Source organism: Streptomyces sp. Alt3 (assembly GCF_030719215.1).
GTDB lineage: Bacteria > Actinomycetota > Actinomycetes > Streptomycetales > Streptomycetaceae > Streptomyces > Streptomyces glycanivorans.
The window spans coordinates 1,261,107-1,318,777 of sequence record NZ_CP120983.1 but is presented as its reverse complement, the minus strand read 5'-3'; the positions used below and the strand labels follow the sequence as shown (position 1 = coordinate 1,318,777).

The 57,671-nt window shown below is 72.5% G+C and carries 34 protein-coding genes (2 of these 34 cut by a window edge); 23 read left to right on the top strand and 11 right to left on the bottom strand.

Annotated features, from left to right (window positions below; genetic code table 11):
• The 4 genes from P8A20_RS05635 to P8A20_RS05620 form a co-directional block, all read right to left on the bottom strand.
• Window positions 1-566, bottom strand: partial view of a golvesin C-terminal-like domain-containing protein gene (locus P8A20_RS05635; RefSeq protein ID WP_306102998.1) — the 5' portion only. 3,883 nt of this gene lie to the left of the window's left edge; the window shows 566 of its 4,449 coding nt (coding positions 1-566); it begins with the start codon at window positions 564-566; its stop codon lies beyond the left edge, outside the window.
• A 45-nt stretch (window positions 567-611) separates the two neighbouring features.
• The gene (locus P8A20_RS05630; protein WP_306102997.1) at window positions 612-875 is read right to left on the bottom strand and encodes a hypothetical protein; all 264 of its coding nucleotides are present in this window, start codon (window positions 873-875) and stop codon (window positions 612-614) included.
• 227 nt (window positions 876-1,102) lie between these two features.
• Complete coding sequence (locus tag P8A20_RS05625; RefSeq protein ID WP_147960134.1) at window positions 1,103-2,119, bottom strand: hypothetical protein; 1,017 nt, start codon at window positions 2,117-2,119, stop codon at window positions 1,103-1,105.
• A 12-nt stretch (window positions 2,120-2,131) separates the two neighbouring features.
• Window positions 2,132-2,647 (bottom strand): hypothetical protein, encoded by a 516-nt coding sequence (locus P8A20_RS05620; protein WP_147960135.1) that lies wholly within the window; start codon window positions 2,645-2,647, stop codon window positions 2,132-2,134.
• 765 nt (window positions 2,648-3,412) lie between these two features.
• Between P8A20_RS05620 and pcaDC the strand changes: the two genes are divergently transcribed.
• Genes pcaDC through P8A20_RS05600 form a run of 4 tightly spaced genes read left to right on the top strand, consistent with a single transcriptional unit; the run spans window position 3,413 to window position 6,957 of the window.
• Window positions 3,413-4,672: a bifunctional 3-oxoadipate enol-lactonase/4-carboxymuconolactone decarboxylase PcaDC gene (pcaDC, locus tag P8A20_RS05615; protein WP_147960136.1), complete on the top strand. Its 1,260-nt coding sequence runs from the start codon at window positions 3,413-3,415 to the stop codon at window positions 4,670-4,672.
• Window positions 4,673-4,684: 12 nt separating this feature from the next.
• The gene (locus P8A20_RS05610) at window positions 4,685-5,332 is read left to right on the top strand and encodes an MBL fold metallo-hydrolase (protein ID WP_147960137.1); all 648 of its coding nucleotides are present in this window, start codon (window positions 4,685-4,687) and stop codon (window positions 5,330-5,332) included.
• A 34-nt stretch (window positions 5,333-5,366) separates the two neighbouring features.
• Window positions 5,367-6,149 (top strand): exodeoxyribonuclease III, encoded by a 783-nt coding sequence (locus P8A20_RS05605; RefSeq protein WP_147960138.1) that lies wholly within the window; start codon window positions 5,367-5,369, stop codon window positions 6,147-6,149.
• 58 nt (window positions 6,150-6,207) lie between these two features.
• Window positions 6,208-6,957: a Clp protease N-terminal domain-containing protein gene (locus P8A20_RS05600; RefSeq protein WP_147960139.1), complete on the top strand. Its 750-nt coding sequence runs from the start codon at window positions 6,208-6,210 to the stop codon at window positions 6,955-6,957.
• A 65-nt stretch (window positions 6,958-7,022) separates the two neighbouring features.
• Here the strand turns inward: P8A20_RS05600 and P8A20_RS05595 are convergent, their stop codons facing one another.
• Window positions 7,023-7,802 carry an SDR family NAD(P)-dependent oxidoreductase gene (locus P8A20_RS05595; protein ID WP_147960140.1) on the bottom strand — a complete coding sequence of 260 codons (780 nt, stop codon included), beginning with the start codon at window positions 7,800-7,802 and terminating at the stop codon, window positions 7,023-7,025.
• Between the two features lie 107 nt (window positions 7,803-7,909).
• Between P8A20_RS05595 and P8A20_RS05590 the strand changes: the two genes are divergently transcribed.
• The 5 genes from P8A20_RS05590 (at window position 7,910) to P8A20_RS05570 (ending at window position 11,674) form a co-directional block, all read left to right on the top strand.
• Window positions 7,910-8,371 (top strand): DUF6278 family protein, encoded by a 462-nt coding sequence (locus tag P8A20_RS05590; protein WP_109881184.1) that lies wholly within the window; start codon window positions 7,910-7,912, stop codon window positions 8,369-8,371.
• Between the two features lie 100 nt (window positions 8,372-8,471).
• On the top strand, window positions 8,472-9,215 hold the full coding sequence (locus P8A20_RS05585) for an amino acid ABC transporter ATP-binding protein (protein WP_147960141.1): 744 nt from the start codon (window positions 8,472-8,474) through the stop codon (window positions 9,213-9,215).
• An 11-nt stretch (window positions 9,216-9,226) separates the two neighbouring features.
• Entirely contained in the window at window positions 9,227-10,141 is a 915-nt protein-coding gene (locus P8A20_RS05580; protein WP_306102996.1) for a glutamate ABC transporter substrate-binding protein, read from the top strand.
• 16 nt (window positions 10,142-10,157) lie between these two features.
• Window positions 10,158-10,802 carry an amino acid ABC transporter permease gene (locus P8A20_RS05575; RefSeq protein WP_014153132.1) on the top strand — a complete coding sequence of 215 codons (645 nt, stop codon included), beginning with the start codon at window positions 10,158-10,160 and terminating at the stop codon, window positions 10,800-10,802.
• Window positions 10,799-11,674: an amino acid ABC transporter permease gene (locus tag P8A20_RS05570; protein ID WP_147960143.1), complete on the top strand. Its 876-nt coding sequence runs from the start codon at window positions 10,799-10,801 to the stop codon at window positions 11,672-11,674. Before P8A20_RS05575 ends, P8A20_RS05570 begins: the two co-directional genes overlap by 4 nt.
• A gap of 422 nt (window positions 11,675-12,096) precedes the next feature.
• Here the strand turns inward: P8A20_RS05570 and P8A20_RS05565 are convergent, their stop codons facing one another.
• On the bottom strand, window positions 12,097-12,843 hold the full coding sequence (locus P8A20_RS05565) for a hypothetical protein (RefSeq protein ID WP_306102995.1): 747 nt from the start codon (window positions 12,841-12,843) through the stop codon (window positions 12,097-12,099).
• A gap of 170 nt (window positions 12,844-13,013) precedes the next feature.
• Here P8A20_RS05565 and P8A20_RS05560 point away from each other — a divergent pair, with 170 nt between their 5' ends.
• Window positions 13,014-13,886: an SDR family oxidoreductase gene (locus P8A20_RS05560; RefSeq protein WP_147960145.1), complete on the top strand. Its 873-nt coding sequence runs from the start codon at window positions 13,014-13,016 to the stop codon at window positions 13,884-13,886.
• A gap of 68 nt (window positions 13,887-13,954) precedes the next feature.
• Here the strand turns inward: P8A20_RS05560 and P8A20_RS05555 are convergent, their stop codons facing one another.
• The 4 genes from P8A20_RS05555 to P8A20_RS05540 all read right to left on the bottom strand — a co-directional run bounded on the left by P8A20_RS05555 (window position 13,955) and on the right by P8A20_RS05540 (window position 18,299).
• Window positions 13,955-15,433 (bottom strand): methylmalonyl-CoA mutase family protein, encoded by a 1,479-nt coding sequence (locus P8A20_RS05555; RefSeq protein WP_371934433.1) that lies wholly within the window; start codon window positions 15,431-15,433, stop codon window positions 13,955-13,957.
• Between the two features lie 124 nt (window positions 15,434-15,557).
• On the bottom strand, window positions 15,558-15,749 hold the full coding sequence (locus P8A20_RS05550) for a ferredoxin (protein WP_015579411.1): 192 nt from the start codon (window positions 15,747-15,749) through the stop codon (window positions 15,558-15,560).
• Window positions 15,750-15,775: 26 nt separating this feature from the next.
• On the bottom strand, window positions 15,776-17,011 hold the full coding sequence (locus P8A20_RS05545; RefSeq protein ID WP_147960146.1) for a cytochrome P450: 1,236 nt from the start codon (window positions 17,009-17,011) through the stop codon (window positions 15,776-15,778).
• Between the two features lie 55 nt (window positions 17,012-17,066).
• Window positions 17,067-18,299, bottom strand: coding sequence for a cytochrome P450 (locus P8A20_RS05540; RefSeq protein ID WP_147960147.1), 1,233 nt, complete (start codon window positions 18,297-18,299; stop codon window positions 17,067-17,069).
• A 357-nt stretch (window positions 18,300-18,656) separates the two neighbouring features.
• On the opposite strand from P8A20_RS05540, the gene P8A20_RS05535 reads away from it, so the two are divergent.
• The 12 genes from P8A20_RS05535 to P8A20_RS38625 all read left to right on the top strand — a co-directional run bounded on the left by P8A20_RS05535 (window position 18,657) and on the right by P8A20_RS38625 (window position 49,269).
• Window positions 18,657-19,574, top strand: a complete 918-nt coding sequence (locus P8A20_RS05535) for a proline iminopeptidase-family hydrolase (RefSeq protein ID WP_147960148.1) — start codon at window positions 18,657-18,659, stop codon at window positions 19,572-19,574.
• A 65-nt stretch (window positions 19,575-19,639) separates the two neighbouring features.
• A complete protein-coding gene (locus P8A20_RS05530; protein ID WP_147960149.1) occupies window positions 19,640-20,575 on the top strand; it encodes an ACP S-malonyltransferase in 936 nt (311 codons plus the stop codon).
• Window positions 20,576-20,611: 36 nt separating this feature from the next.
• Complete coding sequence (locus tag P8A20_RS05525; RefSeq protein WP_147960150.1) at window positions 20,612-20,863, top strand: phosphopantetheine-binding protein; 252 nt, start codon at window positions 20,612-20,614, stop codon at window positions 20,861-20,863.
• Window positions 20,864-20,888: 25 nt separating this feature from the next.
• Entirely contained in the window at window positions 20,889-22,457 is a 1,569-nt protein-coding gene (locus P8A20_RS05520; protein ID WP_306105120.1) for an AMP-binding protein, read from the top strand.
• Entirely contained in the window at window positions 22,454-23,980 is a 1,527-nt protein-coding gene (locus P8A20_RS05515) for an AMP-binding protein (protein ID WP_147960151.1), read from the top strand. Before P8A20_RS05520 ends, P8A20_RS05515 begins: the two co-directional genes overlap by 4 nt.
• Window positions 23,977-25,215, top strand: coding sequence for a type III PLP-dependent enzyme domain-containing protein (locus tag P8A20_RS05510; protein WP_306102994.1), 1,239 nt, complete (start codon window positions 23,977-23,979; stop codon window positions 25,213-25,215). The genes P8A20_RS05515 and P8A20_RS05510 overlap by 4 nt, the downstream gene beginning before the upstream one ends.
• The gene (locus P8A20_RS05505; protein WP_147960153.1) at window positions 25,215-25,664 is read left to right on the top strand and encodes a cobalamin B12-binding domain-containing protein; all 450 of its coding nucleotides are present in this window, start codon (window positions 25,215-25,217) and stop codon (window positions 25,662-25,664) included. Before P8A20_RS05510 ends, P8A20_RS05505 begins: the two co-directional genes overlap by 1 nt.
• On the top strand, window positions 25,661-26,914 hold the full coding sequence (locus tag P8A20_RS05500; RefSeq protein ID WP_306102993.1) for a methylaspartate mutase: 1,254 nt from the start codon (window positions 25,661-25,663) through the stop codon (window positions 26,912-26,914). Before P8A20_RS05505 ends, P8A20_RS05500 begins: the two co-directional genes overlap by 4 nt.
• Before the next feature lie 118 nt (window positions 26,915-27,032).
• Window positions 27,033-37,754, top strand: coding sequence for a type I polyketide synthase (locus P8A20_RS05495; protein WP_306102992.1), 10,722 nt, complete (start codon window positions 27,033-27,035; stop codon window positions 37,752-37,754).
• A complete protein-coding gene (locus P8A20_RS38920; RefSeq protein WP_306102991.1) occupies window positions 37,685-37,867 on the top strand; it encodes a hypothetical protein in 183 nt (60 codons plus the stop codon). The genes P8A20_RS05495 and P8A20_RS38920 overlap by 70 nt, the downstream gene beginning before the upstream one ends.
• Before the next feature lie 122 nt (window positions 37,868-37,989).
• The gene (locus P8A20_RS05485; protein ID WP_306102990.1) at window positions 37,990-48,519 is read left to right on the top strand and encodes an SDR family NAD(P)-dependent oxidoreductase; all 10,530 of its coding nucleotides are present in this window, start codon (window positions 37,990-37,992) and stop codon (window positions 48,517-48,519) included.
• Between the two features lie 513 nt (window positions 48,520-49,032).
• A complete protein-coding gene (locus tag P8A20_RS38625) occupies window positions 49,033-49,269 on the top strand; it encodes an NUDIX domain-containing protein (protein ID WP_315985995.1) in 237 nt (78 codons plus the stop codon).
• A gap of 360 nt (window positions 49,270-49,629) precedes the next feature.
• On the opposite strand, the gene P8A20_RS05475 is transcribed toward P8A20_RS38625, so the two are convergent.
• On the bottom strand, window positions 49,630-52,413 hold the full coding sequence (locus P8A20_RS05475) for a helix-turn-helix transcriptional regulator (RefSeq protein ID WP_306102989.1): 2,784 nt from the start codon (window positions 52,411-52,413) through the stop codon (window positions 49,630-49,632).
• A 640-nt stretch (window positions 52,414-53,053) separates the two neighbouring features.
• On the opposite strand from P8A20_RS05475, the gene P8A20_RS05470 reads away from it, so the two are divergent.
• Window positions 53,054-57,671: the 5' portion of a type I polyketide synthase gene (locus P8A20_RS05470; RefSeq protein WP_306102988.1), read on the top strand. It continues 809 nt past the right edge of the window; only the first 4,618 of its 5,427 coding nucleotides appear in the window; it begins with the start codon at window positions 53,054-53,056; its stop codon lies off the right edge, out of view.

Genomic DNA, 57,671 nt, shown 5'->3' with positions numbered 1-57,671 from the left:
AGCCGGGTCTTTTGCTGTCTGTCCCCGTCGTGGCTCAGCTGCGTGAACACCACATCGTCCCCGGTGCCGCAGCCTGGGGAGAAGTAGGCGAGCGAAGCGGTGATCGGCAGCTTGGTCACCTTGCCGCTGCTCAGGTCGACGACGGCGGTGAACGCGCCGCGCACCATCAGCTCGGGGTTGTTGGTGAATGTCCGGGGCGCGTAGGCGACGGCAGCGTATCTCCCGGAGCCGGTCACGCACGCGTTACCTATCCAGGTGTCCGCATCGAATCCGACTTCGTGCAGGGTGGCTACGGTACTGAACTCATAGCCCTCCTTCTCCTTGCCCGTCAAGACGTGGAAGCCCGTGCCGTCACCGGAGGTGGACAGGGCCACGTCCTGGGAGGAGGAGTAGTTCTCGCCCAGGACGGAGGCGCGGTTCTTCTTGCCGACTGCGTGAGGTTTGCTCGTTGCTTCGGGCAGGCTCTTGCCGCCTTGAACGGCATTCTCGGGGACCTTCGGCCCCTGGGCCTGCGCCGAGGCGGACAGCGACGAGGCGAGAATCGCCGTCGCTGCCGCTATCACCACCGCGTATTTCCTCTGCCTTAAACGCACAGTAGATTATTTCCTTTTCTACTTCTGATCGACGAGGGGATTGAATTCGTCGACATAAATCTTCGGAACCTGCGGAATCGGTCCCATGTCCTTGGAGCCGATCACCGCCTCATCACGCCCGGTTTCGCCAGAAGGGACGTCCTGAAGCCAAAATCGGTTGTAGGCGGTCCAGCCCTTACCATCAGCGATGCTGATCTTGACTGAGTAAGTTGCGTTCCGTTCGTAGGTATTGGATACCTCGATCTCGGTCCGCACCCCGCCGCTTTCCGGCGTGGCACGCACGATCAGATCTCCGTACTCCAGGACGCGTGCACGTCCTTCGGAGTGCACCGACGGCACAGGCGAGGAACGTGAGGGAGGAGTGCTCTGCGCCACGCTCGAAGTCGCTGGCCGCGGTGACTCGGGGGCACGGTCGGCGGCATCGTCCGTACAACCTGCGATCAGCACGGACGCCGCCAGCAGACACATCGCCCTGGCCAGGTGAAGTCCGGGCAGTACTTCTTTCGCGCTCACCGGGAGGAGGCGCCCATCTGCTCGCGCGCGGCGGCGACTTCCTTGCCGTGCTGCGACTTGATCCCGGTCAGCCGGCTCTTGTTGCCGGCGATCTGACTGTTCTGGATCGCGGTCTCCACATCGGACCAGACCTTGACGAGATCCGTCTGCGTCTTGCAGTCGATGTCGTCAACCGCCAGGGCGATGGACTCCTGTGACGGCTCCCCATCGTTCGTGACGCCCTGGTCCATCGCCTTGTACGGATCGGCAAGTCCCGCGTGCCCCTTGCCGTCCATGCACGAAGACCACGCACCGTTGGCCTTGATGACCTCACTGTCCTGCATCGACTGCATCAGGCTGTCCCCGGCGAGCTCCGCCACGACGGTCGGGTCGGCTTCCCGCACGCCGAGTTGATCCTTGGACCAGCCAATGCAGCCACCCGTCTTCAACTTCTTCCCGTTGTGCTCGGCCCGAGCGGGCTCGGTGCCCTGGCCGGGGCTGCTCAACGTCATTCCCGCCTTGGTTCCCTCGGGGGCCTTGGGTGGTTCGGGCTTGGTGTGGCCGGTCAGGACCTCGACCTCGACATCGGACAGATCACGCAGGGGCTGCTCGGTGTGCTCCCGCAGCGCCGGAGCGAGCTCGTAGCCGTACTTCTGCGCTTCGGCCCGGTCGGTGATGCCATAACGGCGTTCGATGTTGGCATCGTTGTCGCTGGGAGGGGGGTTGGCGCCCGCTCGTGGCAACGTCAGCTCGATGCCGTACTCCTTCATGCAGGACTGCTGGAGATCGGTGGCAGCCTGCTCAATGGCGACCTGATCCTCGTAGGAGGCCATGTACTCCTCCAGCGGAAGCGTCAGGTTCTTGGTCAGGCCACTCGTGGGGATCTTCTCGGGCCATTTATCCTTGTTCACAATCGATTTGCCGTCGGCCACGATCTTCGTGGTGTCCGGAGTGGTGCCTGAGGAACAGGCACTGACCAGGAAGGCCGAAGCGGTCAGGGCTGCTGCGGTGGATATCCGCTTGGTGTGCTTCACGTGAGATCCTTCTTAACCGAAGTGGGAGGATGCGTTGTTGTTGTGCAACGCGGAGATCAGGTCGGTGAGGTTGCAGTCTCCGTAGGGCCCGTTCTTCGCGAAATACTGAGACGTGCCGCCGTAGCCGGAGTTGTAGTACACGCGGTAGTTGTCATCCCGGGCGCAGTTCTGCACCGACCCGGCATTGTTCTTCATGTACTCGCCGTTTCCGTTGCCGCCGTTACCGAAGACATACCGGTAGGTCGTCAGTGACGATCCCTGGTACTGGCTTGTACCCGAGTGGTCGGACACGTTGCTGTAAAAGGTCGTGAACGCCGACTTGATATAGCCGTCCTGGACGGCGAATTGCTTCGTGTTGTAGAACAGCCACAGATCGCCGTACGAGCAGGTGATCCACGGAACATCACAGTTGTCGGTGACCTTGAACTCCGCCGCATGGGCCGGACCGGCGGTCGTCATCACAGCCACCACGGCCGCGAAGGACGTAGCGAAGGCGGCTGCCTTCTTCTTGAAGCGGATGCTCTTCATCACATCTCCATCGGTAGATCGTTAAGCGAAGAGGATCTTCACACCCGACCGGCCGCCCCGGCAACCATGTTCATGACCAGTTTTGGGCTTCGTTGTGCCAACGTGATGTCCGGTTTGCGAAAGTCGAGGCCGAAGGTGACGCTGGTAGCCACTGGGGACGTGGGTGCTGCGGCGGAGGCCGGCGGCGATGGGCCTCGATCGGCTTGTTCAGCGGTCGCGGCAGTGATGTCGCGTCAGTTTGCCGTCCGGTGCGGTCGGTTGCAGGTCCGCGCTCGTGGGCGCGGCGTGCAGGGACCGGCAAGGCCCTGGCCTGCCGCGATAGGAACGGTGACTGTCGTCGGCTGCGGGGCACGAGGCCGGAACGACGTTGCCAGGTGCGCTGCCGGCGGGCGGTAGCCGGGAGCGGACCGCCGGACGCCCTGCAACGGGTACGTGCTCGTGGACGGTCTCGGCAGGGCGCCCGACGGGCGGCAGTTGCGTGAGCGGGCGTACACGGTCATGGCCTGCCGGTTCCGTTTGTCACGACGCTCGCGCGAGCTGCCTCACGTGCCTGGCGGACAAGGGTGTGCCCGGCCATGTGCCTGCCCGTTGGGCCGGGCACACCGACGTCCTCTCGACGAAGCGCTGGTACGTGAATCCGGATGTGGAGGATCTACGGCCGGCCGGGGGGACGTGGGGAGAACCAGCGAGCGCTCCGGCCCCCGCTCACTAGGCGAATGTGACATGTGGGAGCGTGAGCGGGTGAGCGAGAAGAACGCTGAAATCATGCAATACCGTTTTGACGGGCCGGAAGACGCTCCGGTCCTGGTGATCGGCCCCTCCCTGGGTACCACCTGGCACATGTGGGACCGCCAGATACCCGAGCTGTCCAAGCACTGGCGCATCTTCCGCTACGACCTGCCCGGGCACGGCGGGGCCCCCGCGTACCCGGCCGCCGCGGTCAGTGACCTCGCCGACCGCGTCCTCGCCACGCTGGACAGCGTGGGCGTGCAGCGCTTCGGTTACGCGGGCTGCTCCATCGGCGGCGCCGTCGGCGCCGACCTCGCCCTCCGCCATCCCCACCGGGTCGCGGCCCTGGCGCTGGTCGCCGCCTCACCGCGCTTCGGAACCGCCGACGAGTTCCGCCGGCGCGGGGTGATCGTCCGCAGCAACGGCCTGGAGCCGATCGCCCGTACCTCCCCGGAACGCTGGTTCACCCCCGGCTTCGCCGCCGCCCAGCCGGCCATCGTCGAATGGGCGGTCCAGATGGTCCGCACCACCGACCCGGGCTGCTACATCGCCTCCTGCGAGGCCCTGGCGGCCTTCGACATCCGTGCGGAACTCCCGCGCATCGGTGTGCCGACGCTCGTGCTGGTCGGCGCCGAGGACAAGGTCACCGGCCCCGCCGAGGCCCGGACCCTGGTCGCGGGAATCCCCGACGCCCGGCTCGCCCTCGTCCCCGGGGCCTCCCACCTGGCGCCGGTCGAGCAGCCGGCGGCGGTCACCGACCTGCTTCTCATGCACTTCTCGACCGCGTGGCAGGACACCCAGGTGTCGATCCCCGTACTGCCTTCCCCCGGTTTCTCCGCCCCGTTCGCCCCGGTGGTCCCCGTCGCGGAGATCTCTGCCGCCGCCGTCCTGCCGGACGTCTCCTCGGAGGGACTCAGCGGCCTGTACGACCGGGGTATGAAGGTCCGTCGTGAGGTGCTGGGCGACGCCCACGTGGACGCCGCCACAGCAGCTTCCGACGGCTTCACCGACGAATTCCAGGAGCTCCTCACCCGCTACGCCTGGGGTGAGGTGTGGAGCCGGGAGGGCCTCGACCGCAAGGCCCGCAGCTGCGTCGCGCTCACCGCGGTCGTCGCGTCCGGACACCTGGGCGGCCTCGCCCGGCACGTCAGGGCGGCCCTGCGCAACGGTCTCACCCCCGTCGAGATCAAGGAGGTGCTGCTCCAGACGGCCGTCTACTGCGGCCTCCCGGCGGCGGGTGCGGCGTTCGAGATCGCACAGTCCGTGATCCAGGAGGAAACCACCCCGCCGGCGTAGCAGGATGGTGGCATGAACGCTTCGTCTCTCACCCTCGTCAAGAAGACCCACTCCTGCGTCCGTCTGGAGCGCGACGGCCAGTCGCTCGTCATCGATCCCGGCGGCTTCAGCGAGGACGACGCCACGGTCGGCGCCGACGCGATCCTGGTGACGCACGAACACCCCGACCACTTCGACGAGGCGCGAATGCGCGCCGCGCTGGAATCCGACCCGGCCCTACAGGTGTGGACCCTGCGCAGCGTCGCCGAGCAGGTGTCCGCGGCGTTCCCGGGCCGCGTGCACACGGTCGGCCACGGGGACACGTTCACCGTGGCGGGACTCGACGTGCAGGTGCACGGCGAACTGCACGCGGTGATCCACCCGGACATCCCGAGGATCACCAACATCGGCTTCCTCGTGGACGGCTCGGTCTTCCACCCGGGCGACGCCCTCACGGTGCCCGAGCACCCGGTGGACACGCTGATGCTCCCGGTCATGGCTCCCTGGAACAAGATCTCGGAGGTCATCGACTACGTGCGCGAGGTGAAGCCGCGCCGTGCGATCGACATCCACGACGCCCTGCTCACCGATCTCGCACGCCCGATCTACGACATGCAGATCGGCGCCCTGGGCGGGGCCGACCACAGCCGGCTGACCCCGGGCGACGCGACCGGGCTCTGACCCGGCTGTCAGTGGGAGCGGCTAGGTTTGCTGCATGCGCATCGCCACCTGGAACGTCAATTCGATCACCGCCCGGCTGCCGAGGCTGCTGGCCTGGCTGGAGAGCAGCGGCACCGACGTGCTGTGCATCCAGGAGACCAAGTGCACGCTCGAGCAGTTCCCCACCGACGCGCTGCGGGAAGCGGGTTACGAGTCCGCGGTCAACGCCACCGGCCGGTGGAACGGCGTCGCGGTGCTCTCCCGCGTCGGCCTCGCCGACGTCGTGACGGGTCTCCCCGGCGGCCCGGAGTACGACGGCGTGCAGGAGCCTAGGGCGGTCTCGGCGACCTGCGGCGGCGCCCGCGTCTGGTCCGTCTACGTCCCCAACGGCCGCGAGGTCGCCCACGAGCACTACGCGTACAAGCTGCGCTGGCTGGGGGCGCTGCGGGAGGCCGTCGCCGCGGACGCGGCGGGGACGCTGCCGTTCGCCGTCCTCGGCGACTACAACATCGCGCCAACCGACGAGGACGTCTGGGACCCGGCCGTCTTCGAGGGGGCGACCCATGTCACCCCGGCCGAGCGGGACGCACTCGCGGCACTGCGCGGGACGGGCCTGTCCGACGTGGTGCCGCGCCCCCTCAAGTACGACCGCCCGTACTCCTACTGGGACTACCGTCAGCTCGCCTTCCCGAAGAACAGGGGCATGCGCATCGACCTGGTCTACGGCAACGCACCGTTCACCGCGGCGGTCAAGGACAGCTACGTCGACCGTGAGGAGCGCAAGGGCAAGGGGGCTTCCGACCACGCCCCGGTGGTCGTGGACCTCGACGTCCGATGACCCGAGGGGTGTCAACCGCGGGTTGACGATCCCGTGCTGTCAACCTAGGGTTGCCTCCATGGCCAATCCGGTGCAGCCCAGTCCCCCCATCCGTCTCGACGACCTGATCGAGGGGATCAAGAAGACCCATACCGACGCCCTGGAGCAGTTGTCCGGCGCCGTCGTCGCGGCCGATCACCTCGGTGAGATCGCCGACCACCTCATCGGGCACTTCGTGGACCAGGCGCGCCGCTCGGGCGCCTCATGGACGGACATCGGAAGGAGCATGGGGGTCACCCGGCAGGCCGCCCAGAAGAGGTTCGTGCCCAAGAAGCCCGACGAGGGCTCCGACCTGGACCCCGGGCAGGGCTTCAGCCGGTTCGACGAGCAGGCCAGGAGTGCCGTCGTCGGTGCGAGCAACGCGGCCCACGCCGCGCGCAACGACGAGATCCGCCCCGAGCATCTGGTCCTGGGCCTCGTCGCCGTCCCGGACTGCGTCGGCGTCCGGGCGATGGCGGACCAGGGCGTGTCCGCGGACGGAGTCCGTGAGGCGGCGACTCTCGCCCTGCCGGCCCCGGTGGACGAGCTGCCGGCGCTCATCCCCTTCGACGCTGACGCGCGCAAGGTTCTGGAACTCACCTTCCGCGAGGCGCTGCGTCTCGGTCACGACACCGTCGGGTCCGGGCATGTCCTGTTGGCCCTGCTGGAGTTCGAGGGCGGAACCGGCCTGCTGGGCGGACTGGGAGTCGACAAGGAAGCGGCCTCCGCCTCCGTCGCCGCGTCCGTCGCGGCCCAGGCCGGGGACCCGGCTCAGGGCGCACACGGCTGAGGGCCCTCCTGCCGCCCACGCCCGCACGCCGCCGATGCCGCCCCGGGACGGGGCGGCATCCGCGTTCAGTGCACGGAGAACCCGCCGTCGACGAAGATCGACTGTCCCGTCACATAGCCCGAGGCCGCGCTCGCCAGGAACACCGCCGCACCCGCGAAGTCCTCGGCCAGGCCGTTGCGTCCCACCATCGTGCGGGACGCCAGGGCGGCGACCCGCTCCGGGTCGGACGACAGTCGAGCGTTGAGCGGCGTCATCACGAATCCCGGCACCAGCGTGTTGCAGTTGACGCCGTGCGGCGACCACGCCTCGGCCTGTGAGCGGGCCAGCGACTCCAGGGCCCCCTTGGAGACGCCGTACGCACCGCTCTGCACGAACGCCCGGTGCGCCTGCTGCGAGGTGATGTGGATGATCCGGCCGTAACCGCGCTCCGCCATGCCCGGACCGAACCGGCGGCCCAGCAGATGGGGGGCCTTGAGGTTCACCGCCATCGTGGTGTCCCAGACGTCCTCGTCGAGCTCGCTCATCGGCGGCCGCAGGTTGACCCCCGCGCAGTTGACGAGGATGTCGGGCTCACCGAACACGGCCGCGGACTCCTCGCCGGCCGCGCGCACGCCCTCGGAGGTCGCCAGGTCGGCGCTCACCCAGGCGGCCCGGCAGCCGTCGGCGCCGAGTTCGGCGACGGTTCGTGCCAGTTCGGCCTCCCCGCGCGCCACGACCACCACGCTCGCACCGGCTCGTGCCAGCGCCCCGGTGATGCCCCGGCCGATGCCGGAGCTGCCGCCGGTCACCACGGCGACCCGGCCCTCCAGGGAGAAGAGTTCGGAGAGGTAGTTCTGTGACGTCATGTCCGTACCCTAGGTACATGGCCGGATCATGTACGAGCCGGGTGCCGGATCGGGAACAGATGCGTGCCCTGCGGTGCGGAACGCCTCCGGGGTGGGATCCTGGTGGTATGAACATCCCTTTCCTGGACAACTGGCGTAAGCGCCAGGGCGGTACACGGGAGGTGGCTCTCGCGGCCGCCGTCAGGACCGATCCGGACGGTGTGGCCGAACTGTTCGCGGAGTGTGAGCTGTTGCGCGCCCGGGCCGGGCAGTGCGGGCTCGAACTCGACGACAGCCCGGGCTCGTTGTCCGCGCTCGACCAGTTGCCGCCCATCTGGCGCGACGACCCCGAGGAGCTGCCCTGGGTGGGCAACGACGCGGGCCTCTACCTCGGAACCGTCCTGGTGCGGACGGTTCCCGGCGCCGTCTGGGACATCCTGGCCGGCGGGAAGCCTGTGGTGCGGCTCGCCTCGGGACGCGAGATCGACGTCGTGGCCGCAGGTCTGGACTGGGCGATGTCCGGCAGCCCCGAGCTCTCCGAGATGTACGCGGAGTCCGCCGAGAGCGGCCCCGAGGCCAAAACGCGATAAACAGCCTTATGCGGGGCCGGTGCGTGTCGGCCCCGAAGCGGCCGCCCACCCCGGATAGTTTGCGCTGACCTCGACAAGCGATAAGTGGGTAGGGCAGCGTATGGCCGTCGATCCGTTGATCGAGCTGCGGGACGTCAACAAGTACTTCGGGAAGTTGCACGTACTCCAGGACATCAATCTCACCGTCGGCCGCGGGGAGGTGGTGGTGGTCATCGGCCCCTCCGGATCAGGCAAATCAACGCTCTGCCGGACCATCAACCGGCTCGAGACGATCGAATCCGGCCACATCGCCATCGACGGGAAGCCGCTCCCGGAAGAGGGGAAGGGGCTCGCGGAGCTCCGGGCCGAAGTGGGCATGGTCTTCCAGTCGTTCAACCTCTTCGCACACAAGACCGTGCTGGCGAACGTCTCGCTCGCCCAGCTGAAGGTCCGCAGGCGCAAGAAGGACGAGGCCGACCAGCGGTCCCGCGAACTCCTGGAGCGGGTCGGGCTCGCCTCGCAGGCCGACAAGTTCCCCGCCCAGCTCTCCGGTGGCCAGCAGCAGCGCGTCGCCATCGCCCGCGCCCTCGCCATGGACCCCAAGGCACTCCTCTTCGACGAGCCCACCTCGGCGCTCGACCCGGAGATGATCAACGAGGTCCTCGAGGTCATGCAGCAGCTCGCACGCGAGGGCATGACCATGGTGGTCGTCACGCACGAGATGGGCTTCGCCCGGTCCGCCGCCAACCGCGTGGTCTTCATGTCCGACGGGCGCGTCATCGAGGACCGCACCCCGGAGGACTTCTTCACCAACCCGGAGAGCGACCGCGCCAAGGACTTCCTGTCCAAGATCCTCAAGCACTGACAGGGGGCACCGTGTTGCGTACGAGGAACATCGCGGCCGTACTGGTCTGCCTCCTGATCACCGCGCTGGCCGTCGGCTGCGGCAGGGAGGGCAGCCCGCCGGTCAAGGGGCCGAAGGCCGACGAACTGCCCCAGTACAAGGTCGACACCGGTTTCCGGCTGCCGGAGTCGAAGACCTGGAGCAAGGCCAAGAGACGTGGCTACCTCGTGGTGGGCGCCAAGGAGGACCAGCCGTACCTCGGCGAGAAGGACCCGGCCACCGGTGTCTACTCCGGCTTCGACATCGAGATCGCCCGCATGATGGCGGCCTCGCTCGGCTTCGAGCCGGACACGATCCGCTTCCGGACCATCGCCTCCGCCAACCGTGAGACGGCGCTCCAGAACGGGCAGATCGACTACTACGTCGGCACCTACACCATCAACGACATGCGCAAGAAGCTCGTCGGCTTCGCCGGCCCCTACTACATGGCGGGCCAGGGACTGCTGGTGCGAACCGACGAGAACGACATCCACGGCCCGCAGGACCTGGCGGGCAAGACCGTCTGCTCGGCCGCGGGCTCCACGCCGTACCAGCGCATCGCCGCCGACCACCCCGAGGCGGATCTCGTCGCCTACGACACCTACTCGATCTGCGTCGACAACCTGCTGACCTTCCAGGTCGACGCCGTCACCACCGACGACGCGATCCTGCTCGGCTTCGCGGCCAAGGCACCGGACGAGATGAAGGTGGTGGGCAAGCCCTTCTCCGAGGAGCCGTACGGCATCGGTGTCCCGCGCAGTGACAACGCGCTGCGCCTCGCGCTCGACGACGCGCTGGAGGAGAACGAGAAGAACGGCAACTGGAAGAAGGCGTTCGAAGCGACCCTGGGCCTGTCCGGGGTACCCGCACCGACACCGCCGCCCATCGACCGCTACCCGGCGAACTGAGGGGCGGGCCTCCATCATGGACGTACTGACAGAGAACTGGTCGCTCTACGGCAAGGGCTTCCTCGGCACCGTCGAACTCACCGTCTACGCCTCGATCCTGGCACTCGTGCTCGGCTTCGTCATGGCGTCGTTCCGGGTCGCGCCCGTCGGCTCGCTCCGGGTGATCGGCACCGTGTGGGTGGCGGTGCTCCGCAACACACCCCTGACGCTGCTGTTCTTCGCCGTGCTGCTGGGGCTGCCGCGCTTCGGCCTGGTCCTGCCCTTCCAGGTCTTCGCGGTCCTCGCCCTCGGCTGCTACACCTCGGCCTTCATCTGCGAGGCCCTGCGCTCCGGCATCAACACCGTGCCCACCGGGCAGGGCGAAGCCGCCCGGAGCCTCGGGATGTCCTTCGGACAGACCCTGGGCAACGTGGTGCTGCCACAGGCCTTCCGGTCGGTCATCCCCCCGGTGGGTTCGACACTCATCGCGCTCGCCAAGAACTCGGCGATCGCCGGGGCCTTCAGCGTCACCGAGCTCCTCGGCACCTACAAGACCCTCAACGAACTCGGCTACAGCATCATCTGGACCTTCGTCTGGATCGCCGTCGGATATCTGATCATCACCCTCGCCATCAGTGCGCTCTTCAACGTGTTGGAGAAGCGCTGGGGAGTCGCCCGATGACCCACGCCACCGCCTCGGCGACCGCGCTCTACGACATTCCGGGGCCCGTCACCCGTAAGAGACACTTCCTCTACGGAATCATCTCGACCGCCGTGATCCTCGGGCTCTTCGCCTGGATCCTCTATCTGCTGTTCGACACCGACCAGTTCACCAGCGCGAAGTGGACTCCCTTCACGTACAAGGGCATCCAGGAACTGCTGCTCCGGGGCCTGGGCAACACCCTCAAGGCCTTCGCCTACGCGGCGGTGCTCTCGCTCGCGCTCGGGGCGGTTCTCGCGGTCGGGCGGCTGTCCGCCCACAAGCCGGTGCGATGGATCTCGACCCTCCTGGTCGAGTTCTTCAGGGCCATGCCGGTACTGGTGATGATCTTCTTCATCTTCGTCGCCCTCAAGGTCCAGCCGCTGCCCGCACTGGTGGCCGGACTGACGCTCTACAACGGTTCCGTGCTAGCGGAGGTGTTCCGTACCGGGATCAACTCCGTCGAGCGGGGACAGGGGGAGGCGGCGTACGCGCTGGGCATGCGCAAGACCCAGGTCACCACCCACGTCCTGGCCCCGCAGGCCGTCCGGGCGATGCTGCCCACCATCATCAGCCAGCTGGTGGTGGCGCTCAAGGACACCTCGCTGGGCTATCTGATCACCTACGAGGAGTTCCTCCACGCGGGCAAGCTGATCGCGTCGAACCTCGACTACGACCTGCCGTTCATCCCCGTGGTGATGGTGATCTCGCCCATCTACATCGGCATGTGCATGCTGCTCTCCTGGTTCGCCACCTGGGTGGCCAAGAGGGAGCGGCGCAACCCCAAGACGGAGGGAACGGGCGTCGCGGCCGCCGAACCGGGAACGGTGCTGCCGGGCCGTCGCAGGCAGTAGCCGTCGGGACCGTCCGCCCGGCAGCAGCCGGTGATCACTTCCCGCACCGTGGAACCGGTACACCTCCCGGATCCACGCCCGGTGGGGAGAAGGTCAGCTGCGTGCCGGCCGGGTCGCGGCCGCTGCGGGAGGACCGGTGGAGGGTGCGGGTCGACTGCTGACCGGCCTGCGCGCCGTGGGCGGGGGAAGGTTCCCCGCCCGGACGGGCGTGCAGGTCCCGACACCGGTCCGTGGAGAAGTGAGGGGGCGGTTGAAGGACAGTCCGCCGTGACAGGGGCGGTCCCACGTCGTACGGAGGAACGACGCGGGGCCGCCCCTTCCCGTGCCGCCCCTTCACCTTCCCGTGCGCGGGCCACGACGCCGTACCGCGGTGGGCGGCTCGCACGGGCCCCCGGCCCGGAGCGCCGCCCGGTCCGTCGGCGTCAGCCGGTGGCGCGGTGCGAGGCGGGGGGCGCGGTGGGCAGCGGGGCCTGGGCCGCCCTGGTCACGTCGCCGACCAGCTCGACCACATCCGGACCGTAAGCCTGGGAGTTGACCACCTTCAGGAGAAGGACGAACGAGCCGCCCCGGTGCCTGCGGTGCAGCTTCTCGTAGTTGCGTATCAGATAACGCGAGGCGGCCTGGTTGGTGATGGCACGCTGGCCGCAGAGCAGGAACACCGGCCGCGCGTCCTGGCCACCCGTCAGCCGCGCCAGCAGTACGTGCTCGGACGTTCCGGCTTCCAGGCGGTAGCGCTCCGAGCCGACCTGGAAGGCCGCACGGTCGGGGCCCGGCTCGGGCCCGGTGTTGATCTTCACACCGGGCAGCAGCGACTGCAGGTGCGCGGCCATGCGGCGGTTGGACCCCGGCCCGCCGACGCAGAACTCCGTCCGTTCACCGAAGCCCTGGTGGGCCGTGTCGTGGGACACGATCTGCGCGTGGGCAGAGCAGTCCTTGACGAGGGCCGAGAGTTCGAGCAGGGCGAAGACGTCGTGGCGGTGCACCGCGCCGTCGCCGCCGGCGTCGCGGTTGACGACGAGCAGGCACTCGGAGTTCCCCGGCATCCCGAAGAACGCCTGCTTGCGCCGGAGTCTGCGCCGCCAGAAGTACGTCCGGGCGAGCCAGCCGAGGGATGCGCTGATTCCCGCGGCGATGAGACCGAGCACGATGTTGCGTACGTCGTCATTCATGAGCGGGGATAGTAGCGGTCCGTTCGAACGGGTGGCCGAGGCAGCTCCGCCGGCAGGGCTGGAAGCCGGCGATCTCCTAGGGGGTCGTAGGGGCTGCGGCCCGGGGCGGCGCGTTCGTAGGCTGCCGACCGAATCCTGTCGTCCGACGCCCTGAAAGCAGGCGATTCACCATGACGTCGGTTCTTGTCACCGGTTGCAGCAGCGGTATCGGGCTGGAGACCGCGCTGGCGTTCGCCCGCAGGGGGGACCGCGTCCACGCGTGCGTACGCGATCCCGACACCGCCGGCGAACTGCTCCGCCGCGCCCGGGCCGAGAACCTCACCCTGGACGTGCCCCGGCTCGACGTCACCGACGACGCCTCCGTGGCCGCCGCCGTCCACGGGGTGCGGGAACGGCACGGCGCCATCGACGTGCTGGTCAACAACGCCGGCATCGACCGCACCGGGACCGTCGAGACCATGCCGCAGAGCGACGCGCGCGCGGTGCTGGAGACCAACCTCTGGGGACCGCTGCGCACCGTGCGGGCGGTCCTGCCGTCCATGCGTGCCCAGGGCAGCGGCGTCATCGTCAACGTCTCCTCCCTGGCCGGCCGCACGTTCGCCGTGCCCCACGGCGGTTTCTACGCCGCCAGCAAGGCCGCCCTGGGCACGCTCAGCGAGGCGCTGTCCGCGGAGGTGCGGCCGTTCGGTATCCGCGTCGTGTGCCTGGAGCCCGGCAGCTTCGCCTCACGCATCAACCGCGACAGCTCCGTGGCCGTGGCACCGTCGGACCTGTCCGCGGCCGACCCGTACACCGCCGACCGGGCGTGGACGGCTCGGTTCCTCGCGCGGGTCCAGGAGGGCGCCGGTGACTGCGGCGAGGTGGCCGAGGCGGTCCTCGCCGCCGTCGACGACCCCGGGACGCCGCTGCACACGCCCGTCGGCAAGGACGCGGAAACGGCACTGGAGTACCTGGGATCCGCCTCCTACGAGCAGTGGCTGCCGGCCTTCCTCCAGCAGGCACAGTCCCTCGTCGGTCCCCGGCCCGGAGGCGCCCCGGAGTGAGGTGCCCGCCCCCGGGCCGGAGGCACCGGCCGCACGGTCCGGGGGGACGCTTCCGGCGCGAGGTCCGGTCAGAAGGGCCCGCCGGGGGTGTACGTCCCCCAGATCTCGCGCAGCGCGTCGCAGACCTCACCCACGGTGGCCCCGGCGGACAGGGCCTCCTTCATCGGGTACAGAACGTTGTCGTCCCCGGCCGCCGCCCTCCGTACTCCGGCGAGGTGGCGGTCCACCCGTTCCTGGTCCCGCCAGGCGCGGAGTTTGGCGAGGCGCTCGGCCTGCCGCGTCTCGGCGGAGGAGGAGACGCGGAGGGGTTCGCGAGGTGGTTCGTGCAGTTCCCCCTCGTCGATCCGGAAGCCGCCGGCTCCGGCGGAGCCCCGCTCCCGGGGGACGCGGCAGGGGTTGTCCTCCATCTCGCCTGTCTGGTAGCCGTGTTCGATGGCCGCGACGGCCCCACCGAAGTCCTCGACCCTCCGCATGAGTTCGACCGTGGCCGCCTCGATGTCGTCGGCCGTCCTCCCGACCGGGCAGAGCCCGGAGGAGCGTCCGGCTGCCGCAGGCACGTCCGTGTCGTACGCCAGGGCCCGCAGGCCGCGCGTGGCGGGACGCGCCGCCTCGTGCGCCGACCGGGTGAGGGCCTGCTCGAACGAACCGGTGTGCGGCGGCCGGGTTCCGCCGCGTCCGCGCGAGGGGCCGCCCCGGCCCGCCCCGTGCTGCCCGTCCTCGGCCTGTGTGCGGAAGCGAGGCGCCAGGGACTCGGGGTTCCTCGCGCCGAACTCCTCCCGCATCACCCGCGCCCAGATCCGGCGCGCGGTACGGAATCCTGCGGCCTCCTCCTGGGCTGTCGTGCGGGCCATGAGGACGAAGGAGAGCCGCGGTGCGAATTCGTCGACGTCCAGCCCGGCCGCGACCGCCGCGCGCACGTACTCGATGCCGTCGGCCAGGGTGAACGCGATCTCCTGCGCGGGCGACGCGCCCGCCTCGGCCATGAGGTGGCCGGAGACGGAGAGCGTGCTCCAGTGCGGTATCTCGGCCCCGCAGTAGGTGAACACGTCCGCGGCCAGCCGCAGCGCCGGCTTCGGGGGGAAGATGTACGTCCCGCGCGCGACGTACTCCTGCAGCACGTCGTTCCGGATCGCGCCCCTCAGCACGTCGGCGCCGAACCCCTGCTCCTCCGCCACCAGTTGGTAGAGCAGGAGCAGCAGGGAGGCGGGGGCGTCGACCGTCATCGACGTGGAGACGCTGTCCAGCGGGATCCCGGCGAAGAGGACGCGCATGTCGTCGACGGAGTCGATGGCCACGCCGGTCCTGCCGACCTCGCCGGAGGCGACAGGGGCGTCCGAGTCGTGTCCCATCCGGGTGGGCAGGTCGAAGGCGACCGACAGGTCCGTCGTGCCGTCGGCGATCAGCTGTCCGTACCGGGTGTTGGACTCCCTCGCGGTGCCTGATCCGGTGAACCGACGCGTCGTCCACGGACCCGGCCGGGTGCCGGGCCCGTGGACCGGCTCGACGGGCAGTCCCGGTCCGGGGGAGCGAGGTCGGTTCGTCACCACGGGTTCACGTCCTCGGTTGTCGTCGTCGTGCGCGCCGTGGTGCCGGACTCCCGTGCCGTGGTGCCGGGCGTCGTCCCGCACGGCACCACGGCACCACGGCGCAGGGGCGCCGAGGCGGCTCGGATCAGCCGGTGACGTGGATGGACTGCGACGGGCACAGCTCGACCGCACGGTGGACTTCCTCCAGCAGCTCCGCCCCCGGCCTCTCCTGGAGGACGACGACGAGACCGTCGTCGTCCTGGTCGAAGACCTCGGGGCTCTGCATCGCGCACTGGCCGGAGCCCACACACCGGTCGTGGTCCGTGGTGACATGCATGGCGGGGATTCCGATCGGATCGGCCGTCACCAGGTGACGGGCAGTTCGTAGACGCCGTAGACCATGGCGTCGTCCTTGTACCGCAGTTCTTCCACGGGCACGGCCAGCCGGAGGCCCGGAATGCGGCGGAGCAGGGTGGCGTACACGATCTCCAGCTCCGCGCGGGCCAGGTTCGCGCCCATGCACTGGTGGATCCCGTAGCCGAAGGCCAGGTGGCTGCGCGCCTCCTTGCGGTGGAAGTCGAGGGTGCCGGGGTCGGCGAAGACCCTCTCGTCGTGGTCGGCGGCGTTGTTCAGCGCGAGGATGCCCTCGCCGGCGCGGATGGTGACACCGCCCACCTCGATGTCCTCGACCGCGACCCGGGCGGTGCCCGAGTCCGAGATGGAGAAGACCCGGAGCAACTCCTCGATGGCGTTCGGCAGCAACGTGTCGTCCGACCGGAGCTCGGCCATGTGGTCCGGGTGCTCCAGCAGGGCGAGCACACCCAGCGCGATCATGTTGGCCGTGGTCTCGTGGCCGCCCACGAGCATCATCCGGGCCATGGTCACCACGTCGAGGTGGTCGGCGGCCTGCTCGGTGCGGTTCTTCTCCAGGAACCGGCTGATCAGGTCGTCACCCGGCTCGGTCTCCTTGAGGGTGACCAGCTTGTCGAGGTACATGTCCAGGGCCTGCACCGCCGCCCCGTACTCCTCGGGGGTCAGGTCGTGGTTCATGAGGGCGGCCGACCACTCCTCGAACTGGGCGTGGTCGCCGTAGGGGACCCCGAGCAGTTCACAGATGGTCAGCGACGGCACCGGCAGAGCGAGGGCCTGGACCAGGTCCACCGGGCCGCCCGCTGCCAGCATGGCGTCGATGCGCTCGTCGACGACCTCCTGGATCCGCGGGCGCATCGCCTTCGTCCGCCGCGCCGTGAACTCCGGTATCAGCATGCGGCGTTGTGCTGTGTGGTCCGGCGGGTCCATGGACAGCATCATCAGCCGGACATGGGCCAGCATCTCCTCGGAGATGTGGAACTGGTGCGGGTAGCCGGGACGCTTCAGATTGGAGCTCACACGCGGGTCGCCGAGCACCTGCTTGACGTGCTCGTGCCGGGTGACCAGCCAGGTCGGCTTGCCGTTGACCTTGAGCGAGGCGCGCGACACGGGCTCGTCCGCGCGCAGCCCGGCGTACTCGTCCGGTTCGCTGAACGGGCAGGTGCGTCGCATCGGGAACTGCGGATACGGCGACGCCGTCCCGCCGGCCGGTTCTGCGGACTGGGTCATGGCTGCCTCTCGGACGGAACGGTGGGTGAGGGAAGGCTCATCGGGGTGCCCGGCGTCACCAGGTGACGGGCAGCTCGTACAGGCCCCAGACGATGGCGTCGTCCTTGAAGCGCAGCTCGTCGGCCGGAGTGGCCAGGCGCAGCGTCGGCACCCGGCGCAGCAGCGTGGAGTAGACGACGTCCAGTTCCATCCGGGCCAGGTTCTGTCCGACGCACTGATGGACGCCGTACCCGAAGGCCACGTGGCTGCGGGCCTCGCGGCGTACGTCCAGCCGGTCCGCGTCGGGGAAGACCTGCTCGTCGTGGTTGGCGGCGTTGTTCAGCGGCAGGATGCCGTCACCGGCGCGGATCGTGACATCCCCGAGCTCGATGTCCTCCATGGCCACGCGCGCCGTGCCGGCGTCCGAGATGGAGAACAGGCGCAGCAGTTCCTCCACGGCGCCCGGCATCAGCTCGGGCTCCTCGCGCACGGCGGCGAGCTGGTCCGGGTGCTCCAGCAGGGCCAGCACACCGAGCGCGATCATGTTCGCCGTGGTCTCGTGACCGGTGACCAGCATCAGCTTGGACATGCTGGCGATGTCGGAGTGCTCCACCGCCGGGGTCTCCCGGTTGAACGCGATCAGCCGGCTGATCATGTCGTCGCCGGGCTCGCTCTCCTTCGCGGTGACCAGCCCGTCGACGTAGCGGTCCAGCTCGTAGTGGGCCATGCCCCGGTCCTCGTCGCTGACCTCGTGGTTCATGATGGCCCACGCCCACTGCTCGAACCGGGCGTGGTCCTCGTAGGGGACGCCGAGCAGTTCGCAGATCACCAGGGACGGCACCGGCAGCGCGAGGGCCGTGACGAGGTCCACCGGGCTGTCGCAGCCCTTGGCGAGCATCTCGTCGATCTGCTCGTCCACGAGCTGCTGCACCCGGGCGCGCAGCTCACGCATCCGACGCACGCTGAACTCCGGCGCCAGCATGCGGCGTTGCACCGTGTGGTCCGGCGGGTCCATGGACAGGAAGGTGAGCGGGACCGACTGGAGGATCTCATCGGGCACCGGCACCTGGAGCGGGTAGCCCGGCAGCTTCAGATTGGCGCTCACCCGCGCGTCGCCGAGCACCTTCTTGTACAGGTCGTGGCGGGTGACCAGCCAGGTCGGCTTGCCGTTGACCTTCAGCTGCGCCCGGGAGACCGGTTCGTTCTCGCGCAGCTCGGTGTAGGTGGCCGGAGGGCTGAAGGGGCAGGCCCTACGCATCGGGAACTCCGGGAGGGCGCCCTCGGCGGCCGCTTCGGCAGGTGCAGTCATGGTGTCCTCTTCGCACGGGAGGGAGCGGGCCGCGCCGTTCACCCCGGGGGAGGGCTCCGGCCCGGCGCCGGCGCGCTTTCCGCCGGCCGTTTCCCGCACGCTAAGGAGCGGCGCCCGGGAAGGCCCACCCCTACGGGCCCCTAGCGGTGCGACCCCCGCAGGGGTGCGGCCGTGGTCCCCGTCACTCCCCGTACCACTAGGGGCGGTTAGGGGTCCGTCGAACGTCTGGGCGACGGTTAGCGTCGGCTGCGGACCAGGGCGGAAGCACGGTTCGCCCCGCACCACACGCTCCGCGGTCCCGGCCGGATCTCCTGACCGGACGGCCCCGCACTCCGCAGCCGACTAGAGGTGATCAGCGTGTCCCCGAAACCCAGTGCGCAGGGTCTCGTACCCGGCGTCAAGGGCACCGTCCCCTTCGGGGAGTACCGGACCTGGTACCGCGTGACCGGGGAACTGGGGGCGGGACGCCCCGCGGTCGTCGTCGTCCACGGCGGCCCCGGCAGTACGCACGACTACCTGCTGCCGCTCGCCCGCCTCGCCGAGGACGGCTGGCCGGTCGTCCACTACGACCAGCTGGGCAACGGCGGCTCCACCCATCTTCCCGACAGCGCGCCGGACTTCTGGACGGTCGACCTGTTCCTCGACGAACTCGGCAATCTCGTGCGGGAACTGGGCATCGCCGACGACTACGTCCTGTTCGGCCAGTCCTGGGGCGGCCCGCTGAGCGCACGGCATGCCATGGGCCGTCCCCCCGGCCTCCGCGGTCTGGTCGTGGCCAACGCACCCGCCTCGTACCCAGTCTGGCTCCAGGAGATGGCGCGGCTGCGTGCCGCACTGCCGCCGGACGTACAGGAGACCCTGGTGCGGCACGAGAGGGCCGGCACCTACGAGTCCGAGGAGTACCTGGCCGCGATGCGTGTCTTCTACGACCGCCACGTGTGCCGCCTCACCCCGTGGCCCCGCGACTTCCTCTCCTCCTTCATGGAGATCTACAACGACCCGACGGTCTACTACGCGATGAACGGCCCGACCGAGTTCCACGTGATCGGCTCCCTGAAGGACTGGTCGATCGTCGACGAACTGCACACCATCAGGACGCCCACGCTGCTCCTGAGCGGACGTCACGACGAGGCCACCCCGGCCGTCGTCCAGCCCTACATGGACCACGTCCCCGGGGCCCGCTGGGAGATCTTCGAGGAGTCCAGCCACCTGCCGCACCTGGAGGAGCCGGACCGGTTCTTCGAGGTGCTCACCGACTTCCTCGCCGGCCTGTGACACGCCGCGCCAGGACGCCGGCCCGGGCGTCGCAGACCACTGTGAGAGGAGGCGGGGACCCCGCCATGGCGTACGACACCGCTCTCGTCTTCCCCGGCATGGGGCCCGTCCCGTTCGCCGACGTGGGCCGCTTCATGGTGGCCAACCCCGTGGCCCGGGAACTGGTCGCCGTAGCCGACGACGCCCTCGGCTACTCCCTGGTCGACGCCTTCCGCCGGTCCGAGGGCGACTACTCGGAGGCCGCCCAGGTCGCCTTCTTCGTGAACTGCCTGGCCAGCGCGTACTGGGCGACCGAGCACCTGGACGTCACCCCCGACATCGTGGCCGGCCCCAGTTTCGGGGAGAAGGCGGCCCTCGCGTACACAGGCGCCCTCGAACTGCCCGACGCCGTCCGCCTCACCGCCGAGATCGCGCGGTGCCTCGAATCGTACTTCGCCGAACACCACAAGGACATCGTCACCCTGTCCTTCGTCCGCGCCCCGAGCGAGGAACTGGACCCGATCCTCGCCGAGCTCGACGAGGCGGGCGAGTGGCACGAGATCTCCTGCCACATCGACGACGGCTTCTGGATGGTCTCCCTGGCCGAACACCGCGTCGACTGGATGCGGGAGCGGCTGCGCTCCATCGGCAGCCTCCCCCTGTACACGATGCGTCCCCCCATGCACGCGTCGGTGTTCGCGCCGCTGCGCGCCAAGGCGGAACGCGAGGTCGTCTCGCGCTACACCTTCGTCGACCCCTCCCTGCCGGTCGTCGCCGACCAGGACGGCAGGGTGCTGCGCACGGGCGCGGAACTGCGCACCATGCTGCTCGACGGCTTCGACCACGCCATGAACTGGCCGAGCGTCACCACGGCGCTGAAGGACGCCGGAGTCCGGCGCCTGTGCGTCGCCGGACCCGACAGCCTCTTCGGCCGGGTCCCCCGGACCACCCGCACCTTCGAGGTCGTCGCCGCGCACCCACGCCTGGCGATGACCCCCCGGCGCCGCGCACGCGCCGCCTGAACCGTCCGATCCGCCCTATCCGCAGGAGGCACACCCATGTGGGACGACCAGTTCGAACAGATACTCCGCACCTTCCTGCCGTTCCTGCCCCCGCAGGAGCCGCTGACCGACGACGACGAGCTGAAGGACCTCGGCCTGGACTCGCTGGGCATGGTCCAGCTGCTCGGCACGCTGGAGGACGCGTACCAGGTGCGCTTCCGTGACAGCGCGCTGACCATGGGCACCTTCCGCAGCGCCGGCACGCTGTGGGAGACCGTCGAGGGCATGCTCCAGCGCACCACGAGCTGACGGGACGGACCCCTTGGACGCCACCATGGACGGGGCCCTGTCCGGACGGTTCCTGCGCGGGCTGGCCCTGGCGCCCGACCGGCCCGCGCTGCGGGCCGACGGCGCCACCCTCACCTACCGCGAGCTGCACGAGCGGGCCCTCCTGCTCGCCGGCTCCCTGCTGTCCGGTCTCCCCGACCAGCCGCCCGCCGTGGGCGTGCTGGCCGGCAAGGGACCGTCCGCGTACCCGAGCCTGCTGGCCGGCCTCTACAGCGGGGTCACCGTCGTCCCCCTGCAGCCGGCCTTCCCCGCCGCCCGCACCCGGCAGATGATCGAGGCCGCCGGAGTGGGCGCCCTGCTCGCCGACGACGACGCGCTGCCCGCGCTGACCGCGCTGCACGAGGACGGCCTCACCCTGCCCACGCTGTTCGCCCCCGGCGGGCAGCCGATGCCGGCGCTCGACGTCGACCCCGACAGCGTGCTGAAGGCACCGATGCCGGCCCGCCCGGACGACATCGCCTACGTGCTGTTCACCTCCGGCTCCACCGGACGGCCCAAGGGTGTACCGGTCACCCACGCCAACACCGCGCACTACTTCTCCCTGCTCGACGAGCGGTACGACTTCGGTTCCGAGGACGTCTTCTCGCAGACCTTCGACCTCAACTTCGACTGCGCGATGTTCGACCTGTTCTGCGCCTGGGGAGCGGGAGCCACCGTTGTACCGGTCCCCGCGCGGGAGTACGCGCGCCTGCCCGAGTTCGTGACCGAGCAGGGGGTGACCGTGTGGTTCTCCACGCCCAGCGCGGTCTCCCTGGTGCGGCGCACCGGCGGCCTCGCACCCGGTGCGCTGCCCTCGCTGCGCAGGAGCTTCTTCGCGGGGGAGGCGCTCAGCTGCCAGGACGCCGAGGACTGGGCGGCAGCGGCCTCCGGCACCGTGCTGGAGAACATCTACGGACCGACCGAACTGACCATCACGGTCACCGCGCACCGCTGGCAGCCGGGCCACCGGCACCTGCACGGGATGGTGCCGATCGGGGACGTCCACCCGGGCCACGAGGTGCTGCTGCTGGACGCCACCGGCTCGCCGAGCACCACCGGCGAGGGCGAACTGTGCATCGCCGGGCCCCAGCTGACCCCCGGCTACCTCGACCCGGCCGACGACACCGGACGCTTCCTGGAACGGGACGGCCTGCGCTACTACCGCACCGGCGACCGGGTCCGCAGCACCGAGAGCGACGGCCTGCTCTACCTGGGCCGCCAGGACGCCCAGGTCCAGGTGCACGGCATCCGGACGGAACTGGCCGAGGTCGACGCCGCGGTACGCGCCTGCCCGGGTGTCGAGGACGCGGTGACCGTCGCGGTCCCCGTGGACGGCACGGTCGAACTCGCCGTCTTCCACACCGGCGAACAGGTGACGCCCGCCCGGCTCGCCCGCCACCTGCGGGAACTGCTGCCGGCCGCGGTCGTCCCCCGGGCCTACCACCACCTGGACGCCTTTCCGCTCAACCCCAACCGCAAGACCGATCGCAGGAAGCTCACCTCCCGCGCCGCGGCCCTGCGACAGCAGCCCCCCGGAGCCGGGACCAGGACCCAAGGACGGCAGGAGTCGCAGTGAACGGTCAACCGACAGCGCAGGCCCGCACCGACGCCCGGATACACGACCTGCTCGACGAGGCCACCGCCGAGCACCCTGACGCGGCAGCGGTCACGGACGCCACCGGGCGATGGACCTACCGGGAGCTCACCGCCTGGAGTCACGCCGTCGACGCGTGGCTCCAGGCCCAGGGCATCGGCCACGGCGACCGCGTCCTGGTGCAGCTGGCCAGCACCCGTGAGCTCGTCGCCCTGCTGTACGGCACCGCCCGCCGCGGCGCCGTCCTCGTCCCCGTCAACACGGGCATGAAGGACTACCACCTCCGGGCCGTCGTCGAGAACTCCGAGCCGTCCCTGGTGATCGTCGACGGTGCCGCCGTGTCCCGGGTCTCCGCGCTCGCCGGGACGGTCACCGTCCTCGGCCTGGACGAGGCATGGCAGGCGGTCACCGACCTGCGCGACAAGGAGGCACGGGGCGACGGCGCTCCCGTCCACAGCGACGACCTCGCCGTCCTCGTCTACACGTCCGGCTCCACGGCGGCCCCCAAGGCCGTCGTCTGCCCGCACGGCCGGATGGTCTTCGCCACCGAGGCCATCAACATCGAACTCGGCTACCGTCCCGACGACGTGGTCTTCTGCCGTTTCCCCATCTCCTGGGACTACGGCCTCTACAAGGTGCTGCTCACCGCGGCCGGCCGCAGCGAGATCGTGCTCGCCGACGGTGAGTCCGACCTGGTGCTGCTGCGACGCATCCGGGAGACCCGGGCCACCGTCGTCCCCATCGTGCCGTCCCTGGCCACCATGATCTGCGCGCTGGCCGAACGGGAACCGCGGCAGGACTCCACCGTCCGCATGTTCACCAACACCGGGGCGGCGCTGCCGAAGCCCACCGCCGACGGGCTCCGCACGGCCTTCCCCGGATCCGAGGTGGTCGTCCAGTTCGGCCAGACCGAGTGCAAGCGGGTCTCCGTCCTGCCGCCCGACCAGCAGGACGCCCGCCCCGAGTCCGTCGGCCGCCCGCTGCCCGGCACCCGGGCCTTCACCGTCGACGACGAAGGCAACACGCTCCCGCCCTGGCAGACCGGGGAGATCGTCGTCGAAGGCCCCCACGTCATGCCCGGCTACTGGCGCGCGCCCGAGCAGACCGCACGCGCCTTCCGGCCCGCGCCCGACGGCGGACTGCGGCTGCACACCGGCGACTTCGGACACGTCGACGAGGACGGATACCTCTACTACGAGGGCCGCCGGGACGACATGTTCAAGCACAAGGGCGTCCGCATGAGCACCACCGAGATCGAGGCCGCGGCCACGGACGTACCCGGTGTCCGGGCCGCCGCGGTGCTGCCGCCCGCCCCCGGCCGTGATCTCGCGGTCTTCGCGGAGGGCGGCATCGACCCGCACGTGCTGCTCCGGGAGCTGTCCCTCCGGCTGGAGCCCGCCAAGGTGCCCGGCATCAGCCGTGTCGTCGACGAACTGCCGCTGACCGCGCACGGCAAGCACGACCGCAAGCAGCTCCTCAGCCTTCTGGAAGGAACCACGCCGTGACCGGCACCACCGACCTCGCCCGGCGCTTCGGCACCCCCTCCTACGTCTACGACCTGGACCGGGTCGCGGCGGCCCGGGACGAACTGTTCGCCGCGCTGCCCGACGAGGTGGCCGTGTACTACGCGGCGAAGGCCAACCCGCACCCCGAGATCCTGCGCGAGATGCGGGCCGGCGGCCCCCGGGTCTGCCGCGCGGAGATCAGCTCCGTCGGCGAACTCGACGCCGCGCTGCGGGCCGGCTTCGAGGGGACCGAGATCCTGTACACCGGCCCCGGCAAGACCACCGAGGAGCTGGCCGAGGCCATGACCCGGGGCGTACGGACGTTCTCCGTGGAGTCGCCCGGCGACCTGCGACACGTCGGCGGGACGGCGGTGAGCCTCGGCATCACCGCCGACTGCCTGATCCGGGTGAACAACCCCACCGGGGCCGCCGCCACCAGCATCCGCATGACCGGGGTGCCCTCACAGTTCGGGTTCGACGGCGAGACCCTGCCCGGCCTCGCCGCGGAACTGCGCGACGTACCCGGCACCACCCTGGCCGGACTGCACTTCTTCCCGCTGAGCAACGCCAAGGACGAGGCGAGCCTCATCGCCGAGTTCCAGCACACCATCGCCACCGCCGCCGCACTCCAGCGGGACCTGGGCGTCGACTTCCGCATCGTCGACCTCGGCGGAGGCTTCGCCGCACCGTACGCGGTCCAGGGGCAGCGGCCGGTCTACGGCGAACTGCGCGAAGCCCTGGCCACCTCGCTCGACGAGCACTTCCCCGGCTGGCGCGAGGGCGCCCCGCGCATCGCGTGCGAGTCGGGACGGTATCTGGTCGCCGACAGCGGACACCTGCTCACGAGTGTCGTCAACGTCAAGGACAGCCGGGGCACCCGCTACGTCGTCCTCGACGCCGGGATCAACACCTTCGGCGGCATGTCCGGTCTCGGCCGCATCCTGCCGGTCTCCATCGAGCCGCACGAGTCCGTCGGAACCGACGGAATCCCGGTCCAGCTCGCCGGACCGCTGTGCACACCCGGCGACCTGCTCGGGCGCCAGGTCCCGCTGGCCGACCCGGCCCCCGGCGACCTGCTGACCGTGCCCAACGCCGGTTCCTACGGGCCCACCGCCAGCCTCCTGATGTTCCTCGGCAGGCCCGCTCCCACGGAGATCGTCGTCCGCGGCGACGACCTCGTCTCCGTCTCCCGCATCGAGCACACCCGAACCTACGAACACGGACAGGCCCTGTGATGAGCAATCCCCTCACCCCCACCCCCGGCGACCAGCCCGTCCTCGTGGTGGGCGGCATCTCCGACTCGCACACCTGGAACCTGGTCTACCTCCAGCTCCTCGTCGAGGAGCACGGCCACCGCGTGGTCAACCTCGGACCCTGCGTCCCCGAGGACCTGCTGATCGGCGAGGCCCTCGTGCACGATCCCGCGCTGATCGTGATCAGCAGCGTCAACGGGCACGGTTACCACGACGGCATGCGCACCGTCACCCGGCTGCGCGAGCACCCCGGCCTCGGTGACGTGCCCGTCGTCATCGGCGGCAAGCTCGGCATCGCCGGGCCCTGCGGCGACGAGGAGGAGGCCGCGCTGCGCGCGGCCGGCTACGACGAGGTGTTCGAGGAGTCGGCCGACGGCATAGCCGCCTTCCGCCGGATGCTCGACGCCCTGCCCCAGCGGGCCCTGGTGTGACCGGTGCCGGATTCGGCGCGTTCGTGCGCCGGGCCCACGACGCCGGCCGGCTGGTGGTGCAGCCCCGGATGGGAATGAGCAGCCCCGAGCGCATGCGCGCCGGGCTGCTCGCCACCCGGGACGCCGACGCGACGACCGTCGGCACCCTCACCCTGGACAGCTACACCCGGGTCGGCGACCTGGAGTCGGCACAGCTCGCCGTCCTCGAAGGGGTCGACCTCAACGGCTATCCGCTCGTCAGCCATGAGACGGCCACCACCCGCCGGGTCCTGGACGGCATCCACGGCCCGCGCTTCCCGGTGCAGGTGCGGCACGGCTCGGCGGCGCCCCAGCACATCTTCCGCGCGCTGACGGCCGTGGGGCTCGACGCCTCGGAGGGCGGGCCCGTCTCCTACTGCCTCCCCTACGGCAGAGTCCCGTTGCGTGAGTCCGTCGCCCACTGGACGGAGTCCTGCGAACACTTCTCCACGCTCCGCCGGACCGGCGCCGAACCGCACCTGGAGACGTTCGGGGGGTGCGTGCTCGGCCAGCTCTGCCCGCCCGGCCTGCTCGTCGCGGTCAGCGTGCTCGAAGCGCTGTTCTTCCGCCGGCACGGAATCCGGAGCATTTCGGTGAGTTACGCCCAGCAGACGAATCGGCGTCAGGACTCCGAAGCGGTCGCGGCGTTACGCAGCCTGTGCACGCGGTTCCTTTCCGACACCGAATGGCACGTGGTCGTCTACGCCTACATGGGACTGTTCCCGGAAACCGAGCACGGTGCCCGTCGACTGCTCGCACAGGCCGCCGAACTGGCCGTCGAGAGCGGCTCCGAGCGCCTCATCGTGAAAACCGTGGCGGAATCCCGCCGCATTCCGTCGGTGGCGGAGAACGTGTCCGCGCTGGAATATGCCGCCGCGGTCGCCGAACGCACCGCCCGGGACCCCTTGGAGGGTACCGGGACGGAGACGTACGCCGAGGCGTACGCGCTGGTCGACGCGGTGCTGAACCTGGACGACGACCTCGGCACCGCACTGCTGAAGGCGTTCTCCGAGGGCCGGCTCGACGTGCCCTACTGCCTGCATCCCGACAATGCCGGACTGAGCCGGAGCTATATCGCCGAGGACGGCCGGCTGTGCTGGTCCGACGTGGGAAACATGCCGCTGTCCGGTGTGGTCGACGCCCGCCCGGCGCACACCGTCACCTCCTCGGAGCTGCTCGCCTCCCTGTCCTACGTCCGGCGTTCGTTCGACGACCACAACACCCGCCCGTGAGCGGGGAACCGGCCCGGACCTGCCCCTAGGGGTGCCTAAGGGTGTGGGCCTTCAGGGGTCGTCATTACCGTGAGAAAAAAGGTGGAAAACGGTGTCGGTCGAAAGTGGAGATGCGTGGATGAACGGGCCCGGATCCGAATCACCCCTGGCGCGACTGCTCGCCGAGGCCGCACCGACGCAGCACCGCAGACTCGTGACGGATCTGGTGCGCACCGCCGTGACCGAGGCGGTCGAGGCGGCCAGGCCGGGCACCGCGCAGACCCTGGACCCGTCCGTACCGCTGGCGGAACAGGGGCTCGACTCGCTCGCGGCGGTCGACCTGCACCGGAGGCTGACCGAGCGGACCGGCCTCGACCTGCCGGTCGGCCTCGCCTACGACTGCCCCACCGTGCGCGATCTGGCCGACCGGCTGCTGGCAGGGGACGGCGCCCCGCAGGACGCCGCCCCGGAGCCGGCCGGTGACGGCCTCGCCGACGAACCCGTGGCGATCGTCGGCATCGGCTGCCGCTTCCCCGGGGGCATCGAGACCCCGGCCGACCTCTGGCGCCTGCTGACCGACGGCGGCGAGGTGCTCTCCGACTTCCCCCAGGACCGGGGCTGGGACCTGAAGCAGCTCTTCGACGAGGACCCGGACGTCCCCGGCAGCTCCTACGCCCGTACCGGCGGGTTCCTCGACACGGCCACCGAGTTCGACGCCGAGTTCTTCGGTATCAGCCCGCGCGAGTCGATGGCCATGGACCCGCAGCAACGACTGGTCCTGGAGACCTCCTGGCTTGCCCTGGAGGACGCCGGCATCGACCCCACCACGCTGCGCCGCACCGCGGCCGGCATGTTCTTCGGGGCCGAGGTGCAGGAGTACGGTCCGCGCCTGCACGACGCGCCGGACGGACTCGACGCCCATCTGCTGGCCGGCAACGCCTCCAGCGTCATCTCCGGCCGGGTCGCCTACGTGCTGGGCACCGAGGGGCCGGCCGTCACCGTCGACACCGCCTGCTCCGCCTCCCTGGTCGCCGTCCACCTGGCCTGCCGCTCGCTGCTGCAGGGCGAGTCGTCACTCGCGCTGGCCGGCGGGGTCGCGGTGATGGGCGGGCCAGGTGTCTTCACCGCGTTCAGCAGGCAGCGCGGCCTGTCCGCGGACGGCCGCTGCAAGGCCTTCGCCGCCGCCGCGGACGGCACGGGCTTCGCCGAGGGCGTCGGTGTCCTCGTCCTGGAACGGCTCTCCGACGCCCGCCGCAACGGCCATCAGGTGCTCGCCGTCGTACGGTCCTCCGCCGTCAACCAGGACGGTGCCTCCAACGGGCTCACCGCCCCCAACGGCACCGCGCAGCAACGGCTGATCCGCCGGGCGCTGGCCGTCGCCGGACTCGGACCCGCCGACGTCGACGTGGTGGAGGCGCACGGTACGGGCACCCGCCTCGGCGACCCCATCGAGGCGACCGCTCTCCTGGCCACCTACGGCCAGGGCCGCCCGGACGGGGCCCCGCTGCTGCTCGGTTCGGTCAAGTCCAACCTGGGGCACACCCAGGCCGCCGCCGGCGTGGCCGGCGTGATCAAGACCGTCCTCGCCATGCGGCACGGTCAGGTCCCGGCGACCCTGCACGTCGACGCCCCCACTCCGCACGCCGCCTGGGCGTCCGGCAGCGTCGAACTGGTCACCGAGCAGCGGCCCTGGCCCCGGACCGGCCGTCCACGCCGGGCGGGGGTCTCCTCCTTCGGCGTCAGCGGCACCAACGCACACGTCATCCTGGAGCAGCCGGACGCCGGGAGCGGAGCCGAGGACCCGGCCGGTGCCCCGGACCCGGACGCGACGCACCTCGCCCACGGGAGCGATACCGGGAACGCCACCGACGGCGTCCAGGTCCCTCTCGTCTTCCCGCTGTCCGCCCGCGGCGAGACCGCCCTTCGGGCCCGCGCCGCCGACCTGCTGCCGCTGGCCGAGGCCACGGAACCGGCCGACCTCGCCCACGCCCTGGCCACCACCCGCGCCGCCCTGCCCGACAGGGCCGTCCTCGTTGCCGCCGACCGCGCCGAGCTCCGGGCGGCACTCACCGGCGTGGCCACAGGCAGCACCCCCGCAGTCGCACGGGCGGGCGGCGAACTCGGCTTCCTGTTCACCGGCCAGGGCAGCCAGCGCGTCGGCATGGGCCGTGAACTCGCCGCCGCCCACCCCGCGTTCGCCGACGCCCTCGACGACGTCTGCGCCCACTTCGACCTCCAGCTCCCCAGGCCGCTCAAGAGCGTCCTGTTCGCCCGGCCGGACACACCCGAAGCGGAGCTGCTGCACCGCACCGAGTACGCGCAGCCGGCCCTGTTCGCCGTCGAAGTCGCCCTGCACCGGCTGCTGGAGAGCTGGGGGATGCGACCGGACCACCTCGCCGGGCACTCCGTAGGCGAGATCGCCGCCGCGCACGTGGCCGGGGTCCTCACGCTGCAGGACGCCACCATCCTGGTCGCCGCGCGCGGCCGGCTCATGCAGGCGCTGCCCGAGGGCGGCGCCATGGTCGCGGTCCGCGCCACCGAGAGCGACGTCGCGCCGCTGCTCACCGGGCGCACCGGCATCGCGGCCGTGAACGGCCCCGCCTCCGTCGTCGTGTCCGGCGACCTCGACGACGTCGAGCGCATCGCCGGCGAACTCGCCGCCCGCGGGCACGACACCAAGCGCCTGCGCGTCAGCCACGCCTTCCACTCGCCGCTGATGGAACCGATGCTGGAGGAGTTCCGCCGGGTCGCGCAGGTACTGGACTACGCCGAACCCACCGTGCCGGTCGTGTCGACGGTGACCGGCGCCCCCGTCGGCCGTGAACTGTGCGATCCCGGGTACTGGGTGGAACACGTCCGCGCCAGGGTCCGCTTCCACGACGCCGTGCGGTGGCTCTCCGACGCCGGTGTCCGGACGTTCCTGGAGATCGGCCCCGACGCGGTGCTGACCGCCATGGGCCCCGACTGCACGGACGCGCCCGGCACGGCCTTCCTGCCGGTGCTGCGGCGCGAGCGGCCCGAGGCACGCGAGGCCGCCGGCGCGTTCGCCGCGGCCCACGCCCGCGGCGTCCCCGTCGACTGGGCACGCCACCACGCCGGCCGGGACGCCCGCCGCGTCGAGCTGCCCGGCTACCCCTTCCAGCGGCGCCGCTTCTGGCTGGAGCCGGGCACCCCCGCCGACGCGGCCGGCCTGGGGCAGACCGCGGCCGGGCACCCGCTGCTGGCGGCCGTGGTCGCGGTCGGCGCGGAGGGCGTCGTCCTGACCGGGCGGCTCTCCACCCGCACCCACCCCTGGCTCGCGGACCACGTGATCGCCGGACGCGTGCTGATGCCCGGCACCGCCTTCGTCGAACTCGCCCTGCGGGCGGGCGACCACGTCGGCGCCACCGAGCTGGAGGAACTCACCCTCGGCGCCCCGCTGGTGCTCGCCGCGGACGAGCACGTCGCCGTCCAGGTGGCCGTCGGGGAACCCGACGACTCCGGACGCCGCACCGTCACCGTCCACTCGCGCGCCGACGAGGACGCGCCCTGGACCCGGCACGCGGCCGGTGTGCTCACCGACGCCGACACCGCCGCGCCGGACGCCGTCACCGAACCGGGTTCCTGGCCGCCGCCGGACGCCGAACCCCTGGACACCACGGAGGTCTACGCGGACCTCGCCGACCAGGGCTACGCCTACGGCCCCGTCTTCCAGGGCCTGCGCGCCGCCTGGCGGCACGGCGAGGACGTCCTCGCCGAGGTCGCCCTGCCCGGGGACGCCACCGCCGACGCCGCGCGCTTCGGGCTCCACCCCGCGCTGCTGGACGCCGCGCTGCACGCCGCCGACCTCGACGCCCCGCCGCGCGGCGAGGTGCTCCTGCCCTTCGCCTGGACCGGCGTCCGGCTGCACGCCACCGGCGCCCCTGCCCTGCGCGTACGGATCACCCGCGGCGAAGGCGACACCATAGGCCTGCACCTCTTCGACACCACCGGTGTCCCCGTGGCCGACATCGAGGCCATGACCTCGCTGCCGGTACCCGACGACGACGACGTCCTGTACGCCGTTCAGTGGTCGTCGCACCCCCGGCCGACGACCACCGCGCCCCTGCGCACCGCCGTCCTCGCCGCCGCCCCCCACCCGGACGGTCCGTCCGACGGCGGTCCCGCAGAGGACGCGCTCGCCCGCGCCGTGGACGCGCTGCTCGAAGCCCCCGCGGCGGACGCCGTGCTGTACCGCCCGGCCGGCCCGGCGGCCGCCGGCGCCGCCGAGGCGCGCGCCCACGTCCTCGACACCCTCCGCCTGCTGCGGACCTGGCAGTCGGACGAACGGGCGTCCGGGACCCGCCTCGTCCTCGTCACCCCGCCCGGCAGCCCCGCCCACGCCGCCGTACGCGGTCTGGTGCGCTCGGCGCAGGCCGAGAACCCTGGCCGTTACGTCCTCATCGAGCACGAAGGGCTGCCCTCCGAGGCGGAGCTGCGCCAGGTGCTCGCCACCGGCGAGCCCGAACTCTCGCTCGCCGGGGGCCGGTTCACCGTGCCCCGGCTGGCAGCCGAGCCGGCCGCCGCACCCCGGCCTGCCGCCGACTGGGGCACGGTCCTGATCACCGGCGGCACCGGCGGCCTCGGCGCTCTGCTCGCCCACCACCTGGTGCGCGCCCACGGTGTGCGCCGGCTGGTCCTCGCCGGCCGCCGGGGGAACGCCCCCGGACTGCACGCCGAACTGACCGCGCTGGGCGCCGAGGTGACCGTGGCAGCCTGCGACGTCGGCGACCGGGAGGCGCTGCGCGACCTGCTGGCCCGGCACCCGGTCGACTCCGTCGTCCACGCCGCGGGAACCGTGCGTGACGGCATCGTCGAGAGCCTCACCGACGGCATGGTCGACGAGGTCTTCCACGCCAAGGCCACCGGCGCCTGGAACCTGCACGAACTCACCCTCGACCGGGACCTGTCGCACTTCGTGCTGTTCTCCTCGCTCGCCGCCGTCCTCGACGGTCCGGGCCAGGGCAACTACGCCGCCGCCAACGCCTACCTGGACGCCCTCGCCACCCACCGCGCGGCGCACGGACTGCCCGCCACGGCCCTCGCCTGGAGCCTGTGGGCCACCGGCACCGGCATGGGCGCCGCCCTGGACACCGCCGCCCTGGAGCGCGTGGCCGCCTACGGGGTCCCCGGACTGTCCGCCGACCACTCCCTGCGGCTCTTCGACGCCGCGGTCCGTTCCGGCAGCCCCCACCTCGTCCCCGTGGAGATCGACGCCGCCGCCGTACGCCGCCGGCCCGGCGGACCGCCACCGCTGCTGAGCGGCCTCGTCCGACCCGTCACCCGCCGGGCCGCCGCCCACACGGCGCCCCACCAGGAGCGGGGGATGGCCGACCTGCCCGCCGCCGACCGGGAACGCGCCCTGCTGGACCTGGTCCGCACCGAGGTGGCCGCGGTCCTGCGGCACGACTCACCGTCGGCCATCGACCCAGGGCGGGCCTTCACCGAGCTGGGATTCGACTCGCTGGCCGCCGTCGAACTGCGCAACCGGCTCAACACCGTCACCGGACTGCGGCTCCCGGCCACCCTCGTCTTCGACCACCCCACCTCGCGCGCCCTCGCCGACCACGTCCGGGACGCCCTCTACGGCACCTCGCGGCCCTCCGGCGAGCCCGCTCCCGGACCGCGCCCCGCCGACAGCGACGACCCCGTCGTCATCGTCGGCATGGGCTGCCGCTACCCCGGCGGCGTCCGTTCCCCGGAGGACCTGTGGCGCCTCGTCGCCGACGGCGTCGACACGGTCGGCGACTTCCCCGCCGACCGCGGCTGGGACACGGACACCCTGTACGACCCCGAGCCCGGAACCCCCGGCCGCACGTACACCCGTGAGGGTGCCTTCCTCTACGACGCGGCCGACTTCGACCCCGGCTTCTTCGGCATCGGCCCGCGCGAGGCCACCGCCATGGACCCGCAGCAGCGCCTGCTCCTGGAGGTCTCCTGGGAGGCTCTGGAGCGCTCCGCGATCGACCCGGCGGCCCTGCGGGGCTCACGCACCGGTGTCTTCGCGGGCGTCATGTACCACGACTACGGCACCTGGCTGACCGACGTCCCCGACGACCTCGCCGCCTACCTCGGCAACGGCAGCCTGGGCAGCGTCGTCTCCGGCCGGGTCGCCTACGCCCTCGGACTGGAGGGGCCGGCCGTCACGGTCGACACCGCCTGCTCCTCCTCGCTGGTCACCCTGCACCTCGCCGCGCAGGCCCTGCGGCAGGGCGAGTGCGACCTCGCGCTGGTGGGCGGCGTCACCGTCATGTCGACCCCCGACACCTTCGTCGACTTCGCCCGGCAGCGCGGCCTGGCCGCCGACGGCCGCTGCAAGTCGTTCGCCGCGGCGGCCGACGGCACCGGCTGGGGCGAGGGCGTCGGCATGCTCGTCGTCGAACGCCTCTCCGACGCCCGTCGCAACGGCCACCGGGTGCTGGCCACGGTGCGCGGCTCCGCCGTCAACTCCGACGGGGCGTCCAACGGCCTGACCGCCCCGAACGGCCCCTCCCAGCAGCGTGTGATCCGCGCCGCGCTGAGCGCCGCCGGGCTCACCACCGCCGACGTCGACGCCGTCGAGGCGCACGGCACCGGTACCACGCTCGGCGACCCGATCGAGGCGCAGGCACTGCTGGCCACCTACGGACAGGAGCGGCCGGAAGACGAGCCGCTGTGGCTGGGCTCCGTCAAATCCAACATGGGGCACACCCAGGCCGCCGCCGGCATCGCCGGCATCATCAAGATGGTCATGGCGATGCGGCACGGCACCCTGCCGCGGACCCTCCACGTCGACGCACCCTCTCCCCAGGTGGACTGGACGGCGGGGGCGGTGCGGCTCCTCACCGACGAGCGGCCCTGGCACGCCCCGGACCGGCCGCGCCGCGCCGGTGTCTCCTCCTTCGGGATCAGCGGCACCAACGCCCACGTCATCCTGGAGGAGTTCACCGCCGACGAGCCGGAGACCGCGGAGCCCGACCCGGTCACCGTGCCGCCCGTGCTCGCCCTCGCGGTCTCCGCGCGCTCGCCCGAGGCACTGCGCGGCCAGGCCGCCCGGCTGCGGGACCTGACCGGCACCGCACCCGCGGACCTCGGCCTGGCCCTCGCCACCACCCGCACCACCCACCCCCACCGCGCCGTCGTCCTGGCCACCGACGAGCCGCGGACCGCCGAAGCGCTGGACGCCCTGGCCCGGGGACACGAGGCTCCCGGCCTGCTCGTCACCGGCGCCGCCACCGACGGCACCCTCGCCCACCTCTTCTCCGGGCAGGGCGCCCAGCGGCCCGGCATGGGCCGCGACTGGTACGACGCCTACCCCGTCTACGCCGAGCACTTCGACCGCGTCGCCGAACTCTTCGCCAAGCACCTGGAACGGCCGCTCGCCGAGGTGGTCCTCGGTGACCACCCCGACATCCTGGAGCAGACCGCCTACACCCAGGCCGCCCTGTTCACCACCCAGGTCGCCCTCCACCGCCTGCTGGAGTCGTTCGGGGTGCGGCCCGCGTGGCTGGCCGGCCACTCCGTCGGCGAGTTCGCCGCCGCGCACGTGGCGGGGGTCTGGACGCTGCAGGACGCCGTGACCGCCGTCGCGGCACGCGGCCGGCTGATGCAGTCGCTCCCCGGGGGCGGCGCGATGATCGCCGTACAGGCCACGGAGGAGGAGGTGGTGCCGCTGCTGGACGAACGGTGCGGGATCGCCGCGGTCAACGGCCCGCGCGCCGTGGTCGTCTCCGGGGAGGAGGACGCCGTCACCGCCGTCGCCGCGCACTTCGCGACCACCCGGCGGCTGCGCGTCTCGCACGCCTTCCACTCCCCCCGCATGGAGCCCATGCTGGAGGAGTTCCGCCAGGTCATGGCGGCCCTCCCTGCCGCGGAACCGGTCCTGCCGATCGTGTCCACCCTCACCGGTGTCCAGGCGACGGCCGCCGAACTCGGCTCCGCCGACTACTGGGTGCGGCACGTACGGCAGACCGTGCGCTTCGCCGACGCCGTCGGGACACTGGCCGCGCAGGGCGTCGACACCTTCCTCGAACTGGGCGCCGCACCCGTGCTGACGGCCCTGGGCCCGGACTGCCTCCCCGACGCCGAGGGGACCGAGTTCGTCCCCACGGCCCGCAAGGACACCGCCCAGGTCCCCGGTCTGCTCGCCGCGCTGGCCGCGGTGCACACCCGGGGCACGGACGTCGACTGGGCCCGCCTGTACGACGGTTACACGGGCCGCCCGGCCGAACTGCCCACCTACGCCTTCGAACACCGCCACTACTGGCTGCCGACGACCACGGCCAGGGGCGACGCCGCCGGGCACGGGCTGGCCACCGCCGACCACCCGTTCGTCAGCGCCCGGCTGGACCTGCCCGGTGACGGCGGACTGCTGCTCACGGGACGGATCTCCACCGCCACCCACCCGGTGCTCACCCAGCACGCCGTGCTCGGTTCGGTGCTGGTACCGGGTGCCGCCCTGGTCGATCTCGCCCTGCACGCCGGCCGGCTGACCGGCCGGCCCGTCCTGGAGGAACTCACCCTCCAGGCCCCGCTGGCGCTCCCCGGGGACGGCGCCGTCCACCTCCAGGTCGCCGCACGGCCCGACGGCTCCGTGGAGATCCACTCCCGGCCCGGGAACGCACCCGAGGACGAGGGCTGGACGCGGCACGCGACCGGCACCCTCACCGCCACCGGTGCCCTCACCGGCACGGGGACGGCACCGGACGGTGTCTGGCCGCCACCGGGCGCCGTCCCGCTCGACACCGCCGGTCTCTACCCGCGCCTGCACGCCGAGGGCTACGACTACGGCCCCGTCTTCCGCGGCGTACGGTCCGCCTGGCGGCTCGGCGACACGGTCCTGGCCGAGCTCGAACTGCCCGCCGACGCACGGCAGGACGCCACCCGGCACACCCTGCACCCCGCGCTGCTGGACTCCGCGCTGCACACCACGTCCCTCACCGAGGAGGAGCCGGGCGACGACACACCCGCCGGCACGATCGCCCTCCCCTTCGCCTGGACCGGCGTCACCGCGGACGGCCGGGGGGCGCTCACCGCACGCGTCCGGGTCACCCCGGGCGAGGACGGCACCCGGCTCGAACTGACGGACACCGAGGGCAGGCCGCTGGCCACCGTCGAGTCCTACGTCACCCGCCCCGTCACCGCCGAACGCCTCACCGGGCGCGCGCGTTCCCTCTACGTCACCGGGGACGAACCGCTGCCGGACGCGGCCGGGCGTCCCGAGCGCCGCACCTGGGCCGTGCTCGGCCCCGACGACGCCGGCCTCGGCGCCCCCGCCCACCCCGAACTGGCCGCGATCGGCGGCCCCGCACCCGATGTCGTCGTCCTCCCGGTACGCGCCCCGCACCACGACGCGGAGCAGGTGCCCGCGGCGGTGCGCAGCACACTGGACGCGACGCTCGCGACCGTCCAGGAGTGGCTGGGCGACGCGCGATGGGCCGGCTCGACGCTGCTGGTCCTCACCGCCGGCACCCTCGCCGACGCCGCCGTGCACGGACTCCTGAGGGCCGCCCAGGCCGAGGACCCGGACCGGATCGTCCTCGTCGGCCGGACCGGCCCCGACAGCTCCGTACCCGACCGCGCCGCGCTCGCCGCCGTCCTCGACTCCGGCGAGCCGGAGGTGATGTGGCGGGACGGCCGGGCCCACGCCCCCCGTCTGACGCGTGCCGCCGAACCGGACGCCCCGCAGACCGGCCGCCCCTGGGGCACGGTCCTCGTCACCGGCGGCACCGGCGGACTCGGCGCCCTGGTGGCCCGCCACCTCGTCACCAGGCACGGCGTCACCCGCCTGGTCCTCGCCGGCCGACGGGGGCCCGACGCCCCCGGCGCCGCCGCACTGGCCCGGGAACTGGCCGCCCTGGGCGCCCGCGCCGACCTCGTCGCCTGCGACGTCGCCGACCGGGCGGCACTCGCCGCGCTGCTGGCCGACCATCCCGTCGACAGCGTCGTGCACACCGCCGGCGTACTCGACGACGGGCTGGTCCCCTCGCTCACCCCCGAGCGCCTGGACACCGTGCTCCGGCCCAAGGCGGACGCCGCCTGGCACCTGCACGAACTCACCCTCGACCGGGACCTGTCCCACTTCGTGCTGTTCTCCTCGGCCGCCGGCACCATCGACGCCGCCGGCCAGGGCAACTACGCCGCCGCCAACGTCTTCCTCGACGCCCTGGCCGCCCACCGCGCCGGCCTGAACCTCCCCGCGACCTCGCTCGCCTGGGGTCTCTGGGCCGGCAGCGGCATGGGAGCCGGCCTCGACCGGGACGACGTGCAGCGCATCGAACGGTCCGGAATCGGCGCACTCGACCCGGTCGAAGGGCTGGAACTGTTCGACGCCGCCCTGGAGTCCGGGCTCCCCGCCCTGGTGCCGGTCCGGCTGGACACCGCCGCGCTGCGCCGCCGCGGTGACGACGTACCACCCGTGCTGCGCACCCTGGCCGGCGTCACCGCCCGCGCCGTGCAGGACGACCGGACCCGCACACTCGGCGAGCGCCTGGCCGGGCTGCCGGAGGCCGACCACGGACACACGGTGCTCGAAGCGGTCCGCACCGAGGTGGCGGCGGTGCTAGGCCACGACGGCCCCGGGGCCGTCGACCCCCGGCGCGCCTTCACCGAGCTGGGCTTCGACTCGCTCGCCGCCGTCGAACTGCGCAACCGGCTCAACGCGGTCAGCGGACTGCGCCTGCCCTCCACCCTCATCTTCGACTACGCCACCCCGACGGCCCTGGCGGACCACCTGCTCGAACGGTTCGCCCCGGACGCCTGCCGGAGCCCGACGCCCCGCAGGCCGACGACGAGGTGCGTGACCTCATCGCCCGCATCCCGGTCGCGAGGATCCGCGACGCGGGACTGCTCGAAGAGCTCCTGAAACTCTCCGGCCCCGCACCGGCCGAGGCCGCCGCCGAGCAGCCCATGGACATCAAGTCCATGGGCGTGGCGGACCTGGTGCGGGCCGCCCTGAACCGCAGCACCCCCGCGTGACCCGCCCCGGTGCCGGACGACGCGCCGCGTCCGGCACCGGCGATCCGCTTCCGGCGCGCCACCGCATCTCCACCTTCACCGCATCATCAGCGCCGCCGAGTCAGCAGGGAGCGACACCGACCGTGGACACATCTGTCGAGCAGATCGTCGAGGCGCTGCGTGAGGCCATGCTCGAGAACGAGCGGCTGCGCCGGCACAACGACCGGATCTCCGAAGCCGCGCACGAGCCCGTCGCCGTCGTCGCCATGAGCTGCCGCTACCCGGGCGGCGTCAGCACGCCCGAACAGCTGTGGCAGCTGGTCGACGCCGGAGTGGACGCCGTGGGCGACTTCCCCGCGGACCGGGACTGGGACGTCGACGCCATCTACGACCCCGACCCCGACGCGCCGGGCCGCACCCATGTGCGCGAGGGCGGATTCCTCCACGACGCGCCGCGGTTCGACCCGGGGTTCTTCGGCATCAGCCCGCGCGAGGCCGTCGCCATGGACCCGCAGCAGCGGCTGCTGCTGGAGACCGCCTGGGAAGCGTTCGAACGCGCCGGCATCGACCCGCACACCCTGCGCGGCAGCCGGACCGGCATCTACGCCGGTGTCATGTACCACGACTACGGCAGCTGGCTCACGGACGTCCCCGAAGGCGTCGAGGGCTACCTGGGCAACGGAAACCTCGGCAGCGTCGCCTCCGGCCGTGTGTCCTACACCCTCGGGCTGGAGGGCCCGGCCGTCACCATCGACACCGCCTGCTCCTCCTCCCTGGTCGCACTCCACCTGGCCGTGCAGGCCCTGCGCACCGGTGAGTGCGGCCTCGCCCTGGCCGGCGGGGTGACCGTCATGTCGACCCCCGACACCTTCATCGACTTCTCCCGGCAGCGCGGCCTCGCCCTGGACGGCCGCTGCAAGTCGTTCGCGGAGGGCGCCGACGGCACCGGCTGGGGCGAGGGCGTGGGGATGCTGCTCCTGGAGCGGCTGAGCGACGCCCGCCGCAACGGCCACAAGGTGCTCGCCGTCGTGCGGGGCTCCGCCGTCAACCAGGACGGTGCCTCCAACGGTCTGACCGCCCCCAACGGCCCCTCCCAGCAACGCGTCATCCGTGCCGCCCTCGCCGACGCCCGGCTGGAGCCCCGCCAGGTCCACGCCGTCGAGGCTCACGGCACCGGCACCCCGCTCGGTGACCCGATCGAGGCCCAGGCGCTCCTGGCCACCTACGGCCAGGACCGCGAGGAACCGCTGTGGCTGGGCTCGGTGAAGTCCAACATCGGGCACACCCAGGCCGCCGCCGGAGTCGCCGGAGTCATCAAGATGGTCATGGCCATGCGCCACGGCCGGCTGCCCCGGACCCTGCACGCCGGACGGCCCACCAGCCAGGTCGACTGGGAGGCCGGCGCCGTCGAACTGCTCGCCGAGCCACGCGAGTGGCCCGCCCCGGGGGAGCTACGCCGCGCCGCCGTGTCCTCCTTCGGGATCAGCGGCACCAACGCCCACGTCATCGTCGAGGCGGCGCCCGACCCCGAGCCGCGCGAGGAGGAGCCGGTCTGGGACCGCCCGCTGCCCCTGGTGCTGTCCGCCCGTGACGAGCCGGGACTCGCCGCGCAGGCCCGCCGCCTCCTGGACCACCTGGAGACCGGCACCGATCCGGTGCCCGACGTCGCCCACACCCTGGCCACCACCCGCGCCGCACTGGACCGGCGGGCCGTCGTCGTCGGCGCCGAACCGGCCGCCGTGACCGCCGGCCTCACCGCCCTGGCCGAGAGCGACCCGGCGTCCGGCGTGGTGCGCGGCGCGCCTGCGGGGGAGTCCCGCATCGCGTTCGTCTTCCCCGGACAGGGCTCCCAGTGGGCGGGCATGGCAGCCGACCTGCTGGACGCCTCCGAGGTGTTCGCCGCCACCATGACCGAGTGCGCCGAGGCCCTCGCGCCCTTCATCGACTGGGATCTCCTCGCGACCGTGCGCGAACGCCGCCCGCTGGAAAGGGTGGACGTCGTGCAGCCCGCCCTGTGGGCGATCATGGTGTCGCTGGCCGAGGTGTGGCGCGCGCACGGTGTGCGTCCCGCCGCCGTCATCGGCCACTCCCAGGGAGAGATAGCCGCCGCCTGCGTGGCCGGCGCGCTGAGTCTCTCCGACGGGGCCCGCGTCGTGGCCCTGCGCAGCCAGGCGATCGCCGAGGCACTCTCCGGCCTGGGCGGCATGATGTCGGTGGCCCTGCCCGAGTCCCGGGCACGTGAACTCGTCGCCGCCCACGACGGGCGGGTCTCCGTGGCCGCGGTCAACGGCGCGTCCTCCGTGGTGCTCTCCGGGGACGCCGACGCCCTCGACGCCCTGCGCGAGACGATCGTCGCCGACGGTGGACGCGCCAAGAGGCTTCCGGTGGACTACGCCTCGCACTGCGCCCACGTCGAGTCGATCCGCGAACGGCTCCTCACCGACCTCGCGGACGTGCGTGCGCGAGCCGCCGACGTGCCCTTCTACTCCACCGTCACCAACAGCGTGCTGGACACCACCACGCTGGACGCCGGCTACTGGTACACCAACCTGCGCCAGGGCGTCCTGTTCGAGCCGACCACCCGGACCCTGCTGGCCGCCGGCTACGGGGTGTTCGTCGAGTGCAGCCCGCATCCGGTCCTGCTCAACAGCATCGAGGAGACCGCCGACGCCGCCGACGCGACCGTCACCGGCCTCGGCTCGCTGCGCCGCGACGACGGAGGCGCCGAGCGTCTGCTCACCTCGCTGGGTGAGGCGTTCGTGGCAGGCGTCCCGGTCGACTGGTCCCCGGTGTTCGCCGGGATGCCGGTGCGGACCGCGGACCTGCCCACCTACGCCTTCCAGCGTGAGCGCTACTGGCTCGGCCGGTCCGCGGCCGCCGGCGACGTCACCGCCGCGGGACTCCGGAGCGCCGGCCACCCGCTGCTGGGCGCGGCCGTCCCGGTCGCCGGCGGCGGCACTCTGTTCACCGGCCGGCTCTCGCTGTCCACGACGCCCTGGCTGGCCGACCACGCGGTCTCCGGAACCACCCTGCTGCCCGGCACCGCGCTGGTGGAACTGGCGCTGAGCGCCGGCCACGACCTCGGCTGCGGACACGTCAGCGAACTCACCCTTCAGGCACCCCTGCTGCTGCCCGAGCGGGGCGCCGTCCAGCTCCAGCTGCACGTGGCCGCCGCCGACGGCCAGGGGCACCGCGCGGTGACCGTCCACTCCCGCCCCGAGAGCGCCGACGAGGCCGCCTGGACCCAGAACGCCTCGGGCCTCCTCGCACCGCAGTCCGCGCCGCCCGCCTTCGACCTCGCGGCCTGGCCGCCCCCCGGAGCCGAACCGGTCCCGGTGGACGACGCCTACGCCGGACTGGCGGCCCTCGGCTACGACTACGGGCCTGCCTTCCAAGGCCTGCGCGCGGCCTGGCGGCGCGGCGACGAGACGTACGCCGACGTCGAACTGCCCACCGACGCGGGCGGTTTCGGCCTGCACCCGGCCCTGTTCGACGCCGCCCTGCACGCCGACGGCCTCGGCGCGCACGGTCAGGACACGGCCCGGCTGCCCTTCGCCTGGACCGGTGTGTCGCTGTACGCGGCCGGGGCCACCGCCCTGCGGGTCCGCCTCCGCGGCGGTGACACGCTCTCCCTGGAACTGGCCGACCCCACCGGTGCCCCGGTCGCCGCCGTCGAGGCCCTGGTCTCCCGCCCGGTCGACGGCGGGGCACTGGCCTCCCAGGTCCGCGCCGACGACCTGTACCGGCTGGACTGGCCCGTGGTGCCCGTCCCGGATGCCGCGGCCCCCGCGCACACCGTCCTGCCCGAGGGCGGCACGGCCGCGCTCGCACCGCTGCCCGAGTGGGTGGTCCTGCCGGTGGCCGGCGGCGACGACCCCGCGGCCTCGGTGCGCGAGGCGACCGGACGGGTCCTGACCGCGCTGCACGACTGGCTGACGGACGACCGCACGGCCGATTCCCGGCTGCTGGTCCTCACCGCGGGCGCGGTCACCACCGACGAGGAGGGCCCCGTCGATCTGGCGGGCGCCGCCGTGTGGGGTCTCGTGCGCGCGGCCCAGGGCGAACACCCCGACCGGATCGTCCTCGTGGACACCGCCCCCGGGGCGGCGGACGACGACGAGCGGATCGCCGCCGCCGTGCGCGCCGCGGCCACGAGCGGTGAACCGCAACTGGCCCTGCGCGGGGACACCGTCCGGGTGCCCCGGCTCGCCCGCGCCGTGGTGAGGGGGAGCGCCGCCACGCTCGACCCTGAGGGCACCGTACTGATCACCGGCGGAACCGGCGTGCTCGGCGCGGTTGTCGCCCGGCACCTGGCCACCGGACACGGCGTGCGCCGCCTGGTCCTGGCCGGGCGCAGCGGCACCTCGGCGGACGACTTCGCCGACCTTGCCGAGTCCGGCGTCCAGGTCGTCGTCGCACGCTGCGACGCCGCCGAGCGCGACGAACTGGCCGCGCTGCTGGCCGAAGTGCCCGCCGCGCACCCCCTGACCGCCGTGGTGCATCTTGCGGGTGTCCTCGACGACGGGCTGGTCACCGACCAGACCCCCGAGCGCCTGGACGCCGTGCTGCGGCCCAAGGCGGACGCGGCCTGGAACCTGCACGAGCTGACCCGGGACGCGGGCCTGGCGGCGTTCGTGCTGTTCTCCTCGGCCGCGGGCACCGTCGACGGAGCCGGACAGTCCGGATACGCCGCCGCCAACGCCTTCCTCGACGCCCTCGCCGCGCACCGGGGCTCCCTGGGACTGCCGGGACTCTCCCTCGCCTGGGGCTTCTGGGAGCAGCGCACCGGCATGACCGCCCACCTCACGGACGCCGACGTCGAGCGCATGACACGTGCGGGAGTCCGGCCCCTGCCCACCGAGGAGGGACTGCGGCTGCTCGACGCCGCGCTCGCCGCCGAAGAACGGCTGCTGCTGCCCATCGGCCTGGACCTGCGGGCCCTGCGCGGCGCCGACGGTGTGCCCGCCCTGCTGCGCGGCCTCGTACCCGCGCCCGCCCGCCGGACCGCCGCCGCCCGGACCGCCGGCTCCTCGCTCGCCGACCGGCTGGCCGCCCTGGGCGCCGCCGAACGGGACGCGGAGCTGATGGAGCTGATCCGCACCCAGGTGGCCGCCGTCCTCGGCCACGGTGCGGACATGGTGCTCGACCCGCGCCGCTCCTTCCGTGAGGCGGGGTTCGACTCGCTGACCGCGGTCGAGCTGCGCAACCGTCTGGGCGGCGCGGCCGGCCTGCGGCTGCCCGCGACCCTCGTCTTCGACCACCCCGACGCCGACTCCCTGGTGAGGTATCTGAGGACGGAACTCCTCGGCGCCGACGCCGGGGACGCCCCCGGGGCCGCGGCACCCGGGACTGCTCTCGCGGCTGACGAGCCCGTGGCGATCGTCGGCATGGCCTGCCGCTTCCCCGGCGGTGTCACCACCCCCGAGGAGTTCTGGAGGCTGCTGGCCGAGGGCGGGGACGGCATCGGTGACTTCCCGGACGACCGGGGCTGGGACCTGGACACCCTGTACGACCCGGAGCCCGGCAAGGCCGGCCACTGCAGCACCCGCTCGGGCGGATTCCTCCACGACGCAGCTGACTTCGACCACGACTTCTTCGGTATCGGCCCCCGCGAGGCCCTCGCCATGGACCCGCAGCAGCGGCTGCTGCTGGAGACCTCCTGGGAGGCCCTGGAACGCTCCGGCATCGATCCGCACAGCGTGCGCGGCAGCCGCACCGGCGTGTTCGCCGGCGTCATGTACCACGACTACGGCAGCCGGCTGCGCGACGTCCCCGAGGCCGTCCGCGACTACCTCGGCAACGGAAGCCTCGCCAGCGTCGTCTCGGGCCGGGTGGCCTACGCGCTGGGTCTTGAGGGCCCCGCCCTCACCGTGGACACCGCGTGCTCCTCGTCCCTGGTGGCGCTCCACCTGGCCGCGCAGGCGCTGCGGCGCGGTGAGTGCAGCCTGGCGATGGCCGGCGGCGTCTCCGTGATGTCGACCGTCGACACGTTCGTCGACTTCAGCAGGCAGCGCAACCTCGCCTCGGACGGCCGGGTCAAGTCCTTCGCCGACGCGGCGGACGGCACGGCTCTGTCCGAGGGCGCCGGTGTGTTGGTGTTGGAGCGGTTGTCGGATGCGCGGCGGTTGGGGCATCGGGTGTTGGCGGTGGTGCGGGGGAGTGCGGTTAATCAGGATGGTGCGTCGAACGGGTTGACGGCGCCGAATGGTCCGTCGCAGCAGCGGGTGTTGCGTCAGGCGTTGGTGTCGGCGGGTGTGTCGGCGTCGGATGTGGATGTGGTGGAGGCGCACGGTACGGGGACGGAGCTGGGTGATCCGATCGAGGCGCAGGCGTTGTTGGCGGCGTACGGTCAGGGGCGGTCGGTGGATCGTCCGTTGTGGTTGGGGTCGGTGAAGTCGAACATCGGTCATACGCAGGCGGCTGCGGGTGTGGCGGGTGTGATGAAGATGGTGTTGGCGTTGGGGGAGGGAGTGTTGCCTCGGACGTTGCATGTGGGGGAGCCGTCGCGGAAGGTGGACTGGGGTGCGGGGCGGGTCCGGTTGTTGGATGTGGAGCGGGAGTGGGTGCGGGGTGAGCGGGTTCGTCGTGCGGGGGTGTCGTCGTTCGGGATCAGCGGGACGAACGCGCATGTGATCCTGGAGGAGGCGCCCGACGACGACACCACCACCCGGTCCGACGGGGAGATCCAGGCCCCCCTGCTGCCCGTCGTCGTCTCCGGAGCCACCCCCGAGGCGCTGGCCGCCCAGGCGGGCCGGCTGCGCGCGGTCGCCGACGAGCGGATCACCGACCTCGTCCACTCGCTGGCCACGGGCCGCGCCGACCTCACCCACCGGGGCGCGGTCGTCGCCCGCGACCGGGACGAACTGCTGGCCGGACTCACCGCGCTGGCCGACGGCGCCACCACCGAGCACGTCGTGCGCGGCCGGCCCGTCGCAGGCCGAACCGCCTTCCTGTTCACCGGACAGGGCGCCCAGCGGACCGGCATGGGCCGCGGCCTGTACGACACCCACCCGGCCTTCCGGCGGGCCCTCGACGAGGTCTGCGAGGCCCTGGACACCCACCTGGACCGACCGCTGCGCGAGGTCATGTGGGCCGAACCCGGCACCGACGCGGCCGAGTCGCTCGATCACACGCTCTACACCCAGAGTGCCCTGTTCGCGGTGGAGACGGCCCTGTACCGCCTGCTGGAGTCCTACGGCATCCGACCGGACCGCCTGGCCGGCCACTCCATCGGCGAACTGACCGCCGCCCACGTCGCCGGTGTCTGGGACCTCGCCGACGCGGCCCGGCTGGTCACCGCCCGCGGCCGCCTCATGCAGGCCCTGCCCGAGGGCGGCGCCATGCTCGCCGTGGACGCGACCGAGGACGAAGTGCTGCCGCACCTCGGCCCCGACGTGTCCCTGGCCGCCGTCAACGGCCCGCGCGCGGTCGTGGTCTCCGGTACGCGGGCGGCGGTGGACACGGTCGCCGCCGCCTTCGCGGACCGCCGTACGAAGCGGCTGCGGGTCAGCCACGCCTTCCACTCGCCCCTGATGGACCCGATGCTGGCCGAGTTCGAGAAGGCCGCCCGCGAACTGCGCTACGCCACGCCCACGATCCCCGTGGTCACCGGTACGCACGCCACCGAGGACGACCTGTGCTCGCCCGAGTACTGGGTGCGCCACGTGCGTGAGGCCGTCCGCTTCGGGGACGCGATACGCGCCCTGGAGGACGACGGCGTCCGCACCTTCCTCGAACTCGGTCCCGACGCCGTCCTGTCGGCCATGGGCCCGCACGCGCTCGCCGACCCCGAGCGATCGGCGTTCGTACCGGCCCTGCGCCGCGAGCGCGCCGAGGAGGTCACCCTCGCGGCGCTCGTCGCCACCGCGCACGTACGCGGCCTCACCGCCGACTGGCAGCGGATGCACGAGGGCACCGACGCCCGGCGCGTCGACCTGCCGACGTACGCCTTCCAGCGGCAGCGGCTGTGGCTGGACGACGGGCCCGGGGCGGCCACCGACGCCGGCGGGCTCGGCCAGTCGCCCGCCGGGCACCCGATGCTCGGCGCCGCCCTCACCCTGGCCGCCGCCGACACCGTCGCGCTGACCGGCCGTCTCTCCCTGGCCACCCACCCCTGGCTGGCCGACCACTCCGTCGCGGGAGTCGTCCTGGTGCCCGGCAGCGCCTTCGTGGAACTCGCCCTCCAGGCCGGTGACCGCGCCGGCTGCCCGCACGTGGAGGAGATCACCCTGGAACGGCCGCTGGTCCTTCCTCCGAGGGGTTCCGTGCACCTCCAGGTGACCGCCGCGGCTCCCGACGCCGACGGCCGCAGGCAACTGGCCGTCCACGCCAGGCCCGAGGGCAGCGCAGGTGACTGGACCCGGCACGCCACCGGCGTCCTCGCCCCGCCGGCCGCGCCGGAACCCGCCCCCCTCGGCGTCTGGCCGCCCGAGGGCGCCGTCCCCGTCGAGGTGAGCGGCCTCTACGACCACCTCGCCGAGCAGGGGTACGGCTACGGCCCGCTGTTCCGCTGCCTGCGCGCCGCCTGGCGGCTCGGCGACGAGGTCTGCGCCGAACTGGTCCTCCCCGACGCCGACGCGGCCGACGGCTTCGGACTGCACCCGGCCCTCCTCGACTCGGCGCTGCACGCCATCGACCTGCTCGACGGCCAGGACCCGACCGTCATGACCCTGCCCTTCGCCTGGGAGGGCGTCACCCTGCACGCCACCGGTGCCACGGCCCTGAGGCTGCGGCTCACCCCGCACGGCACCGACCACATGACCCTCGGTCTGTACGACGTCTCGGGCGCACCGGTCGCCGAGGCGGCGTCACTGCGCATCCGCCAGGTGACGGCCGAGCAGCTGAACGCCGCCGCGCCCGCCTCCGGCGACCTGTTCGCCCTGCGCTGGACACAGGCGGACGTCACCACCGACGGGGCGGCGGCCGAGCCACGCATCCTGACCGTGACCCTGGACGACCCCGCGGGCGGCGACCTGCCGGCCCGCGCCCGCGGGACCGCCGTGCGCACGCTCGCCGCGCTCCAGGAACACCTGGCCGAACCGGCCGACGGCACCCCCCTGGTCGTCGTCACCCGGTCCGCGGTCGCCGTCACCGCCGAGGGGGCGCCGGACCCGGCCCAGGCCGTCATCTGGGGCATGGTGAGGTCAGCCGCCGTCGAGCACCCCGGCCGGTTCGTGCTGGCCGACACCGACGGCGACGACGCCTCGGCCGCGGTCCTGCCGGCCGCGATCGCGACCGGCGCGCCCGAAATCGCCCTGCGCGCCGGCACGGTGTACACGCCGGACCTCACCCGGATCGACGAGTCCCGGGCCGTGCCGGCCGCCCCGCTGAACCCCGAGGGCACCGTCCTCGTCACCGGCGGCACCGGCAGCCTCGGCCGTCTGCTCGCCCGGCACCTGGCCGAGCACCACGGCGTCCGGCACCTGCTGCTGGCCGGCCGCGGCGGGCGGACACCGGAGGCGGAAGGGTGGGAGGAGCCCGTCGCCCCCGGCGCGCGGATCACGGTCGCCGCCTGCGACACCACCGACCGGGTCGCGCTGGCCGAGCTGCTGGCGTCCGTTCCCGAAGCCCATCCGCTGACCGCGGTCGTGCACGCCGCCGGAGTCCTGGACGACGGTCTGATCACCGATCTCACCGCCACGCGTACGGAGACGGTGATGCGGCCCAAGACCGATGCCGCCTGGCACCTGCACGAACTCACCCGCGACCTGGACCTGGCCGCCTTCGTCCTCTTCTCCTCCGCCGCCGGCACCCTGGGAGCGGCGGGGCAGGCCAACTACGCGGCGGGCAACGCCTTCCTCGACGCGCTCGCCGCCCGGCGGCGGGCCGAGGGGCTGCCCGCCCTGTCACTGGGCTGGGGGCTGTGGGACACCGGCGACGGCATGGCGGCCGGCCTCGGCGAGGCCGAGATGCGCAGGCTGGCCCGCGACGGCATCCTGCCGCTGCCCGCCGACCGGGCTCTGACCCTCTTCGACCGGGCCCTGACCACCGACGGTCCGTCGCTGCTGCCGATCCGCGTCCAGGTCACCGAGGACGCCCCGGCCCTGGTCCGCGCCCTGGAACCGGCGTCTGCGCCGACCCGCCGGGCCGTCCGGGCGGTGGAGGCCGCCCCGGAGGAGGCGGAGCCGCTGGCACGGCGGCTGGCCGCGCTCGGCGCCGCGGACGGCAGGCGGCTGCTGGTCGACACGGTGTGCGGGCACGTGGCCGACGTCCTCGGACACGGCTCCGGGGGTGCCGTCGACGCCGAACGTCCGCTGGGCGACCTCGGCGTGGACTCGCTGGCCGCGCTGGAGCTGCGTAACCGCCTGAGTGCCGAGACGGGGCTGCGGCTGTCCACCACCCTCACCTTCGACTACCCGACCTCCGAGGCGCTCGCCCAGCACCTGTTCGAGGAACTGGGAGGGGCCGGGACCGACGAGGAACTCGTCGACGTCGAGGCCGAGGTGGTACGGCTGGAGACACTGCTGGGCGACGTACTCGGCTCCGACGGGCTCGACGAAGAACGCCGTGCCCGGGTGGCCGCGCGGCTCAGGGCCCTCACCGCCCGCTGGGACGGCTCGGCGCAGCTGCCCGACCCCGGAAAGGCCGGCGGTACCGGGGAGAAGGGGCTGGAGGCGGCCACGGCCGACGAGCTCTTCGGCATCCTCGACGGCGAACTTGGCAGCTTCGGCTGAACCGCCGGACGCCGGGACGGGCGGGCCCGGGACGCGGTACACGCGCTCCGGGCCCACCCGCCCCCGTCCCCACCGGTGCGTGACCCGCCCCGTGCACGGCGAGTCACCCACCGCGCGGGAACAGGGCCGACCGGGGGGCGGCTGCGAGGTGGAGCAGCGGCCGGGCGGCCGGTGGGTTCTCAGCCGGGGCCTCGATGCCTCTTGGGGCGAGACGCCGCCGAGGACGGTGGCCGCGCGTGCTCTGCGCGCGGCGATTGCTCTCCCCGGCAGGTCTTCGGCCCGGTTGCGGTGCCGGCACGGAGGACGCCGGGTGGTCCTCAACCCGCTGCCCTTGCCTCGCGACCTCGAACGGCGCGGATGACCGAGAATGCGGGGACGACCCGACCCAGGATCCGTGTCACCGCGTATGTGATCCGCAATCACCCCGTACCCGGAGTGCTGCTGTTCGATCACATCGGTATGCCGTAGGCCGGCACCCAGGTCCCCGCCGGAGGAGTCGAATCGCGCGAGGAGCTGGAGGAAGCGGTCCTTCGCGAGCTCGCCGAGGAGACCGGTCCGCTGACGGCGAAGGTCGTCCGACGGATCGCCACGGAGGACAAGCCCCACCCCGACACCGGTCAGCCACGGCGGGCCAGCTTCTTCCTCCTCCGGACACCGGAGGACACCCGCGACGCGTGGGACCACCACGTCAAGGGCGACGGGGACGACGCCGGCCTCACGTTCAGCTGCCGATTTCTCCCCTGCCCCTGAAGCGGCCACTGGCCGACGAGCAGGACGCACGGCTGGGCCGGATCGATCCGCGGTGGACCACCGTGACCGGAAAGGCGCGGTGACCGGGACCGGCCCCGGCCGCCGGGCACGCGACACCTCGGCACGCGACACCTCGGCACGCGTACTCAACGGTCCCGAGACCGCAGTGGGGCGGTGACCGGGGCATCCGGTCACCGCCCCACGCGCACGTCCAGCCCCTTACGGGGCGCGAGGAACCGTGTGGAAGCGGGCCGATCCGTTTCTGCGTCCCGGACGATTTCCAGGGGGAGAACCACAGGCCGGGCGAGTGCGGAGGGCCTGTCGTCGTGAAGACCCGGCGGGCCGGGCGGAGCCCGAGCCTCAACCCGCCGAGGAGTGGCTGGTGGCCCAGCGGTCGGAGAGTTTCGGGATGCGGTGCTCCAGCATCTTCGGCGGCAGCTCGGACCGGCTGGCCACGTGTAACTTGCGGTAGACCCTGGTGAGATGCTGCTCCACCGTGCTGATGGTGACGTGCAGCCGGCCGCTGATCTCGCGGTTGGTGTACCCCAGCGCGGCGAGGCCCGCGACCCGGCACTCCGCGTCGCTCAGGATGGCCGATCCCTCCGCCTCGGAGCCCTCGGACTGACCGGGATCCTCCAGCAGATGCGCGTCGACCGGTGAGTCGACGCTGCACGCCTCCGCCTCACGGGCCGCCTGGCGGGCGACCAGCCGGGCACGGGCGTACTCGCCCAGCTCGTAGTGCGCCGCGGACAGGTCGGCATAGGCCTGGGAGAGGGTGTGCTGGTCGCCGCACAGCTTGAGCAGGTCGATCGCCTCCCGCAGCAGCAGGGCCCGGCGGTGCGGCTTGCTCGTGGCGGCCAGCATCCGCAACGCCATCGCCCGCGCCCGGGAACTGTGACCGCCGGGCAGCCGCAGCTGCTCCTCGGCGCACTCCCGGGCGGTGCGGGCCTTGCCGATCCGCAGATTGGCCAGGGCCAGGTCGGACCGCCAGGGAATGCCCTTCTGCAGGCTGGAGTTCCCCTGCCGCATCAGGCTGCTGCACGTCTCGAAGTCGTTGAGCGCGGCGAACGGCCGGTCGGTGACGAGGTAGTGGTGCCCCCGGGCCCGCAGGTACTGGATGCCGAAGACGGTGCGGAACATCGGCTCCGGGACTTCCCGTTTGAGCACCCGCTCGGCCTCGTCGTAGGCGCCCATGGCGGTGTGGGCGAAGATCGCCGTCGACAGCGGGAGCCCGGCGAGGACTCCCCAGCTTCCGTCGTGCAGGCTGCTCAGCGCCCGGTCGGCGCCCTCGGCCGCGTTCGTCATGTCTCCGCGGAGCAGCGCGATCTCCGCCCGTACGCTGCCGAGCAGTGCCTGCCACGTGGTCGCACGGCGCTCGACCGCGGACTCCAGCAGTGCGTCGCAGGCTTCGGCGGCGACCGCGGGCCGGTCGGCGTGGGCGATGGCGAGGAGTGCCATCGCCACCAGTTCCAGGTTCAGGTGGTCGAGTCTGCGGCCCTGCAGCGCCTGGGCCACGGCCGCGGCGGAGTCGTCCGTCGCGACACCGCCGACCAGGACCGCCACCTGCGCGGCAAGCCCGCCGTAACGGTCGGCGGGAGTCCGCCGGCGCGGGTCGCCGCCGGCGCCCCGCGGGCTCCTCGCGGGCAGCGCGACGCCGTAGAACCACTGTCGTACGAACTCGACCTCGGCCAGGATCTGCGCGTCACCGGGGAAGTGCGCGGGCACCAGCGTGGCCACGGTCTCGGCGGCCAGTTCGGTGTCGCCCTGCCACAGCATGTGCCGCAGGACGGTCGCGGTGTCGCGCATGCTCAGCTCGCCGTCCAGCGCGGGCCGGCGCAGCGGCTCCAGATGGGCACTCGCGGCCGCGGGGTTGACACGCCACTCCGCCCGGGCGAGGGCGGCCGAAAGGGCGTTGCGCTCCTGCGGGTCGGCGCAGTCGCGCAGCATGAGGTTCAGGTAACTGCTGCACAGCTCCACGTCGTCCGCTGCCAGTGCCTGCTCGGCGGCGGCGCGGAGCACGCCCGGGCCCCACGGTTGCGGCACCCGGTCGGCCGCGCGCAGGTGCCGCGCCATGTCTCCCACCGGTGCGCCGCTGCGGTACAGCAGGTCGGCGATGCGTGCGTGCAGGGTGGCGCGTGCGGTGGCGTCCATGTCCTCGAGCACCGCGGTCGCCGCGGCCGGCAGCCGGAAGACGTGACCGTCGAGCAGTCCCACGGAGTTGAGGGCCTCGACGGCCTCCTCGACACCGGCGGGCGTGGTGTCGGCCAGCTCACCGAGGACGCCGGTGGAAGCCGGTGCGCCGAGGGCGGCGAGCGTCCGGATCACCCGTATGTGGCGGGGTTCGCCGCGGTGGACGACCGACAGCACCGCCTGGCGGTAGGCGGTGCTGGCGATGGGGCGGTCCATGTCGCGGGCGAAGCGGGTGCTGTCGTCCAGCAGGGCGTGGACCAGCAAGGGGTTGCCGGCCGTGGCCCGGTGGAAGGCGCGGCCCACCCCTGCGGGCCGGGCGGCCGCCGACTGGGCGGCGATCAGTTCGCCGACGCCATGCTCGGACAGAGGGCCGAGACGGGCCCGGCGGTGCGGCCGGCGGATCAGTTCGGCGTGGGAGGCGGAGTGTCCTGTGCCCGGATGGCCTGATGTGGTGCACACCACGAGGACGGGCCGGAAGCGGCTCCTGCCGAGCAGGTGCACGACGGCGCCGAGTGAGGCCTCGTCCATGAGGTGGGCGTCGTCGACGGCCACCACCAGGGGGCGTTCGCCGTCCACGAGCCGCAGCAGTGTCTCCGTCGTCGCGGCATCCGGATCGCCGAATTCCATGTCGGCCCGGCGCTCTGCATTCCGGGGGAGTGGCTCCGTTTGTCTGCCCGCCGGTCGAGCGGGGTCGGCCTGAACGGGCAGCACCTCGCCGTTGCGCAGTAATTGCCGTAGCAGGCTCATCGGCCGGTCACGCTCGGCCGGGTGCGCCGTGCCCTGGAGTATGCGCGCGCCCGATCGGCCCGGAGCGGCCAGGAATTCGTGCAGAAGCTGGGTCTTCCCGGAACCGGGACCACCGGTGACTATCACGAATCGGCCGGAACTTCGGGTGCTCTCGGTAAACGCTTCGTTAAGTATGTGTAATTCTTTGGAGCGGTCTAAAAGGCGCAAGGTGTTCCCCCTGTGTCCAGTTAACGCCCGTGGGTTCGCGCCCGTCTGGGGTGAAGTGCTGTTGCACGGGATCGGTCCGAGTCCCCGTTTCACCTGCATTTATTCTGTTCGAGTGCTGTTACCGCAGCGCTGAGGAGGTAGCCCTCGATGTTGCGGCGCAACCTCCTGCGGCTGCTCCTGGTGTGAGCGCATTAAGAATGAAAGCCAGTCATTTGTGGCGTGATTCGATCGGTTCGGCAAGTCTTTCCGGAGGGAGGAAAAATAGCTACTCGATCAAACAAACAGCGAGGTTATAGGGCCTTGTCAACGTTGTCAACCAGGCCCTTCCGGAAGTTACTTCTCACTCACCATGCCGGTCCGAGGCGACTTTCCACGGTCAGTTGATTTACCGGTAAGTAAAGAAAAGAAGCGGGCCGCCGCACGTGCGACCCGGGCACGTACCCGCGCGGCGCTGCCCGTTCGGGCACACCGTACGGCCACCCGTGTGCCCGCTCGTGGCCCCCTGGGGGCCGTAGGGGTATCAGCCGCACCCGCCCCCTACCTAGCCTCCGTGGACGGAGGGGGAAGCGGACCGGGATCCCGTCCGGAGACAGTCCGCAGGACCGAGGCCCACTTTCGATCCCGATCGGATGGCGCGCTGGTGAACAACGAAGAGCAGCTGCTCGACTACCTCAGGCGGACGACCGCGGACCTGCGGGAGGCACGACGCCGGCTGCGCGAGAACGAACAACGCGCACACGGACCGGTGGCCATCGTCGGCATCGGCTGCCGCTACCCGGGCGGTGTCACCTCGCCCGAGGACCTGTGGAACCTGGTGGCGACGGGAACCGACGCCGTGTCGGAGTTCCCCGGCGACCGGGGCTGGGACGTCGACGCCCTGTACGACCCCGACCCGGACCGGCCCGGCACGACATACGCACGCACCGGCGGCTTCCTGTACGACGCCCCCGACTTCGACTACGACTTCTTCGGCATCAGCCCGCGTGAGGCCCTTGCCATGGACCCGCAGCAACGCCTGCTGCTGGAGACGTCCTTCGAGGCCTTCGAGCGGGCCGGCATCGTCCCGGCCTCCCTGCGCGGGAGCCGCACCGGGGTGTTCGCCGGCGTGATGTACAACGACTACGCCACCCGGCTCGACACCGTCCCCGACGACCTCGACGGCTACCTCGCCAACGGCAGCGCCGCGAGCATCGCCTCCGGGCGCATCGCCTACACCTTCGGCCTGGAGGGGCCGGTCGTCACCGTCGACACCGCCTGCTCCTCCTCGTTGGTCGCCCTGCACTGGGCGGTGCGCGCGCTGCAGGCCGGCGAGTGCTCCCTCGCGCTGGCGGGCGGTGTCACCGTGATGTCCACCCCGGAGACGTTCGTCGACTTCAGCAGACAGCGCGGGCTCGCCCCCGACGGCCGCTGCAAGGCCTTCTCCACCGCCGCCGACGGCACCGGCTGGGGCGAGGGCGCCGGCATGCTGCTCGTGGAACGCCTCGCCGACGCGCGGCGCAACGGCCACCCCGTGCTCGCAGTGGTGCGTGGTACCGCCGTCAACTCCGACGGCGCCAGCAGCCGGCTGACCGCGCCCAACGGCCCCTCCCAGCAGCGGGTCATCCGCCAGGCGCTGGCCGGCGCCGGCCTCACCGCCGCCGACGTCGACGTGGTGGAGGCGCACGGCACCGGGACCTCGCTCGGGGACCCGATCGAAGCACAGGCGCTGTTGGCGACGTACGGCCGTGAACACCCCGCCGACCGACCGCTGCTGCTGGGCTCCGTCAAGTCCAACCTCGGTCACACCCAGGCCGCCGCGGGTGTCGCCGGGGTCGTCAAGATGGTCATGGCCATGCGCCACGGAGAGGTGCCGCCCACTCTCCACGTCGACACCCCCACGGACCAGGTCGACTGGGACGCGGGAGCCGTCGAACTCGCCCTGGAGCGAAGCCCCTGGCCCGACACGGGGGCCCCGCGCCGCGCCGCCGTCTCCTCCTTCGGCATCAGCGGCACCAACGCCCACGTGGTGCTGGAGCAGGCCCCCCTCGAAGAGGAGGCCGCCCACGGCACGGAGGCGGCACCGGCCCTCCCGCCGGCGGATCCGCGTGCGGCCACACCCGTGCCCTGGATCGTCACCGGCCGCAGCCCCGAGGCCCTCGCCGGCCAGACAGCCCGCCTGCGCGAGCACCTCACCGGACGCGAGGACACCGCTCCGGCGGACGTCGCGCTCTCACTGGCCACCACCCGAACCCACTTCGAGTACCGCGCCGTCGCCGTCGGCAGTGACACCGGCGCGCTGCTGGACTCCCTGGGCGCCGCGACCCCGCTCACCCCGGTCGGCGGCCGAACGGCCTACCTGTTCACCGGGCAGGGCGCCCAGCGGCCCGGCATGGGCCGCGGCCTGCGCCGCGCCTACCCGGTCTACGCCGAGGCGTTCGACGCGGTGTGCGCACTCGCCGACCCTCATCTGGAGCGTCCGCTCGCCGAGGTGATCGACGGCGAACCCGCGCTGCTGACCCGCACCGACCACGCACAGATCGCGATCTTCGCCACCGAGGTGGCCCTGTACCGGCTGCTGGAGTCGTGGGGCGTGGTGCCGGACTACCTGGCCGGCCACTCCGTCGGCGAACTGGCCGCCGCCCACGTCGCCGGAGTGCTCTCCCTGCCGGACGCGGTCTCCCTCGTCCTCGCCCGCGGCGGCCTGATGGCGGCGCTCCCGGCCGGTGGCGCCATGGCCGCGCTGCGGGCGACCGAGGAGGAGGTCACCCCTCACCTCGACGAGCTGGTCGGCCTCGCCGCCGTCAACGGCCCCCGCTCCGTGGTGGTGTCGGGGACGGAGGAGGCCGTCGACGCACTCGCCGCCCGCTTCGAGCGCGGCAAGCGGCTCAAGGTCTCCCACGCCTTCCACTCGCCACTGATGGACCCGATGCTGGAAGCCTTCGCCGAGGTGGCGGCGCGGTGCGAGTACCACGAGCCGCGGATCCCGGTGGTCTCGACCCTCACCGGCGTCCTCGCCGGTCCCGGCGAGCTCACCACCCCCGGCCACTGGGTGGACCACGTCCGCCGCCCCGTCCGGTTCGCCCCCGCCCTCGACACTCTGCACGACCTGGGCGTACGGGCGTTCCTCGAGGTCGGCCCGGACGCCGCGCTCACCGCGATGGCCGCCGAATGCCTGCCCCCGGACAGCGTGTGCCTGCCCGTCATGCGCCGTGACGGCGACGAGCCGCACGACCTCGTCACCTCCGTGGCCCGGCTGCACGCCGCCGGGGGGACCGTGGACTGGGAGGCCTTCCACTCCCCGCACCACGCCCGGAGCACCGACCTGCCCACCTACGCCTTCCGGCGGACCCGCCTCTGGCTCGAGGCCGCCGCGGGCGGCACCGGCGACGCCGACGGGCTCGGACAGCAGACCACCGGCCATCCGCTGCTCACCGCCGCCACCGAACTGCCCGACACCCAGGGCGCGGTCCTCACGGGACGGCTGTCGCTGTCCTCCCACCCCTGGCTCGGTGACCACGCCGTCCACGGCACCGTCCTGCTGCCCGGCACCGCCTTCGTCGAGATGGCTCTGCGGGCCGCGGCACAGACGAACTGCGACACCGTCGGGGAACTCACCCTGCACGCCCCCCTCACCCTGCCCGAACAAGGCTCCGTGGCCGTACAGGTCGCCGTCGACGCGGAACGCGACGGACGCCGTGAACTGACCGTCTGGTCACGCCGCACCGACACCCCCGACACCCCGTGGACCCGCAACGCCGGTGGCGTCCTGACCGCCGCGCCCTCCGACGGCGAACCGCCCGCCGACGCGGCCGCCTGGCCGCCCGCCGGTGCCGAACCCGTGGACCTGGAAGGGCTCTACGACCGGCTGGCCCGCACCGGATACGGCTACGGCGAGGTGTTCCAGGGCCTGCGCGCCATGTGGCGCCGGGGCGAGGAACTGTACGCCGAGGCCGCCCTGCCCGACGGAGCACGCACCACCGCCGGCGCCTTCGGCCTCCACCCGGCCCTGCTGGACGCCGCCCTGCACGTCAACCTGCTGGACCTGCCCGGCGGACAGGCCGTGCTGCCGTTCGCCTGGAGCGGCATCACCCTGCACCGGGCCGGCACCGACCGCCTGCGCCTGCGCCTGTCCCCCGAGGGCAACGACGCGGTACGCCTCGACCTGGCCGACGGCGACGGCGCGCCCGTCGCGACCGTGCGCGGCCTCGTGGCCCGCCCCGTCACGGCCGAGCAGCTCACCGCGGACGCCGACGACCCGCTGTACCGGGTCGACCTCGTCCCGGCCCCCGGCGCGGCGCGGACGGACCTGTCCGGCCTGGCCGTGTGCGGCGCCGACGCCGGCCTCGACGCACCCCGGTACCGCGACCTCGCCGCACTGGCGGACGCGGGCGACGTGCCCGGCACGGTCGTCCTGGCCGTACCCGCCGACCCCGACACCGGCGCCGGCCTGCCGGAGCGGGCACGTGACCTGGTGGGCAACACCCTTGACACCCTGCGGCTCTGGCTCGACGACGAACGCTTCACCGGCCGTCGGCTCGCCGTGCTCCTGCGTGGCGACCACCTCACGCACACCCCGCTGTTCGGCCTGGTACGCGCCGCGGCGGCCGAGAACCCCGGCCGCTTCCTGCTGATCGGCACCGACGGCAGCGCCGCCCCGGACACCGCCCTCGCCACGGCGCTGGCATCCGACGAGCCGGAGACCGCGGTCCGCGACGGCGAGGTACGCGTGCCACGCCTGGCACGCGCCAAGCCCGGCGGCCCCCACGTCTGGGACCCCGAGGGCACGGTCCTCGTCACCGGCGGCACCGGCGGCCTGGGTGCCCTGATCGCCCGTCACCTGGTCACCGAGCACGGCGTACGAAGCCTGCTGCTGGCCGGCAGGCGGGGCCCGGACGCCCCCGGCGCGGCCGACCTCCGGGCCGAACTCGCCGCGCTCGGCGCCGAGGTCACCCTCGCCCGCTGCGACGTCGCCGACCGCGCCGACCTGGCCGAGCTGCTCGGACGGCACCCGGTCCGCGCCGTGGTGCACGCCGCGGGCGTCGTCGACAACGGCGTCCTGGCCACCCTCGACGCGGACCGGGTCGAGCGGGTCCTGAGGCCCAAGGTGGACGCCGCCTGGCACCTGCACGACCTGACCCGCGAGTCGGACCTGTCGGCGTTCGTCCTGCTGTCCTCCACCGCCGGCCTGCTCGTCGGCGGCGGCCAGGCCAACTACGCGGCGGCCAACACCTTCCTCGACGGTCTCGCCGCCCACCGCCGCTCGCTCGGACTGCCCGCCG

Excerpts from the sequence above, each read along its gene's own strand:
- P8A20_RS05620 (WP_147960135.1), bottom strand. The coding sequence starts at position 2,647 with ATGAAGAGCATCCGCTTCAAGAAGAAGGCAGCCGCCTTCGCTACGTCC.
- pcaDC (WP_147960136.1), top strand. The coding sequence starts at position 3,413 with ATGCAATACCGTTTTGACGGGCCGGAAGACGCTCCGGTCCTGGTGATC.
- P8A20_RS05610 (WP_147960137.1), top strand. The coding sequence starts at position 4,685 with ATGAACGCTTCGTCTCTCACCCTCGTCAAGAAGACCCACTCCTGCGTC.
- P8A20_RS05605 (WP_147960138.1), top strand. The coding sequence starts at position 5,367 with ATGCGCATCGCCACCTGGAACGTCAATTCGATCACCGCCCGGCTGCCG.
- P8A20_RS05600 (WP_147960139.1), top strand. The coding sequence starts at position 6,208 with ATGGCCAATCCGGTGCAGCCCAGTCCCCCCATCCGTCTCGACGACCTG.
- P8A20_RS05595 (WP_147960140.1), bottom strand. The coding sequence starts at position 7,802 with ATGACGTCACAGAACTACCTCTCCGAACTCTTCTCCCTGGAGGGCCGG.
- P8A20_RS05590 (WP_109881184.1), top strand. The coding sequence starts at position 7,910 with ATGAACATCCCTTTCCTGGACAACTGGCGTAAGCGCCAGGGCGGTACA.
- P8A20_RS05585 (WP_147960141.1), top strand. The coding sequence starts at position 8,472 with ATGGCCGTCGATCCGTTGATCGAGCTGCGGGACGTCAACAAGTACTTC.
- P8A20_RS05575 (WP_014153132.1), top strand. The coding sequence starts at position 10,158 with ATGGACGTACTGACAGAGAACTGGTCGCTCTACGGCAAGGGCTTCCTC.
- P8A20_RS05570 (WP_147960143.1), top strand. The coding sequence starts at position 10,799 with ATGACCCACGCCACCGCCTCGGCGACCGCGCTCTACGACATTCCGGGG.
- P8A20_RS05565 (WP_306102995.1), bottom strand. The coding sequence starts at position 12,843 with ATGAATGACGACGTACGCAACATCGTGCTCGGTCTCATCGCCGCGGGA.
- P8A20_RS05560 (WP_147960145.1), top strand. The coding sequence starts at position 13,014 with ATGACGTCGGTTCTTGTCACCGGTTGCAGCAGCGGTATCGGGCTGGAG.
- P8A20_RS05550 (WP_015579411.1), bottom strand. The coding sequence starts at position 15,749 with ATGCATGTCACCACGGACCACGACCGGTGTGTGGGCTCCGGCCAGTGC.
- P8A20_RS05545 (WP_147960146.1), bottom strand. The coding sequence starts at position 17,011 with ATGACCCAGTCCGCAGAACCGGCCGGCGGGACGGCGTCGCCGTATCCG.
- P8A20_RS05540 (WP_147960147.1), bottom strand. The coding sequence starts at position 18,299 with ATGACTGCACCTGCCGAAGCGGCCGCCGAGGGCGCCCTCCCGGAGTTC.
- P8A20_RS05530 (WP_147960149.1), top strand. The coding sequence starts at position 19,640 with ATGGCGTACGACACCGCTCTCGTCTTCCCCGGCATGGGGCCCGTCCCG.
- P8A20_RS05525 (WP_147960150.1), top strand. The coding sequence starts at position 20,612 with ATGTGGGACGACCAGTTCGAACAGATACTCCGCACCTTCCTGCCGTTC.
- P8A20_RS05520 (WP_306105120.1), top strand. The coding sequence starts at position 20,889 with ATGGACGGGGCCCTGTCCGGACGGTTCCTGCGCGGGCTGGCCCTGGCG.
- P8A20_RS05505 (WP_147960153.1), top strand. The coding sequence starts at position 25,215 with ATGAGCAATCCCCTCACCCCCACCCCCGGCGACCAGCCCGTCCTCGTG.
- P8A20_RS05495 (WP_306102992.1), top strand. The coding sequence starts at position 27,033 with ATGAACGGGCCCGGATCCGAATCACCCCTGGCGCGACTGCTCGCCGAG.